This is a genomic window from Hyphomicrobium sp. 2TAF46, assembly GCF_052114865.1.
Taxonomy (GTDB): domain Bacteria; phylum Pseudomonadota; class Alphaproteobacteria; order Rhizobiales; family Hyphomicrobiaceae; genus Hyphomicrobium_B.
Genome location: NZ_JBFRFO010000011.1, coordinates 111,871 through 158,512, shown reverse-complemented (window position 1 = coordinate 158,512; position 46,642 = coordinate 111,871). Strand labels below are relative to the sequence as shown.

Annotated in this window: 44 protein-coding genes and 1 tRNA gene (1 of these 45 cut by a window edge); 17 read left to right on the top strand and 28 right to left on the bottom strand. The window is 61.4% G+C overall.

Features of this window, described 5'->3' with window-relative positions; translation table 11 throughout:
* The 5 genes from AB4Z24_RS20625 to AB4Z24_RS20605 all read right to left on the bottom strand — a co-directional run.
* Positions 1–278 (bottom strand): hypothetical protein (locus AB4Z24_RS20625; RefSeq protein ID WP_441711230.1); only part of this gene is annotated, 278 nt, incomplete at its 3' end.
* A 20-nt stretch (positions 279–298) separates the two neighbouring features.
* Positions 299–2,452, bottom strand: coding sequence for a phage portal protein (locus tag AB4Z24_RS20620; protein ID WP_441711228.1), 2,154 nt, complete (start codon positions 2,450–2,452; stop codon positions 299–301).
* 233 nt (positions 2,453–2,685) lie between these two features.
* Positions 2,686–4,143 (bottom strand): DNA-packaging protein, encoded by a 1,458-nt coding sequence (locus tag AB4Z24_RS20615; protein ID WP_441711227.1) that lies wholly within the window; start codon positions 4,141–4,143, stop codon positions 2,686–2,688.
* Entirely contained in the window at positions 4,061–4,564 is a 504-nt protein-coding gene (locus tag AB4Z24_RS20610) for a hypothetical protein (protein ID WP_441711225.1), read from the bottom strand. The genes AB4Z24_RS20615 and AB4Z24_RS20610 overlap by 83 nt, the downstream gene beginning before the upstream one ends.
* Positions 4,565–4,838: 274 nt before the next feature.
* On the bottom strand, positions 4,839–5,384 hold the full coding sequence (locus AB4Z24_RS20605) for a YcgN family cysteine cluster protein (RefSeq protein WP_441711223.1): 546 nt from the start codon (positions 5,382–5,384) through the stop codon (positions 4,839–4,841).
* 182 nt (positions 5,385–5,566) lie between these two features.
* Here AB4Z24_RS20605 and AB4Z24_RS20600 point away from each other — a divergent pair, with 182 nt between their 5' ends.
* From AB4Z24_RS20600 to AB4Z24_RS20590, 3 genes are read left to right on the top strand one after another with little or no spacing between them, the layout of a single operon-like run.
* Positions 5,567–7,924, top strand: coding sequence for a transglycosylase domain-containing protein (locus tag AB4Z24_RS20600; RefSeq protein ID WP_441711221.1), 2,358 nt, complete (start codon positions 5,567–5,569; stop codon positions 7,922–7,924).
* A gap of 28 nt (positions 7,925–7,952) precedes the next feature.
* Positions 7,953–8,621: a DUF1214 domain-containing protein gene (locus AB4Z24_RS20595; protein WP_441711219.1), complete on the top strand. Its 669-nt coding sequence runs from the start codon at positions 7,953–7,955 to the stop codon at positions 8,619–8,621.
* Positions 8,618–9,190 carry a DUF1254 domain-containing protein gene (locus AB4Z24_RS20590; RefSeq protein ID WP_441711217.1) on the top strand — a complete coding sequence of 191 codons (573 nt, stop codon included), beginning with the start codon at positions 8,618–8,620 and terminating at the stop codon, positions 9,188–9,190. The genes AB4Z24_RS20595 and AB4Z24_RS20590 overlap by 4 nt, the downstream gene beginning before the upstream one ends.
* 484 nt (positions 9,191–9,674) lie before the next feature.
* Here the strand turns inward: AB4Z24_RS20590 and AB4Z24_RS20585 are convergent, their stop codons facing one another.
* From AB4Z24_RS20585 to AB4Z24_RS20575, 3 genes are all read right to left on the bottom strand, one after another.
* Positions 9,675–9,878, bottom strand: a complete 204-nt coding sequence (locus tag AB4Z24_RS20585) for a hypothetical protein (RefSeq protein ID WP_441711215.1) — start codon at positions 9,876–9,878, stop codon at positions 9,675–9,677.
* A 200-nt stretch (positions 9,879–10,078) separates the two neighbouring features.
* Positions 10,079–10,423 carry a DUF1491 family protein gene (locus AB4Z24_RS20580; protein ID WP_441711214.1) on the bottom strand — a complete coding sequence of 115 codons (345 nt, stop codon included), beginning with the start codon at positions 10,421–10,423 and terminating at the stop codon, positions 10,079–10,081.
* A gap of 136 nt (positions 10,424–10,559) precedes the next feature.
* Complete coding sequence (locus AB4Z24_RS20575) at positions 10,560–11,288, bottom strand: peptidoglycan-binding domain-containing protein (protein WP_441711212.1); 729 nt, start codon at positions 11,286–11,288, stop codon at positions 10,560–10,562.
* Between the two features lie 272 nt (positions 11,289–11,560).
* Between AB4Z24_RS20575 and AB4Z24_RS20570 the strand changes: the two genes are divergently transcribed.
* A complete protein-coding gene (locus AB4Z24_RS20570; protein WP_441711210.1) occupies positions 11,561–11,944 on the top strand; it encodes a DUF5330 domain-containing protein in 384 nt (127 codons plus the stop codon).
* A 115-nt stretch (positions 11,945–12,059) separates the two neighbouring features.
* Positions 12,060–12,491, top strand: coding sequence for a SufE family protein (locus tag AB4Z24_RS20565; protein WP_441711209.1), 432 nt, complete (start codon positions 12,060–12,062; stop codon positions 12,489–12,491).
* Between the two features lie 13 nt (positions 12,492–12,504).
* On the opposite strand, the gene AB4Z24_RS20560 is transcribed toward AB4Z24_RS20565, so the two are convergent.
* From AB4Z24_RS20560 to AB4Z24_RS20545, 4 genes are all read right to left on the bottom strand, one after another.
* Positions 12,505–13,080, bottom strand: coding sequence for a DUF6456 domain-containing protein (locus AB4Z24_RS20560; RefSeq protein ID WP_441711207.1), 576 nt, complete (start codon positions 13,078–13,080; stop codon positions 12,505–12,507).
* Between the two features lie 19 nt (positions 13,081–13,099).
* Positions 13,100–13,606 (bottom strand): helix-turn-helix domain-containing protein, encoded by a 507-nt coding sequence (locus AB4Z24_RS20555; RefSeq protein WP_441711205.1) that lies wholly within the window; start codon positions 13,604–13,606, stop codon positions 13,100–13,102.
* Between the two features lie 207 nt (positions 13,607–13,813).
* Positions 13,814–14,050, bottom strand: coding sequence for a hypothetical protein (locus AB4Z24_RS20550; protein ID WP_441711203.1), 237 nt, complete (start codon positions 14,048–14,050; stop codon positions 13,814–13,816).
* A gap of 75 nt (positions 14,051–14,125) precedes the next feature.
* On the bottom strand, positions 14,126–14,533 hold the full coding sequence (locus tag AB4Z24_RS20545) for a MucR family transcriptional regulator (RefSeq protein WP_290988966.1): 408 nt from the start codon (positions 14,531–14,533) through the stop codon (positions 14,126–14,128).
* A 344-nt stretch (positions 14,534–14,877) separates the two neighbouring features.
* Between AB4Z24_RS20545 and AB4Z24_RS20540 the strand changes: the two genes are divergently transcribed.
* Positions 14,878–17,031, top strand: coding sequence for a S9 family peptidase (locus AB4Z24_RS20540; protein WP_441711201.1), 2,154 nt, complete (start codon positions 14,878–14,880; stop codon positions 17,029–17,031).
* Here the strand turns inward: AB4Z24_RS20540 and AB4Z24_RS20535 are convergent.
* From AB4Z24_RS20535 to AB4Z24_RS20525, 3 genes are all read right to left on the bottom strand, one after another.
* Positions 17,021–18,220: a cytochrome P450 family protein gene (locus AB4Z24_RS20535; protein WP_441711200.1), complete on the bottom strand. Its 1,200-nt coding sequence runs from the start codon at positions 18,218–18,220 to the stop codon at positions 17,021–17,023. The genes AB4Z24_RS20540 and AB4Z24_RS20535 overlap by 11 nt on opposite strands.
* Before the next feature lie 271 nt (positions 18,221–18,491).
* Positions 18,492–19,283 (bottom strand): pentapeptide repeat-containing protein, encoded by a 792-nt coding sequence (locus AB4Z24_RS20530; RefSeq protein ID WP_441711198.1) that lies wholly within the window; start codon positions 19,281–19,283, stop codon positions 18,492–18,494.
* Between the two features lie 175 nt (positions 19,284–19,458).
* Positions 19,459–20,793, bottom strand: coding sequence for a hypothetical protein (locus AB4Z24_RS20525; RefSeq protein WP_441711196.1), 1,335 nt, complete (start codon positions 20,791–20,793; stop codon positions 19,459–19,461).
* A gap of 739 nt (positions 20,794–21,532) precedes the next feature.
* Between AB4Z24_RS20525 and AB4Z24_RS20520 the strand changes: the two genes are divergently transcribed.
* On the top strand, positions 21,533–22,630 hold the full coding sequence (locus tag AB4Z24_RS20520; RefSeq protein WP_441711194.1) for a putative peptidoglycan binding domain-containing protein: 1,098 nt from the start codon (positions 21,533–21,535) through the stop codon (positions 22,628–22,630).
* Between the two features lie 5 nt (positions 22,631–22,635).
* Here AB4Z24_RS20520 and cutA read toward each other — a convergent pair whose 3' ends face one another.
* Positions 22,636–23,016, bottom strand: a complete 381-nt coding sequence (cutA, locus tag AB4Z24_RS20515; RefSeq protein WP_441711192.1) for a divalent-cation tolerance protein CutA — start codon at positions 23,014–23,016, stop codon at positions 22,636–22,638.
* 54 nt (positions 23,017–23,070) lie between these two features.
* On the opposite strand from cutA, the gene AB4Z24_RS20510 reads away from it, so the two are divergent.
* The gene (locus tag AB4Z24_RS20510; RefSeq protein ID WP_441711190.1) at positions 23,071–23,853 is read left to right on the top strand and encodes an NAD kinase; all 783 of its coding nucleotides are present in this window, start codon (positions 23,071–23,073) and stop codon (positions 23,851–23,853) included.
* Positions 23,854–23,899: 46 nt separating this feature from the next.
* Here AB4Z24_RS20510 and AB4Z24_RS20505 read toward each other — a convergent pair whose 3' ends face one another.
* Together AB4Z24_RS20505 and AB4Z24_RS20500 are read right to left on the bottom strand one after the other, a co-directional pair.
* Positions 23,900–24,394, bottom strand: coding sequence for a hypothetical protein (locus AB4Z24_RS20505; RefSeq protein WP_441711189.1), 495 nt, complete (start codon positions 24,392–24,394; stop codon positions 23,900–23,902).
* Between the two features lie 252 nt (positions 24,395–24,646).
* A complete protein-coding gene (locus AB4Z24_RS20500) occupies positions 24,647–25,222 on the bottom strand; it encodes a nitroreductase family protein (RefSeq protein ID WP_441711187.1) in 576 nt (191 codons plus the stop codon).
* Positions 25,223–25,334: 112 nt separating this feature from the next.
* Here AB4Z24_RS20500 and AB4Z24_RS20495 point away from each other — a divergent pair, with 112 nt between their 5' ends.
* Complete coding sequence (locus tag AB4Z24_RS20495) at positions 25,335–27,269, top strand: vWA domain-containing protein (protein WP_441711185.1); 1,935 nt, start codon at positions 25,335–25,337, stop codon at positions 27,267–27,269.
* A complete protein-coding gene (locus AB4Z24_RS20490; protein WP_441711183.1) occupies positions 27,266–28,324 on the top strand; it encodes a hypothetical protein in 1,059 nt (352 codons plus the stop codon). Before AB4Z24_RS20495 ends, AB4Z24_RS20490 begins: the two co-directional genes overlap by 4 nt.
* Before the next feature lie 9 nt (positions 28,325–28,333).
* Here AB4Z24_RS20490 and AB4Z24_RS20485 read toward each other — a convergent pair whose 3' ends face one another.
* Entirely contained in the window at positions 28,334–28,921 is a 588-nt protein-coding gene (locus AB4Z24_RS20485; protein WP_441711181.1) for a hypothetical protein, read from the bottom strand.
* Between the two features lie 53 nt (positions 28,922–28,974).
* Positions 28,975–30,012 carry an amino acid ABC transporter substrate-binding protein gene (locus AB4Z24_RS20480; protein WP_441711179.1) on the bottom strand — a complete coding sequence of 346 codons (1,038 nt, stop codon included), beginning with the start codon at positions 30,010–30,012 and terminating at the stop codon, positions 28,975–28,977.
* A gap of 188 nt (positions 30,013–30,200) precedes the next feature.
* Between AB4Z24_RS20480 and metC the strand changes: the two genes are divergently transcribed.
* Positions 30,201–31,388, top strand: coding sequence for a cystathionine beta-lyase (metC, locus tag AB4Z24_RS20475; protein WP_441711178.1), 1,188 nt, complete (start codon positions 30,201–30,203; stop codon positions 31,386–31,388).
* 18 nt (positions 31,389–31,406) lie between these two features.
* Here the strand turns inward: metC and AB4Z24_RS20470 are convergent, their stop codons facing one another.
* Positions 31,407–33,407: a L,D-transpeptidase family protein gene (locus tag AB4Z24_RS20470; protein WP_441711176.1), complete on the bottom strand. Its 2,001-nt coding sequence runs from the start codon at positions 33,405–33,407 to the stop codon at positions 31,407–31,409.
* 174 nt (positions 33,408–33,581) lie between these two features.
* A tRNA-Arg gene (locus AB4Z24_RS20465) sits at positions 33,582–33,657 on the bottom strand.
* Positions 33,658–34,414: 757 nt separating this feature from the next.
* On the opposite strand from AB4Z24_RS20465, the gene AB4Z24_RS20460 reads away from it, so the two are divergent.
* A complete protein-coding gene (locus tag AB4Z24_RS20460; RefSeq protein ID WP_441711174.1) occupies positions 34,415–34,735 on the top strand; it encodes a hypothetical protein in 321 nt (106 codons plus the stop codon).
* Here the strand turns inward: AB4Z24_RS20460 and AB4Z24_RS20455 are convergent, their stop codons facing one another.
* Both AB4Z24_RS20455 and AB4Z24_RS20450 read right to left on the bottom strand, forming a co-directional pair.
* Positions 34,736–35,242, bottom strand: a complete 507-nt coding sequence (locus tag AB4Z24_RS20455) for a hypothetical protein (protein ID WP_441711172.1) — start codon at positions 35,240–35,242, stop codon at positions 34,736–34,738.
* Positions 35,243–35,644: 402 nt separating this feature from the next.
* Positions 35,645–35,935, bottom strand: coding sequence for a hypothetical protein (locus AB4Z24_RS20450; RefSeq protein WP_441711171.1), 291 nt, complete (start codon positions 35,933–35,935; stop codon positions 35,645–35,647).
* 231 nt (positions 35,936–36,166) lie between these two features.
* On the opposite strand from AB4Z24_RS20450, the gene ligD (AB4Z24_RS20445) reads away from it, so the two are divergent.
* Entirely contained in the window at positions 36,167–37,843 is a 1,677-nt protein-coding gene (gene ligD, locus AB4Z24_RS20445) for a non-homologous end-joining DNA ligase (protein ID WP_441711169.1), read from the top strand.
* Positions 37,844–37,964: 121 nt separating this feature from the next.
* Positions 37,965–38,918: a non-homologous end-joining DNA ligase gene (gene ligD / locus AB4Z24_RS20440; protein ID WP_441711167.1), complete on the top strand. Its 954-nt coding sequence runs from the start codon at positions 37,965–37,967 to the stop codon at positions 38,916–38,918.
* A 249-nt stretch (positions 38,919–39,167) separates the two neighbouring features.
* On the opposite strand, the gene ku is transcribed toward ligD (AB4Z24_RS20440), so the two are convergent.
* The 4 genes from ku to betB all read right to left on the bottom strand — a co-directional run bounded on the left by ku (position 39,168) and on the right by betB (position 43,669).
* Complete coding sequence (gene ku, locus AB4Z24_RS20435) at positions 39,168–40,073, bottom strand: non-homologous end joining protein Ku (RefSeq protein ID WP_441711165.1); 906 nt, start codon at positions 40,071–40,073, stop codon at positions 39,168–39,170.
* Positions 40,074–40,201: 128 nt separating this feature from the next.
* Complete coding sequence (locus AB4Z24_RS20430) at positions 40,202–40,396, bottom strand: hypothetical protein (protein ID WP_441711163.1); 195 nt, start codon at positions 40,394–40,396, stop codon at positions 40,202–40,204.
* 105 nt (positions 40,397–40,501) lie between these two features.
* Positions 40,502–42,163, bottom strand: a complete 1,662-nt coding sequence (gene betA, locus AB4Z24_RS20425; protein ID WP_441711161.1) for a choline dehydrogenase — start codon at positions 42,161–42,163, stop codon at positions 40,502–40,504.
* Positions 42,164–42,208: 45 nt separating this feature from the next.
* The gene (gene betB / locus AB4Z24_RS20420; RefSeq protein WP_441711160.1) at positions 42,209–43,669 is read right to left on the bottom strand and encodes a betaine-aldehyde dehydrogenase; all 1,461 of its coding nucleotides are present in this window, start codon (positions 43,667–43,669) and stop codon (positions 42,209–42,211) included.
* 370 nt (positions 43,670–44,039) lie between these two features.
* Between betB and AB4Z24_RS20415 the strand changes: the two genes are divergently transcribed.
* The 3 genes from AB4Z24_RS20415 to choW form a co-directional block, all read left to right on the top strand.
* Positions 44,040–45,080: a GlxA family transcriptional regulator gene (locus tag AB4Z24_RS20415; protein WP_441711159.1), complete on the top strand. Its 1,041-nt coding sequence runs from the start codon at positions 44,040–44,042 to the stop codon at positions 45,078–45,080.
* Positions 45,081–45,365: 285 nt separating this feature from the next.
* A complete protein-coding gene (gene choX / locus AB4Z24_RS20410; protein WP_441711158.1) occupies positions 45,366–46,289 on the top strand; it encodes a choline ABC transporter substrate-binding protein in 924 nt (307 codons plus the stop codon).
* Positions 46,290–46,379: 90 nt separating this feature from the next.
* On the top strand, positions 46,380–46,642 hold the beginning of the coding sequence (gene choW, locus AB4Z24_RS20405; protein WP_441711156.1) for a choline ABC transporter permease subunit. 592 nt of this gene lie beyond the right edge of the window; 263 of the gene's 855 nt are visible here — the first part of the coding sequence; it begins with the start codon at positions 46,380–46,382; its stop codon lies beyond the right edge, outside the window.

Sequence of the window (46,642 nt, the reverse complement as noted above, 5' to 3'; positions counted from 1 at the left end):
GCCTTGAGCCAAGTCGACTGCGCACTCGTTTCATTGAGATACAGCAGGAATTTCCAATTTGGAAAATCATGTGACGCCGGGTATTTGCCGTCCTCATCGGCGAAGGTACCCGAGACGAGTTGAACCTCTTCTGCGGTGCCGGTCTCAAACTTGCAATAGTCGCCCTTGTACTCCGAGTGCCGTTTCACCGGCGTTGCGTTTATCACGTGCGCAACCATTGCGGCAGCATCGTCGACATCAGAAAAACCGGAATCTTTAACACCGAATAAAACGTACATTACCATTTTCATCTCTCATTTCAGGGCAATTCTATATTCGGCCCGCGTTCATCCATAGCCGATTTCGAGCGATAAATCACGATGGTCGTGTCACGACGCGAGTGATTTCGCATCGACGTCATGAAATCGGAGATTCCCAGAGACCGTTCTTGCTCACTTTCCAGCACTACGGTTCTTGCCCGACCGCTGCGGAGCGGCACACCTACCCGTTCCGCGCGCAGCATCATCGTCGGGCTTACAATCGCCAGATCGAAGTCACTTGGCCTGCCCACATCGAACGCTTCACCGCTCTCATAACGATATCCGGTCACCGCGCTGCCGCGCAGATAAACGTAGGCGTCGTTGTAACCGGCGCGCCCCAACTCATACTGTGCGGCACGGCCGAACGCCGCGAAGTCCTCGCGCGAGGCAAAGCCCAGCGGGACGCCGCCGCGCTCGATAAACGTCGCCCGCGCTTCTGCCTGCTGCGCGAGAGCCCTGTAAGCGTCGATCGCACCGCGCGCCGAGTGAGGGTCCGACAGACTGGGCGAGGCACGCCAGTTAGGATCCAGTTCACGCACGCGGTTGAGCGCCGCTTCGGCTCTGGCTGCAGCTAGGATCAGCTCGGTTTCTTCGGCATCACTGACGACTTCGTAGTTGCGGCCGCGAATTGTCGTTGTTCGTGTGGGGCGTCGCGCTTGCGCGACCCGCACGCGGCCATCGGAGGTTCTGGTTCCACCGCCACCACCCTCATCCGTCCACTGGCCGCTAACGTGGCCGTTTCCTGCCGGAACGCGCGGTTGGTCCTCGCGATATTTGAGAGAGGGCGAACTGTCTGGCTTCGCGTCATATCCGGCAGCCGCGCGTTTTTCGTCTGTCGTTAGGAAGCTCGCGGCTTCGAGGCGTTTCCAGAGCGCGTCGCGTTCGGGGGCGAGGGCTTCGATCTGGTCGAGGTCGGGGCGCAACTCCAACGCGCTTGGCGGCCGGCTCCGCGGAGCGGAGTCGCCAAGCGCAAACGAAGATCCGAGCCGGCCGCCGAGCGCGCTAGATGTTGAGAAAGCTGGGCCCAACCAGCTTGCAAGCGCTCGCGCCGTTCTATTCACCAGCGGCAACACAGTTTGTCGCCAGAAGGCGCGCTGCGCTTCCTGATAGTTCGAATACGTATTGTCGCCCGGAATGCCGAGCAGCATCGGCGGCACGCCGATCGCGAGTGCAATTTCGCGGGCGGCGGCGTTCTTCGCCTCGATGAAGTCCATGTCCTTCGGCGTCAGCGACAGGGGCTTCCAGTCGAGGCCGCCTTCGAGGAGCAGCGGACGTCCGGCGGCGCGCGCGCCTTGGAAGTTCGTCTCGAGCTCGCTTTTCAGACGCGTGAACTGCTCGTCGGTCATCTGGCCGTTCGACGCGGCGTAGACGAGCGCGCCCGAAGGCCGCGCGGAATTATCGAGCAGCGCCTTGTTCCAGCCCGACGCGGTGTTGTGAATGTCGATCGCGGTGGCCGCGGCCTCGATCGGGCTCATGCCGTAGTGATCGTTCGCCGGATGGAAGAGGCGCACGTGCAGGATCGGGCGGACATTCGCTGCCACGTCGTCGATGAAGCGCACGGAGCGTCCCGCCACGGTGTACTCGTAGCCTTCCGGCCAGCCGTCGAGACCGGGAATGACCTTCATGCGGTCGGGCCGCAAAATGTGCAGCTCACGGATTTCGCCATCGAGCGCGACCGCTTCGACGTAGGCGTTGCCCGCGACGAGCAGGAAGCCGTACCAGGCTTCGAGAAAATCGGTGCCGGTGTGATCGAGGCTCGGCCGCCGGATGAGGTCGAGCAGCGGATGATCCTCGATCTCGTTCGCGCCCTCATAGAGGAGCAGCGGGATCGTGGCGGCGGCCTCCGCGATCATGCGTACGGAGCGATAGACGATGGCGTTCTGCATGAAGCCTTCGCGGGCGAAGGCGGAATAGTCGCGCGGCGCCCACACGGGCTCGCCGAGATTTTGGTAGGCGATGAGCGGGCCGGTGGCGGTGCCTTTTTGATTTAGGCTCGGAGAGAGTCGTTCATTTGCGCCCGGCGACTCCCCTGCGGAGAGCCGGCCGCCTGGCGCGCTCGATGTTGCGCGAGACTCACGTTCCGCGAGCCGGCCGTTCGGCACACGTCTTTGCACCGGCAGCCAGCGCGTGAGCGCTTCCGAGATCAGCGACATGCATTGTCCTTTTGTATTTGTCAGCGGCTGCTTTGCGCCTCGGGCACGTCCCGAGGGCTGACGGGCGACTTCCCCTCCCCCTTGCGGGGAGGGGTTAGGGGTGGGGGTTGCACCGAGTGGCTGCCCCCACCCGGCGCTTTCGCGCCACCCTCCCCGCGCGGGGGAGGGTGAAGACCGGCCGGGATGACGGTGGTGGGGCGTTCCCTCTCCCGCACGCGAGGAGAGGGAGGATTTCAGAGCATCCTGACCGATGGTTTCGTCTTGTCGCTCAAAAGCAAATCCGTGATCGCCCAGACGAGCGCGTCGGCGCGGTCGGGGCTGCGGCCTTTGACCGTGCCGTCGGAACCGAACGCACACATCTGATCTTCCAGCGCGTCGAGGCGGCCGACGTGCGCGACGCGGCCTTCCGCGTAGAGCGCCGCGACCGGCTCCGCACGAACCCATTTTCCCCGCGTCGCTCTGACTTTGACGACGGGGAAATTCTCGCGAAACTGCTGCAGCACCGAGAGCACAAGATCGCCGCCCTGGTTGACTTCGGCCACCATGCGATCGGCCTCGAAATCATCGTAGGCGCCGAGCGCGGCGCGCGCCCAAAGTTCCGGCGTTCGTCCTTGCACTGTGCGATCCGCCAGAACGTAGGCGCGTTTGTCGACGCCCAATCCCGCAACCACGATCCCGCATGCGTCCGACGATGCCGTTGCCGTTACCGGCGGATCGAGCGCGACGACGACGCGTTGCATCTCCGGCGCGTTTTCTACTCGCGCCTCTTCGATCCAATGCCGCCGCCACAGGCCATCGCTCACATCTTCGACGATCTCGCCGAGCAATTCCTGGCGGCCAATCGCGGAGCCGGCGTAGCGGCGCGTCATCTCGGCGAGGAACGTCGGCGCGAGGTTCGTCGCGTTGTCGGCGGTTGCAATGTTGACTGTCACGGTCGCTTCGTCCGCGATGATCTGTTTCAAAAGCTTCGTCGCGCGCGGCGTCGTCGTCACGCAGACGCGCGGCGCCTCGCCGAGGCGGAGTCCGAATTGCAACATGTCCCATGCCCTTTCCGCGCCGCGCCATTTGGCGAGTTCATCGCACCAGGCGGCTGTGAACTGCGGGCCGCGCAGCGCTTCGGCTTCGTCCGCCGAGAACAGTTCCGCGACCGCGCCGTTCGGCCATGTCAGGCGCCGCTTCGACGGTTCGAACTCGGGCCGTTCGTGTGTGGGATGGATCGCGAGCAAACCCGACTGCCCTTCGATCATGACGTTGCGGACGTCGCCAAGAGTCTTGCCGACCAGCGCTATGCGCGCTGGTTGGCTTTTCGTTTGTCCGCGGCGACTCTCCTCCGTCGAGCCGGCCGCCGCGGACGAAACTTCGTCGCCGCCGCAAGCGAGACTTCTCACCCACTCCGCGCCGGCGCGAGTCTTTCCCGATCCGCGACCGCCGAGCAGCAGCCAGACGCGCCATCCTATGTTTGTGCCCGGCGACTCGCGTTCCGCGAGCCGGCCGCCGGGCACGGGCTTGTTGCACGAGTCTTGCGCAATCAATTCTGGCGCCAACTGCTCGTCGCGTGCCCATAGCTCCCAGTCATGGGCGATGAACTCGAGTTCGTCCGCGCTCAGCTCATTCAGAACTTCGCTGAGGCGACCGCTTGCGATTGAGGCGCTCAAGACGCTCCGCAATTTCGCGGCGTAGGTCTTCCGCATGGGCTAGCGCCTCCTTGCTCTTCGCGTCACCTCCGGTCGGCTTCCGCTTCGTCATCACGCGTTGCATCTCAACTGCTTTCTCCAGTGCGTTGACCATCTGCGACAGGGCGCGGGAGGCGCGCTCGCGATCCTGGGACGTCAGCCCCTTTTGCTTTTCGAGCTTCGTCAGCTCGCCATCGATCGTGTTGTAGACGCGCTGAACGAGGGCATCGGGCTTGGCACGCGTTCGCCTCTCCGGCGCTGCCTTCGCGCGCGTGCTCGCCGTGGCTTTGGGTTTCGCCGCGGAAGCGACGGCCTTCGTCACGGGCTTTGGTTTCGGCGCCGGGCTTTCGGCCTCTGCTTCCGATTTGCCCGGCTTGGGCGTCTTCGTATCGCTGCGGGCACGCGAAGGGGTTCGCCGCACCGTCGACGCCGCTGCCATGCACACTGCCTTTTTGGAAATTGCGGATTGACGTGTGAGGCGAGGAAATTTTCGGCCTGCGGGCCGTCTCAGCGGCCTCTCACACTTTTCGCGTTATACAAAAAACCTACCCGAGAAGCGTCACGCTGTCAACGGTAAAAACGACGTAAGCCTATGAATTTAAAAGATATTCTCGCGACCGTCGGTATAAACTTTCCGATTATAGTCGACTTTCTCAGAGCGAGGATAAGTTTGCTCGCGTAAATTTTCGCAGCCCCGGAAAAGCGCGCTGCCGCTATTCGGCGGTTTCGGGAGGGCGTTCGCTGGCACCCGGCGGACGGCGTTTCCGCTCGGACTTCGCGTCTGGTTCCGGGCCGCCGTCCGGAATGATGTATTTCCAATAATTCTCTTCTTTGACGCGACGTTCGCTCATGGCGAAACTTCTGACCGAGACGCCGGCCTGATGCACCGTGTCGGGCGAGCCGGAGACCAAGGGATGCCACCACATCAGGTCCTGCCCTTCGCCGACGAGGCGGTAGGCGCACGTCTTCGGTAGCCAGGAGAGTTCCCGCGCGCGTGCAATATCGATCTCAAGACAATCCGGCATCTTCTTGAAGCGATTGGGATAGTCCTTGCACCGGCAGGTCCGGACGTCGAGCATTCCGCACGCGAGGCGCGTCAAGTAGACCTCGGCCGTATCCTCGTCCTCGAGCTTGACGAGGCAGCACCGCCCGCAGCCGTCGCATAAAGCTTCCCACTCGTCGCGGCTCATCTCTTCGAGGGTTTTCGTGCGCCAGAACGGTGGATCGTTGCCGTCCAACATCAAGTCTTGCTCTTCCATTGTCGGTTCAGTCGCGATAACCACAATTTCGTCGACTTACGCCGTGTAATCGGCAATTCGGTTTAAGCGGCGCGTCCTACTGGAGGCGTCGCGATTGTTGTTGCAAGAAAGACTCTCGCTGTTGAGGGCTTAAGCCCACGTCTCACGCGTGACAAGAGCGACGTCGTTAGGGTGGCCGTTTCTTGAACGACTGGTTTCACAGGCAGGGCGGCCGCGACCGCTTCGTTGACTGGCTCAGGCTCGACTCGCAGATCAATTCCGCGCTCGGGGAAGCGTGGTCGCGCGTCAAGGACTACTGGAACGCAGGCTCGAGCTACTTCGCCCGCTTTCAGCTCGTTGGCTGGCGCCGCCTCCTCAATGAATTCGCCTCCGAAGGCCTGACGATGCTGTTCGGCGGTCTCGTCGTTCTCTACGGCCTCGCGCTGCCCGCATTCGAAGAGTTCGACGAGAGCAAATTCCTGACGGGGCGGTACGCGGTCAAATTCCTCGACGTCAACGGCAACGAGATCGGCAAGCGCGGCATTCTGCACAACGACGCCGTGCCGCTCGAGGAAATTCCCGACGTTCTGATCAAGGCGACGCTGTCGACGGAAGACCGGCGCTTCTTCGAACACTACGGTATCGACGTGTTCGGCACGATGCGTGCGCTTGTCACCAACGTGCAGGCCAACGAAGTCGTGCAAGGCGGTTCGACGCTGACGCAGCAGCTCGCGAAAAATCTGTTCCTGTCGTCGGAGCGCTCGCTGCAGCGAAAGATCAAGGAGCTGTTCCTCTCGTTTCTTCTCGAGAGCCGCTATTCGAAGCGCGAGATCCTGAAGCTCTACTTCGATCGCGCCTACATGGGCGGCGGCACCTTCGGCGTCGAGGCTGCCTCGCAATATTACTTCGGCAAATCGGTTCGCGACATCACCATGCCGGAAGCGGCCGTGCTCGCCGGTCTCTTCAAGGCGCCGACGAAGTATTCGCCGCTCGTCGATCTGGCGGCATCGCGCGCACGCACCAATCAGGTTCTCGATAACATGGTCGAGGCCGGTTACTACACGGCGGGCCAAGTCCACGCCGCGCGCATGAATCCGGCGAAGATCGTCGAGGCACGCACGTCGACGAGCCCAGACTGGTTTCTCGATTGGGCTTATGAAGAGGTCCAGCGCCTCGCCGACGGCAAGAACCAATTCGTGCTGACGGCACGGACGACGGTTGACCTGACGCTGCAGCGGCAGGCGGAGGAAGCGCTCAACGCGGCGCTTCGCAAGGAGGGCCGCGACCTGCATTTCACGTCGGGCGCGATCGTTCTCATGGAGACGGACGGCAAGGTCCGGGCGATCGTTGGCGGACCGGATTACGGCGAAAGCCAATTCAACCGTGCGACGCATGCCAAACGCCAGCCCGGCTCGTCGTTCAAGGTCTACGTTTATGCAACGGCGATGGAGAACGGCTTCACGCCGGAGACGATGGTGCGCGATGCCTCGCGCTCGTGCGGAAACTGGTCGCCGTCGAACTACGGCGGGGGCGGCGGCTCGGGCTCGCGCCTGCCGCTCTGGATGGCGCTCGCCAAATCGTTGAATACGGTCGCGGCCGAGCTGTCGTTCGTCGTCGGCCGCGAAAAGGTCGTCGAGATGACCAAGCGGCTCGGCGTCGAGGGAGTCAAGAAGACCTGCTCGATGGCCCTCGGCGACGGCGGCATCACGGTGCTCGAGCATACCGGCGGCGTCGCGACCTTCGCGAACGGCGGCAAGCTCGCCAAGCCCTATGGCATTCTCGACATCACGACATCGAAGGGCGATCTGCTCTATTCGCGTGAGCGCGACGAGCCGCCGCCACGGCAGGTCCTTTCGCGGCACGTCGCCGAAGAGATGAACGTCATGCTCAATCGCGTCGTGACGGAAGGCACCGGCGGCATGGCCAATCTCGATTTCACCAACGTCGCGGGCAAGACGGGCACCTCCACGGGCCCGAAGGACGCATGGTTCATGGGCTTCACGGGGAAATACGTGGCGGGCGTCTGGATCGGCAACGACGACAACCGGCCGATGCGTTCGGGCGTCACCGGCGGTCACCAGGCGGCGCCGATCTGGCATGACCTGATGACGGTCGCTCACACCGACATGAACATTCCGACCATTCCGGGCCTCACTCCGCATCCGCGTCAGGTCATGGAGCAGCAGCGGCTCGCGGAGATCCGGGCGCAGCAGGTCGCGGCCGGCATCGAGCCGGCTCAGTCCGCAGCCGATGCTGCGAAAACCCCTGCTATCATGCCGTCCAAGACGCGCGATGCGCTGAAGGTTCTCGTCGCTGCGCTTCGCAAGGCGAACGGGCAAGCCGAGCCCGCGCCGGCACCGTCCTCCGGATCGTCGCATTCGCCGCCAACGACGCCCATTGATCCCAAGGAAGCGCCGCAGCCTGCGATCCGTCCAGGTGCGGCGAAGCCCGAACGGCGTGCGACGCTCTTCGATACCTCTCGCGACGACCTTTCGATTCCCGCCATGCCGGCTGGCGCAATGCCCGGCACATCGTCCACTAACCCCAGGACGCGGCCTTAGCCTCGCGTCGAAACAGGAAGCCACGCACTTGGCATCGGTCGAACTCGAGCCAGCGGTATCATCCTCGCCGCCGTCATCGCGCGGTGGCGTGGCGCGCGCGATTTTCGCGAGTCTGTTGCGCACGATCAGTCTCATATTGACGATCATGCTCGCCGTCACCGTCGGCGTCTGGTCGAGCCGCTTCATGATCGCGCGCGGCTCACCGCTTTCGACCGATACCTACGGGCCATGGCAACAGTGGCGCAGCATCGGCCGCGAGAGCGCCGACCCGTACACGAAGGCGCACATCGTAACGACGGGGAAGCTCAGGATTTCAGCGGACAGCGCGGGGATCTTCGAGGCGCGCACCGACTCGCAGGGGGCGCGGCTGCACTCGTCGTGCAACTACATCGTCGAAGGCGCGAACATGCGCGGCCTGTGGTGGAGCCTTGCCGTGTTCGACGCGCGCGGCAATCTTATCTCCAACGACGCCGACCGCTACGAGTTCACGGCCGACACGATCGCGCCCAGTCCCAATGGATCGTTCGTCGTCACGCTTGGGCGGGACGCGCGTCCGGGCAACTGGCTGCCGACAAGCGGCGCGGGACGTCTCGTGCTCGTCTTGACCGTGCTCGATCCGGCGACCGGTCTTTCGAGCGAAGAGCGTGCAGAGCGTAACAGGCATCTGCCCGTCATCACGCGGGAGGGATGTTCATGAAGTTGCTGCAGCGCTTCGACTTCCGGCTGCTCGCCATCTTTCTTCTTGTTGCGGGGATCGTGCATCTCACCGCCACGTTCCTGGCGGTCAACGATGCGCGCGGATCGGCGTACACGCGGCTCGCCCGGTCGCTGCCGCAAAACAAGATGGTGATCACCGACGCGATCGCTCCACAGCGGCAGCCGTTGCCGTTCCTCGCGCCTGACTCGCGCTATGCGTTCTGCCTTTTCGATACGACCGATACGACGATGCGTGTTCGGGCGCTGCTTCCCGATCTCGGCTGGACCATCGGCATCTACGCGCCGGACGGACAGAACCTTTATTTCGCCGCCGCTTCCGCCGACCGGGAAACGACGGTTGATCTCTCCATCGTGCCCGCCGACGATCGCTTTCTCGGATTGCCGCAAGGCATCGCGCTTGGGGGCGCGCCACAGCCGGTTGAAGCTCAGCAGTCGATCGCAGCGGCTAAAGGCCTGGTCGTTGTTCGCGCTCCCGACAAGGGCGATCCCTATCGCGCCGACGAGCTGTCGGTTCTGGCCAAGGCCTCATGCAATCCGGGTGGCGCTTAGCCACTTGCTCCTTTGTCCGGCCGCAGCAAAGCGAAGAGCCGGGACCCAGGACCGCTTGCGCGAGACGGGATTGCATTCCTGGGTCCTGGGTCTCGCAAGAGGGCTCGCTCGGGATGACCTCTGATGGGATGACAGCCGTGGGCCCGTCTCGTCCAACATCGTCATCCCGGCGAAGGCCGGGATCCAGGCAAAGGGCAATGCATTCTGTGCTCGCAGTCAGCGCGGAGCGATCCGCATCTGCCGTTCTGTTGAAGCTTGTCTGGGTGCCGGCCTCCGCCGGCATGACGGTGGGTGGGGAACTCACCGCAGAAATCACTCGACCGTCATCCTCGGCCGAGCGCGGCGGAGCTGCGTCGAAGGCCGGGGATCCAGCGTTAGACTCGTCGAAGACGCAGTATCGTGCCTTCGGCACTTCTCGCGCTGGATCACCGAGCGGCCTCGCAGGCTCGTCCGTTCGAGGATGACGTTGGTGGTCGTGGTGCGGTCAGGATTTCGTTTCGCTATCGATTTCGAGCGTGTCGCGGCCCCGTCTCGGCTTCTTCGGCTTCTTGTCCTGCGTCTCGGCGTGACGCTCGTAGCGTACGCCCGGAAAAAGCACGATTTCCGCGGATTGGCCTGCTCCGTATGCCGCGAGCACGGATGCGGCCGTCGGCTTCGGCACCGTCTTGAATGCGATGATCGTCGCCATGCGTGGTCCCCCGAAGCGCGGGCACCTGCCCGCCCCATGCGGCACTTCTCGCCATAAGGACTTTCGCCACGAGCAATGGGACGTATACTGAATTGTGGCGTGAATGCGCTGCGGCCGCCAGAATCATCGCAATCGACGAAGTAGTGTCTTGGAGTTCTTAACGCGGGGTAAAATCGAATCCGGAGCGCGCGGTTTCGTTGCTAGTTCATCAATTCGTCACCGAGAAAGTGACGTCCCTCGCGGTCCTCGATTTCGACGATCCAGAGGTCGCTGTCGAATTCCGCTTCGCGTTTCAAAAGAGCTTCGGCGTCGGGTTCGGGTACGAAGCCTTGCTTGAAACGGGTGACCCAGCGCCGATCGACATCCGCTTCATCGAAGCCTGCCGGCGCGGGCGAGAACACGGCGGCCGTCTGATCCGGCCTCACGATCTTGATGAAGATCGCGCCGGCATCATCGTCGCCGTGACGGACGACGACGCCCGTCGCACCATTGATTTGGCAGCGGCGGAGATAAGCCTTCACCCAGATTTCGGATTTGAGACGCATGCCTCTCCGTTATCGGCGAGCGGAGCAGAATTTTCTAGAGCGTTTCCGCTTTTCTTCGAATCGCGAAAACGCTCTAGCCTTTTGTTTTGACGCAATTCCGGACGCAAAACCGCTGCACACTTTTGCTGGAATTGCTCTAGTGCTTCGCCGCCTTGGCAATCGCTTCGCGCCGCGCCTTCGGCTCGCCCTGCAGCCGGGTGATCCGGCTGACCAAGGGCCCGGATATCCGTCCGGTCACTTTCAGCTTCTGATCGGTCTCGAACTCGCGGACGGCGCGCGCGAACTCGGGCGTCATCGCGGAACCTGGAACACCGGTCTGATAACCCAGCGCCGAGAGCTGCTGCTTGACGGTGCGAACGAGACTTTCGCCATCGGCCGTCATCGTCTTGCCGGGCCGCGCCGCACTCGGCGACATGGATGACGAGCCAAGGATCAGCTGGCTCAGAAGCTGCTCGCTCGGTTGCCCGGTCAACACCAGGCCGTTGTCGTATTCATACGCGAAGATCGCGGCGCGGGTGACCGTCCCCAAGACGCCGTCCGCCTGGCCCGGCTCGTAATGCAGGTTGCCGAGTTCGCGTTGTATGCCCTTCGTGAGCTCCGCGCGGTTCGCATCATCGATCTGGCTCATTGGCGCGGGCGGCAGCACGCCGTCGGCATCTGGCGGATTGACCGCTGCGGGACCGGGCGACGTCGGTCCGAGCGCGATGCCGGGTCCGTCGACCCATGAGGTGCGATCGGTGACGATGCCGCCGGTTTCGATGGCGTTGCCCGGAGCCGTATTCTGGAAGACGAACATGTTCAAGGCCACGCTCGTCGTCGCCAGCAACGAAATGACAGTTGCGAGCTTTATATCCCTCTCGGTCATCCTGACGCCCGTTGCTCGTTCCCAGCTCCAGACTATGGCGAGTCAGCCGTTAAGACCTGCTTAACTGTCGAGACATTGCGGCCCGGAAATCCGCTGCCCGAGACCGATCCAATTTATCTAAAACTTGAAGCAAAATCGCTTCGAATTGCGGTGCACAAACTGACGTGACCTTGAGCCGGGCCTGTTATCCACATGAGCGAGGGGAATGCCTCACCACCAATCCGATCAACGGCCGGACCGCGCGTCCGGCCAGAGATGCGAAGGTTCGAGCTATGGGTATGTTGCGAATTGCTACGTTTGCCGCGGTGGCCATTGCGCTGCTTCCGTCCGATCGCGAGCAGCAGCAGCATCTTTACGAGCGCGCCGGGTCGACGGCTCAATGGGTCGTGACGTTCTGCGACCGAAACTCCGCCGCGTGCGCGAAGGGCTCGGAGTTGTGGTCGCAATTCGTCGCCAAGGCCGAGTTCGGGGCCAAGCTCGCCTACGACATGATGCGCGAGCGGGAAGCTTCGGGCCTCGCGACGTCGAGCTTAAACCTCGATCAGAGTAAAGCCCGCGTTGCTCCTGCCCTCCTCGAGCGCGACAGCGGCACTCTGACGCCTCTCGATAAAGAGCCTGACTGGCGCGGCAAGCATTTGAACAAAAACGGCGTTTGAGCGACGTCTAAACGACCGGCTGCATCTGATCGCCACCGGTCTTGCCCTCGACCAGCCTGCGCACCTATGTGTAGTGTAGCGCCTGATTTAGCGGGTTGCAGGCTGGACTTTCCCGATGACGCTCGACGACATCCGCGCTGATTTCGCGCTCCTCGATGATTGGGAGGATCGCTATCGCTATGTGATCGAGCTCGGCCGCGCGCTCCCCGCTTTTCCCGAAGCGCTTCGAACGGACGCCAACAAGGTCCGCGGCTGCGCGAGTCAGGTTTGGCTTGCGACCAAGCGCGCCGGTTCCGGCGCGAAAGGCAGCGCCGACGATACGCTCGAAATGCAGGGCATGAGCGACGCCCACATCGTCCAGGGCCTCATCGCCCTCCTGTTCATCATCTACAAAGGCAAGCCTCTCGACGAAATCCTGAAGATCGATGCAGAAGGGATTTTTGCGAGCCTCGGGCTCAAGGATCATCTGACGCCGCAACGCTCGAACGGACTCGCCTCGATGGTGAAACGCATCCGCGCGGACGCCGCCGAGATGCTCGCGGCTTAGTTCAGCCGATCCTTCAAACCTGACCGGCGTCGATCTGCGGACGATAATCGCTTGCGCCCCAGTGCCTGACCCGCACCGGTTTTTGCTCCGTCGCCTGCGCGGCCTCAGGCAGCATTCCGTAATGCCGGGCGAGTTGGCGTAGCGCTATCTGCAGAATGATCTTGCCGGAGCGTTGCGGCCAGCCGCTTGCCTTCTCGCTCACTTCCAGGCCCTTCAAATGGCAGCAGACGTCGATCAGAACGCCCGCGAGGTCGGGACCGACGGCTCCAAGGGCGCGCTTGACGCGTTCATGCGCGGCAATGACGGAATCGCGAATGTCTGGACCGATATCGGGCGCGCCCTTGGAGCCGCCGCCTCCGCTCAAGAGCTGTGACCAGTTGGCGGTGACCCGCGGCGTCATTTGAGCGAACCAGAAATCGGCGCGAAGCTTTTCGCCGGCATCGAACTCGGCTTCGCTGAGCATCGGCCGCCCGTCTTTGTCTTTCCGCCGCGCCAGCCACGCGAGCGGACTTTCCGCGAGATTGCGTTCAGGCGCTTTGCATTCCGCGTGCGCCCGGCGTCTCGCGGCACGAGATGATCTTACGGTCATTGCTGATCCCCGGTCTCAGTTACTGATGGTTGTTATCGTCAGGAGATGGCGATGCGTTCGACCCGACTTCGCGCATCACCAGAGTCGGCAAGGCCCAGCCCAGCACGTCGAGCGCGCGATCGAACGATGGGTCGTCGCGGCGGTATTCAACCTTCAAACATGCGTGCGCGACCGTGGTCCGGTCGCGGCCGAACATGGTGCCGACTTCCGTCAACGTCATGCCGCAGCAGACATGCGCGAGATACATCGCCACCTGCCGCGCTTCGGCGACGTCTCTGACACCGCGCTTGCCGTGCCAAAGCCCTTCGGACTCGATGCCGAAGACGTTCGATATGGCGATGTCGATCGCAAGGCGCGCACGGCAATGGCGGAGAACTTCCCGCCTGCCGGAACGAGGGGCGCTGCGCTGGCGCATCTCCAACGGGGAGGCCGAGGCTCGCAACACCAGTCGCAAGCCCGGCTTGATCAGCGCGCGGTCGATGGCGGCCTCGGTAACCGCATCCTCGCTCTGAACTGACAACTGCATCTGTGACATGACAACGAAAGAATACGGTTGCCCCAAATGGCGGGGATAAGTTTTTTCTCGCGTCTATCATTCACCCTAACGCGATAGGGATAGCAGAAAGATATCCCCGCATCTCGCGACCGCCACACAGTCGGCGCTATGCAAAATCGCGTTTCGATACGAGACACAAAGGCGCCCAGAAATGTGTGGCGCTCCAACTCTCGCAATTCAGAGGCCAGCGGCGCCGGCGATGCCCTGCACCTCTTGCCACTCTGGCCGAGGGATCTTGGCAACCGAACCGCCGACGGGAGAAAAAAGCTCGTTGCCGTTATCGAGCGCGAGCTTCGGAAGGAGCGGCGGCGCGGGATCGCGGGAAGTACGGCCTACAATATCGCGCGTCACGCGAAGCTCGCTCGCTTGCTCAAGGACGAGCGGCGATCGCTTGCCGCGCTCGAACTTTCGCAATTCGGGAAACGCTCTCGCGGCGACGCGAAAAATTCAGATTAGAAGCGAGATCGGTAGCGTTAAGACGCTGGGATCTTATTTTTCGCGGCGGGTGCCGAGGCCCATCTTCTTGGCGAGCTGCGACCGCGCGTTCGCATAGTTCGGCGCAACCATCGGATAATCCGGCGGCAGACCCCACTTCTCGCGGTACTCTTCCGGCGACAGGTTGTAGTGCGTTCGCAGGTGGCGCTTCAGCGATTTGAACTTCTTGCCGTCTTCGAGGCAGACGATGAAATCCGGCATGACCGATTTCTTCACTGCGACTTTCGGCTTTGCCTCTTCCCGCTCCTGCGGCACGGTGCGACCCGCGGCGCGGCTGAGTGCGGCGTGAGTTTCCGCAATCAAACCCGGTAGTTCGGTCGAAGAGATCGAGTTGTTGCTGACGTAGGCCGCGACGATCGTAGCAGTAATCGTCACAAGCTCGGGAGAAGCTGAACTGTCCATCCGCCTGTCTTCCACATCCTCTGGCGGGCGAAAGCCCGCTGCCGAACGCACGTCCATATCTACATCCCGCCCTTGCGCAGTGGTTACCGACAAGGCCTGTCGCGGATCTCGAAATCACGTAGTAGACAAGGAGATCAACTCGACTTCACTTGCGAAAGCTTTGACTACATGACGACTTCCTTGTCAATCTCGGCTGCTATTTAGATTACGACATCGCTAATTCTTGGTCCGCCCTCTTCTTCATCTGGTCATTACTCCGTCATGATGGCGCGTTGACGCCCGGGCATAGGCGGCCGAGAACAACCACAAAATCATCCTCCCCCCATGAAAAGGTCCGCTTCCGAATGACTGTCCAAACGAAAACGTCTGCGATCGCCAAAGAGACTGCGGAGTTGCCGCCGCCCGTGGCCGAACGGCGGCCGTCGGTCGCGACCCACCATGGCGTCAGGCTCAGCGACGATTACGCCTGGCTTCGCGCGGAGAACTGGCAGGAGGTGATGAGGAAGCCCGACGTGCTGGCACCGGCGATCCGGAGCCATCTCGAAACGGAAAACGCCTATACGAATGCGATGCTCGCCGACACGGAAAAGCTTCAGGCAACGCTCTTCACCGAGATGAAGGCGCGTCTCAAGGAAGACGACCGGCAAGTTCCCCAACCGCACGGGCCATTCGAATACTTCCCGCGCTTCGTCAAAGGCGGGCAATACGCTCAGCTCTGCCGCATTCCCCGCGGCGGCTCGGTGGACGATGCGCAGGTTCTTCTCGACGGGAACAAGGAAGCCGAAGGCAAGGGCTATTGGGATCTCGGTGCGACCGCCCACTCCGGCGATCACAAGCTGCTCGCCTACGCGACCGACGACAAGGGTTCGGAACTCTACACCGTCCGCGTCCGCGATCTCGCGACGGGCAACGATCTCGCCGACGAAATTCCCGACACGCATGGCGGCCTCGAGTGGTCGAACGACGGGAAGACGCTGTTCTACATCAAGGTCGACGAGCATCAGCGGCCGCTGTTCGTCTACAGCCACGCGCTCGGAACACCGGCATCCGAAGATAAACTCGTCTACGCCGAACCCGATTCCGGATTCTTCGTCGGACTGTCGTCAACGCAATCGCGGAAGTTCATCGTCATCGACATCCACGATCACGAGACGAGCGAGGTCCGCCTCATCGACGCCGCGAATACCGGCGCCGGTCCGAGGCTCGTCGCTCCTCGCCGCGTCGGACACCAATACAGCGTCGAGCATCATGGAGCGCGGCTCGTCATCGCAACCAACTCGGAGGGCGCGGAAGATTTCCGCATCGTGACGGCGCCTGTCGAAAATCCCGGAGAAGAAAACTGGCGTGAGATCGTCGCGCACAAGCCCGGGCGGCTGATCATCGATGTCAGCGTGTTTCAAGGCTTCATGGTGCGGCTCGAGCGCGAAGAGAGCCTGCCGCGCATCGTCGTTACGCCGCTAAAGCCTGAGAGCGACACATTTCTCGATCTCGCCGGCGAGCATACCATCGCCTTCGACGAAGAGGCTTATGCACTTGGCCTCAGCTCGGGTTATGAGTTCGAGACGACGCGCATCCGCTTCACCTATTCGTCGATGACGACGCCGGCGGAGACCTATGACTACGATATGGCGACGCGCGAGCGGACGTTGCGCAAGCGCCAGGAAATTCCGAGCGGGCACAATCCGGCGGATTACGTGACGCGCCGTCTCCTCGCTCCGGCGGCGGACGGCGAGCTGGTTCCCGTCACCTTGCTCTACAAGAAGACGACGCCGCTCGACGGCTCGGCGCCGCTCTTCCTCTACGGCTACGGCGCCTATGGCATCGCGATGCCGGCATCATTTTCGACCGGGCGGCTGTCGCTCGTCGACCGCGGCTTCATCTTTGCGATCGCGCACATTCGCGGCGGCAAGGACAAGGGCTATCGGTGGTACACCGACGGCAAAATGAAAAAGAAGAAAAACACCTTCACCGATTTCATCGCCGCGGGCGAGCATCTGATTTCGGAAGGCTTCACGCAGCGCGGCCGGATCGTCGCCAACGGCGGATCGGCGGGCGGGATGCTGATGGGCGCAATCGCCAACATGGCGCCCGATCTCTTCCTCGCAATCATCGCCGACGTGCCGTTCGTCGATGTGCTGAACACGATGCTCGACAAGGACCTGCCGCTGACGCCGCCCGAGTGGCCCGAGTGGGGCAATCCTCTCGCGAGCAAAGAGGACTTCGAATACATCCGCAGCTATTCGCCCTACGACAACGTCGCGGCGAAGACCTATCCGCACATCCTGGCGCTCGCTGGCCTGACCGATCCGCGCGTGACCTATTGGGAGCCGGCGAAGTGGATCGCCAAGCTCAGGACGCTGAACACGAGCGACAACCTCGTGCTTCTCAAGACCAACATGGGTGCGGGCCACGGCGGCGCTTCAGGCCGCTTCGACGGCTTGAAGGACACGGCCTTCAACTACGCGTTTGCGGTGAAGGTGGCGGGCCTCACTTGCTGAGCACGGGCAAGCTGGCGATGGCGCGGATACCAGGTCGCGCCCGCCATCTGATTTCAGTCTCGGGCACGGCCAGCTCGAGCTTGGGCCAGCGCGTCAACAACGCCTGCAGCGCGCACTTGCCTTCGATCCGCGCGAGCTGATGACCGAGGCAGAAATGGATCCCCGATCCGAAGGCGATATGGCGGTTCGGGCGGCGATCGAGATCGAGCACCTCGGGGTGTTCTGATACTGCCGGATCCATGTTGGCGGCCACGATCATGGCCATGATTTTGTCGCCGGCCGGCAAGCGGATACCGCCGAGTTCGATATCCTTCCGGATATAACGTGGTTTTGAAAACTGTACCGGTGAGACGAAGCGCAAGAACTCTTCAATTGCGAGATTGATTCGGGACCAATCCTTTTCGAGCCAATCGCGCCGCTCGGGATTACGGAGGAGTTCGAATACCGATCCGCTGATGAGGTGCGTCGTCGTCTCGGTGCCGGCGCCAAGCAATAGGAACACCATCGAGACCATCTCGTCGCGGCTGATCCTGCCGCCCTCCTTTTCAACGCGGACAAGCTCGGCGATCAGACCTTCGCCGCCGTTTGCGCGCGCGACATCGAGCTGCCCTTCGAGATAGCGCTTCATGGAAATCATGGCCGGGATCAAACCGAAAAAGCCCATGACATTGGTCAGCCGCGTGAAACTGTTGGTCCATGCCATGAAGCGCGGCCGATCTGCCTGAGGCAGCCCCAGCACTTCGCAAATAACTGCGAGGGGGACACGCCGCGAATAACGATCCACGACATCGGCGGGGCTGCCGCCTGCGAAGAGCTCATTCGCCAACGTGTCCGTGATGGCGCGAATACGCGGCTCCATGTCGAGGACGGCGCGACGGCGAAAGGCTTCATCAACGATTTCCCTGAGCCGGGTATGGTCCGGCTCGTCCATGGTCAGCATGTTGTTTGAGACAGAGCGGACGACGCGGGGCATCCACCAACGGAGGCCTGCAACCGCTCCGCCATTCTTCCTGAGAGTAAACGTCTCGCTGTCCTTGAGTACGCGGCCCGTAATCTCATAAGTGGTCGTGACCCAGACCTTCCCGACGATGGGAAAATGAATCTCGACAACTGGCCCCATGGCACGCAGCCGAGCAACCGCCGCGGCTGGATCGCGAAAAAATTCCTGGCTTGTGATGTCGATCTTCATTTTCGAACTCCACGCGCCCGCATGAACTTGGGGGGATGGTCGAGGTATGCGCTTCGGATGCCGGAATAATGACATTCAGGACCGTTACGTCGTCCCCGCAGACCAACAGGTCCATCACACACGGCCTAAGCTTCTCCAAAAAAATAAAAAAGGGCCCGCACTGGGCGGGCCGTCGAAGTCAAAAACTTGCAAGTAAAAAGGCCCGCCGAAGCGGGCCTTTCGTTTCAGGAAGCAGCGCTAGGCTGCGACCAACTCCAAGCCGCTTGATTGTTCACTGCGCTATGGAAGGGAGCCCTTTCGCCTTGTCCCAGTTCTTCGCGTCCTTGAGATTTTTAATCCCGCCCACGTTCGCGGACGTAAAATCCGCGTTCACGAGGTTCGCCCCGCTCACGTTGGCGCCTTCGAAGATGGAACCGCCGAGTTCGGCGTCATCCAAGTTTGCTCCGGTCAGGTCCGCATCTTTGAGGGAAGAGAATTCGATTAGAGCGCGATGCATGTTCGCGCCGCGGAACGATGCGCCGTCGAGCGTTGAATTCCGAAAGGTTCCCCGCATCAGTCCCATCGACTGATTGGCTTCGTTGGGCGACAAGTCCGCCTTGTCGAAAACAGCGTTTCGCAAACTGGCTTTGCTGAAGTCGCCCGCAACGTGAGCGCCGGATAAATCTGCGCCTTCGAGATCAGCGCCTTGAAGTTGCGTTTGGAACAAGCTCGCGCCTCTCAGCTTCGCGCCGACCCATTTCGAGTTCAACGACCAGCCGGAATCCAAGTCCACGCCATCGAGGTTCGAGTTTGAAAAGTTCGTATGCATCATTCGCGCTGCTTGGAGATTGACGCGGCGAAGGTCCATGCCGGACAAGTCAAGACCGTTCAGTGACTTTCCGGAGAGGTTGAGCTTTTCGCCTGGCTGCAGCTTTCCGATTGCTGTGGCGATGTCGGCGCGGCTCATCTCAGCCTTGGTGTATGCATCGGAGCTGAAATCGACCATATCGGTCATGCTCTGCGCGGCCAGCGGCGATGCGCCCGAAATGATCGCGAGACCCATAATTGCGATCAGTAGCTTCACGTTATCCTCCGAAAATCGACGCCTTCTAAAGGACCCCAAAACCGATCGAAGTGAGTATAGCCCCACTCATGGTGCCCCAAAAACAAAAAAGGCCCGCACTGGGCGGGCCGTCGAAATCAAAAACTTGCATAAAAAAAGGCCCGCAGAAGCGGGCCTTTCGTTTCAGGAAGCAGCGCTAGGCTGCGACCGTGCCGAAGAGAGGCGATTTCGTAGCCTCCTCGAGAACCATGTCGGACTTGAGTGCGATACCGATGTAGCGCACCCGGCCGGCTACCTTTTCCTTCTTCACGCCAAGCTCAGCGAATTCACGTGCAAAGCTCGGAAGTGCTGCGGGCTCCTTGTTCTTAGATTCACACCATGAACAATAGTCCTCGTAGAGTTCAGTAGCCGTGACGCTCGATCCGTCGCGGACCTCGATGTTCTCCTTGTAGAAACGTTCGGTATTGGTTTCGGGAGCAAGACGCCGTACCGGCATCGTGCTGCGGGTTTCAGCAACTTTCGTCTCAACCTGATGCACTTCTGCGGGCTGAGCTTCGATTGCTCGCGCCGGGGCAACGGGTGCTTCGAGAGGAATCTCGATCGACCGGTTGTCGTTGGCGCCTGAACGCGGCTTTTTCGTTTCAACGGTCACCGGTGTGAGCACCGGAACCGCCACCGCTGCCGCAGCGGTGCTTTCCTCCGTCAGCGCCATTCTCGGCGTGACAGGCTTAGGCTGGCGATCATAGAGACGCCATTGGCTGAATGCGACGTACATGCCGAACCCAGAACCGATTTCGAGCAGCAGCGCGACGAACAACGTCAACGCCATCTGAACGTTTTCGATCTTGACGCTCGGGAAGAACGCATTCGCAAGTTCGGTCAGAACCTTGGCTTGCGGATCAGCTTCGGAGAGAGCAGGTGACCCTGCGGTCGCATCGATCTTCGCTCTGAGCTCGGCGATGCGCGCTTCGGCTGTCTTGGCCGAACTTGCAGACGCGAGTTCGGAGTCGAGAGCCGTCAACTGCTGACAGAATGTCCGTTCGGTTTTCGAATTGACGTTCTTACAGCCGTCAGACCACTGCCAGGCCTTCTGCATCTTCATGCCATCGATCTGGCTCTGCACCGCGTCATAGGGACGATGCTGAGGGATCCACCCGGCCTGCTCTTCCGCGCGCTTCAGCTCGCCTCTCAGATCCTGATAGGCCTGAGCCTCTTGCGCACGATGCCCGGTCGTATCGAACCGGTTCAGAGCGGCATGGCCAAGCGCGGACGTCATTGAGTAGGCTGTCACGACCACCCAGACGAGCGCTGACGCAGTCGCCTGCGACCAGATCCGGTTTCGAACTGCGGCAAAGAAGAAAAACGGTACCAGTGCCTTCATGCAGTCGGCGGCAGCTGATGCTGCGCCGTAAATTTGGCCATCCAGCTCGGTTCGTCCGAGACTGAAGCCAAAACGCCAGTTCATCGCAGCGGATACGGCGAGCAATACGCCTGCTGCTAGAACCCCCAACACGCCTAAAACGTGTCTCATCGTGTGCCCTCTCCTGTGAAGGCCGGCTCCGTTACGCGAAACAACACCGGCCATTTCGTTGTGGTCTTTGCGTCCGAGGGGGGACGCCGACCAGGCTCCGGAACGCACAACGGGCGTGGCTGCCATGATGTCCGTTTCGTTCGGCTGTGAGCTCCGATGTCATCCCCATGACACCGGCAGACGAGCGACGCGAAGACCGCGCAACCAAGCAAGCCAAGAGCAACCACTCCCGACACCGCCCCAAAGTATCGCCACGATTTCGCCGCAAGAAATCAGAGGTGGAAAACTTTTTCCCTCAGGGCAAGCGCGAGGGTGGAAAACTACGCGAATTAAACTCCCCTCGCCCTGAGCCGTAACTGAGTCGTCCGCCCGTGTGAATCCGAATTCTCAGGAGAATCAGAATTGTAGTGTCGCGTGACCGGCGCGCCGCGGAGGCCCGGCAGGGGGCCCGCTCCCGGTCCGGAGCGGTTGAAAAGGCCCGGTTATCAAGAGGTTTTGCACCGGTCGTTGAAGACTTATGCACGACGCAATTGTGGCGAGGCTAACCGGCGAGCGTCGTACAAATCGCACTCCTTCCACGAGTTTTTCGCGCCGCAGTCATGCGTCGTCATCGAAGCTGTGCTTTTGGCATTTACCAAGTTGCGCCGGGTGATACATTCGCTCCAGCATGCGTCAGCGGCGTCGTGTTCGTCGCGACCGAAAGCTGAGCTGTGCGTATGAGTTGGTTGGAGTTTCCGCCATGTCGCGCTTGGGTGGAGTGCTGTTGCTGACGGCCGCTGCCACGGTCGCCGCCTATAGCTACCTGTTTCCAGCTTCCGACCACTCGGCAGACCTCAACGAAGTCGTTCGCATCTCCGCCGCGCCCGATCGCGTTTATAGGGGCGACACCGGCGCACGCGTTTTCTCAGCGGAGTCACCGGCTTTTCGCGAAGTGATCCCCGAGGAAGCTGTGGGGCCTGCGGTTCCCTCCTCTCAGAAGCCGACCTGGACGACTGTCGTGCAGTCCGAGCGGGCTGTTGCGTCGCCGCTCAGGTCGGCCAATCCGGCCGATCCTGAAACGCGTGCCGAACTCGCAAGCGATCTGCAGCGCGAACTGAGACGCGTCGGCTGCTACCAGGGCGAGATCACCGGCACATGGACTGCGGCGACGCGGCGCGCGATGGCGGCGTTCATGGACCGCGCCAATGCCACCCTGCCTTTCGACGATCCCGACTATGTGTTGCTCGCTCTCGTGCAGAGCCACCAGGACATTGCATGCACGGCGGAATGTCCGGCCGGTCAGATTTCCGACGGCGACCGCTGCGTGCCGCGCGCCGTCGTCGCTCAGGCGACGAAAAAATCGAAGCGGCTTGCCGAGCGCCGATTGGCTGCTGAGCGCCTAGCGGCCCAAGACCGACCAGCCGTGACGGCGGAGCCGGAGAAGCTGCCGTGGCTTCAGAACGAGAAGGTCGCCGAAGTTCCGGTCGCTGCGCGTCCGGATCCACTACCGGGCCGCATGTCGGTCGGTGCGCCGATTCCTGAAACACCAGCGGCGCCTGCCGATACCTCTTCGCAATGGAAGCGGATTACGATCGTGCCGGCGGAGGAAAACACACGTGCGCCCTCAAATGTCGCGGCACTTGGTCCGAACGCGGATTCGGACAACCTCACGGGCGATGCCAATGCCGTTCCTGTGCTTCCCGCAGACCCCGATGCCGGACTGAACAAGGTGAGGCCGAAATCGCGGCACTCCTATTCCGGCGACAGGCCGAGACGAAAATATGCCTCCGACCGTGGTCGTCCCCGCCCTGGCACTCCGCGGTATAATCTGATGCTATCGCTCGGCGGCGTCTATTGACGGCGTCAGACCTGCCGCGTTCCGTCCGCAACCCAGTTCAGATAATCGGAACTTCCTCCGACCACCGGCACCACCAGGACTGCGGGCGTCTCATAGGGATGATTGGCAATGATATGCGCGACGGCGCGGTCGGCTCCTGCCCGCGCGAGCTTGGCGATCAGCACGGCTTCTTCGGCGGTTTCCGTCTCGCCCTTCCAGACATAGATCGACGTCATGGACGGCAGAACGTTGATGCATCCGGCCAATCCCTGCTCGACCAGATCCCGGCCCAGCGCCAGCGCCGCCTGCCGGTCGGGGAAGGTCGCATAAATCATCACCACATCGGCGACTGGCGGAGCGATCCGCTCTCCGATATCTCGCGTCAGGGGCTTGTCGTTTGGCGGCACTTGGGCGAGCTTCCCTGCCTTGCTGCGCGACCCGTCAGGAATCGAAGGGCCTAGATGCCGAAAGAAAAGCACAAATTCGAACGCATCGCCTTCGTCGCGAGCGAGGTTCCCGAAGCGATCGAAGCGCAGGCCGCCTTGATCAAGCGCTACGGGGAGACCGATCCCCACGAAGCCGATGCCATCGTCGCGCTCGGCGGCGACGGCTTCATGTTGCAGACGCTACACCGCTTCATCAACGACAAGATACCGATTTACGGCATGAACCGGGGTTCCGTCGGCTTCCTCATGAACGATTACCGGGAAGACGATCTGATCGAGCGGCTCACCGCTGCCGAGATCAGCCGCATTCATCCGCTTTCGATGATCGCGACGGATTCGGCGGGCAAGGCGCACAAGAGCTTGGCGATCAACGAGATATCGCTCTTTCGCCAGCGCTATCAGGCCGCCAAGTTGCAGATCGCCATCGACGGCAAGGTGCGGCTGGAGGAGCTGATTTGCGATGGGGTCCTGGTTTCGACCCCGGCCGGATCGACCGCCTATAATCTATCGGCGCACGGGCCTATCCTGCCGATCAAGTCGCAGCTTCTGGCGGTGACACCCATCAGCCCTTTTCGGCCAAGGCGCTGGCGCGGCGCCCTCGTTCCCAACAAGGTGCACATCACGATCACCGTTCTGGAGGATGCGAAGCGTCCGGTCAGCGCCGTCGCCGATCACTTCGAGACCCGGCATGTGGTGAAGGTCGATATCGAGCAGGCGCGCGCCATCGAGCTGTTCATGATGTTCGATCGCGAACATGGGCTCGAAGAGCGGGTGCTGGCGGAGCAATTCAGGTATTAGCCCCACCGGGCGCCTTGTCTTCAGGCCTTCGTATTCGTGCGGAGGGTTAGGCCTGTGTCGCAAAGAACGCTATGAGCTTTTCGAACCGCCTGTCAGCGAGGCTCATACCTGTAAGTTCCTTACCTGCGGCGTCCTTTTCGTCATCAGGCGTCTGGCCATCCCATCCCAGCGATGAGAGGTCAAAGCCACCGGCTATCATCGCTGCTCCGCTGTCGTAAATGCGGGCGACTTCGACACCGTTCCAGTTGATCCGATGCACAACAGGCAGGGGGTTCCCGTTCTGATCGAAGGCCCCGCCCTCGTCAGTCAGGGGTTCGACGATCGAACCGGACGCGGTCGTCAGCGGCGCAGCGGTCGGCTTATAGGTAAGATCCTGATCGCTATCGTCATTTTCATCGAGCTTGGTCGCAAACAGCTTGTCGAAAGCGTCCGGCGTCGAATTCGATGTGTTCGTCGATTCGCCATCGCTTTCACCCCGCGCTTGCCTCAGAAGCCGCAGGGCCGTGGCGTGAGGACTCGATAGGCTGTCAATGGCCATCATGACGAGGTATCACCGGTCGTCCCAGAAACCGACTGGCCCTCCTGCAGGTGCCTGGAAGCACGCGCGGAGGGCCATGATTTGGTCCTGTGCTGCATTCCGGCCCGGGCCACGCGGCGCTGATACCGCGGCCGCGAATCGGGATCGCAAACACGCATTTCCGAATCTTGGCAGGTCGTGGTTAACGAAGCGTTAAGACGCGGGCCTCGCCGGACCGCTCCCACCTGTCGGTTCGGCCAGGCTAGGCCGGCTAGGTCAGGCCGGCCAGCGACTGACCAGCGCGTCGATGTTCGGGCGCTCGCGTTCTTCTGGCTTCTCCATCGGCGTGCCGATGTAGATGAACCCCGCGATCTTCTCGTGCTCGGCAAGGCCCAGCGCCTGACGGACCGTCGGGCTATAGGCGATCCACTCGCTCAGCCACGACGTGCCGAAGCCGAGGGCGTTGGCGGTGAGGCACATATTGAAGCAGAGAGCGCCGACCGAGAGCACCTGCTCCCATTCCGGGGCGCCAGGGCGCGCCTTCACGGACGAGACGACGGCGACGACGACGGGCGATCGCAGAAACCTGCCGCGCTCGGTCTCCAACCGGATCGACGACGGCTCCTGGCGGTCTTCCTTCTTGCAAGCCTCGGCGAAGATCTCTCCGGCTGCCTTACGGGCGTCGCCCTCGAATACGATGAAGCGCCATGGCGAGAGTTTCTTGTGGTCGGGAACGCGCGCACCCGTGGTCAGGATGTCGTTCAGCTGTTCAGCATTCGGCCCGGGTTCGGCGAGCCGGTCCGGTTTCACCGAACGTCTTGCCGCAAGAAATTCAAAAATCGCGGTATTCATGTCATGTTCCGTACTATTCGTGCCCGTCTCGCTATACGAGGGCCCGCCCTGTTACAAGCGGCCCGTTAAGTTCAGAATCGGAACAAGAGCCGAAAACGGGCGTGGAGATCAAATGCGCCGGCCTTTTTTGAGATTTGTCGCGGTCGCTATTGCAGCGGTTTCTCTGACCGCGGGCGTTGAACCCGCCTTCAGCGGCGATGAGCCGACGGCCATGGTCGTGCTCGACGGTTCGGGCTCGATGTGGGCGCGTCTGCCGCCCGACAACCGGGCCAAGATCGATATCATCCGCGAAAAACTCGGCGGTCTGCTGGCGCAGCCGAATTCGACGCGGCTCGGGCTCGTGTCATTCGGCCACCGCCGCCGCGGCGACTGCAACGACGTTGAATTGATCGCAGCGCCCGACAGTCCGCGGCAGGCCGTTCTCGATCCCATCGCCAAGCTCAATCCGCGTGGCCCGGGACCGCTCACGGCGGCGCTCAAGGTCGCGATGACCGCGATCGGGCAATCACGGCCCGCGCAAATTTTGTTCATCGGCGATGGTGCCGACAATTGCCAGCAGGATACTTGCGCCGTCGCCAGCAATCTCGCGAAGACCTATCCGGGCGTCGCCGTGCAGGTCATCGGCATCGGCATTCCGGACAAGGAGCGGCCGCGCATGGCGTGTATTGCCGAAGCGACCGGCGGGCATTTCTACGACATCACGGATTCGAACGGCCTCACCGCCGCCATCGGCGAAGCCGCGCAGCTTGCTATTTTGTCTCCGGGCGAGACGCTCTCGCAGGGTGCCAATCCCGCCGACGGCAAGCCGACAGCGCCGCCACCGCCGGCAGGCGCATCGCTTAGAGCATCGGCGGCGCTTGTCGATGCCGGCCCGCTTCTCACGGTCCCGCTCAAGTGGCGCATTTTCAAAGAGGGCGAAAAGACCCCTGTGACCGAAGCCGAAGGTCACGACATCACCGCCAAGCTTCCGGCCGGCGGCTATGAGGTCGAGGCCGAACTCGGATCGCTCACGGCACGCCAGGACATCACAATCGCCGACGGCGACAAGCAGAGCATCATCGTGCCTTTCAACGCCGCGCATCTTCGTGCGCGCGTCAGCACCGGCAAGGGCGGAGCCCCGTCGCAGACCGCCGTACTGACCCTCGCCTTGGGCGATAAGCCGGTGACGATCGCCAGCAACGGCCAGATCGACCTCTTCCTCGCGCCAGCGACCTACACCTTGACGGCCGCCGACGGCGCGGCGCGCTCGTCGCAAACGCTGCAGCTCGCCGCCGGAGACGACAAGCCGCTCGACATTTCGCTTGGGACTGGCCGGGTCGAACTTTCCGCTGCGGCGACGGACGGCGCCATCATCCAGGACGTTCTTTTCGCCGTTGCCGCCGACGATCCGGAAAGCCCTGACGGCCGCCGCGAGGTGGCGCGGTCGCGGAGCCCGAACGCGAGCTTCACGCTTCCAGAAGGCACCTACTACGTCAGTGCCCGCTCGCGGAGCGGCGACGTTCGCAAACGCATCGCTGTCGGCGCCGGACAGACGGTGACGGAAACGCTGGCCCTCGTCCTCGTGCCGCTCAAGGTTTCGGCGCTCGTCGCGGGGGCGCCTGCAAAAGCCGACCAGAATATTTTCTATCGGGTCGACCGCATCGACGGCGATCGCACGGGCATCACGCGGGCGATGGGCCCCGACCTCACGCTCGACTTGTCGCCTGGGCATTACCGGATCACCGCATCGCTTGCGGTCTCTCACATCTCGGCGACGAAGGAGTTCGAGGTCGTTGCCGGAAAACCAGCGAACGCCGTCATCGATATCGCAGCGGGCGAGGTGAACTTCTCGCCGCCGTCCGGAGAGTCGGCGATCGTCGGCGATATCTTCTGGGAAGTCTCAGATGCGAGCGGCATGCCGACATGGCGTGCGACGGGGACGCAGGCGACTGCGCTTTTGGCGCCGGGACGCTACACGGTGCGCTGCGAGGCGCGCGGCAAGCATGGGCAGGCGTCGTTCGAAGTTCGCGCCGGTGAAAGCCAAAAGATCGAGATCGGACCAGGATGATCGAAGCGGCAGCGAAAAACTGGCGGGCGGGAGCCCGGCGGCACTTGGGCGTAGCAATCCGCGCACAGGTTGCGGCGTTCGCGGCCGTGCTCCTATCGATCTTCGCGGCGACGGCTTCGTTTGCGGAAGAGCCGATACCGGATGGACCGCCCACGGGGCCTTGGGGACCGTCGATCGAGAAGCGCAAGAACACCACCGTCGTCGAACGCGGCAAGACCAAAGGGCCGGGCGTCAGGCTCGTGGCCCTGCTGACGGGCGACGGCCAGCAAATCGACCAGGGTCTGGTGTGGCGCGTTTTCCAGACGGGAGGACAGGCCGGAAAATCGAAGCTTTTGATGGAGTCGCATGAGGCGAGCCCGTTCCTCAAACTCCAACCCGGCGACTACACGGTCAATGCCGCGTTCGGGCGGGCCAACCTGACGCGCAAGATCACCGTCAAGGCTGCCGATGGGCCGCCGTTCGAAGCTTTCGTTTTGAACGCCGGTGGCCTGCGGCTGTCGGCGCTCATCAACGGAAAGCCCGCCCCGCCCGGCTCGGTGACCTATTCGATTTTCGCCGACGATCGCGATCAGTTCGAAAGCCGATCTGCCGTGATCACAGCCGCGAAGCCGAACCTCATCATTCGGCTCAATTCCGGCATTTACCGGGTCGTTTCGCTGTATGGCGATGCGAACGCCAAAATCGAAACCGACGTCACGGTCGAAGCGGGCAAGCTGACGGAGACGACCGTCACGCATTCCGGCGGCAAGGCGACGTTCAAGCTCGTCACCCGATCCGGCGGCGAAGCGATGCCGGACACGCGCTGGACGATCCAGACGGACGACGGCGAGACGATCAAGGAAAGCGTCGGCGCGCTTCCGACGCACGTGCTGGCGCCAGGCAAGTACGAAGTGACCGCCTCTTCAGGCGGGCATATTTTCCAGAAGACCTTCGAGATCAAAGACGGCGACCATGTCAGCATCGAGGTTTTGATGACGGCGGCACGCGACGACCGGGGCATTCAACCTTCGAGCGGTGCGACGACGATCATGCCGACCGGCCAAGGTCCGAACTGATGGCGTAGGTCAGAAATCGGTGAGGACCCAGTCGGTCGGACAGCCGTTTTCGCGCATCCGCTTTTCGACGCGCTCCTGCTGATCGGTGTCGCCTGCTTGCTGGTACGCCGCTTTCGCCATTTGCCACTGCTCGCATGCGGTGGTCAGATCGCCGGATCGCTGCGCAGCTTCAGCGAGGGCCAGACGCGCTGCGGCGTGTGCCCCACCGGGCCCGTGAAGCGCGCCGTATCCCGCCGCAGAGCGCAGCGCCGACATGCGAGCTTCGACATTGCCCAGGCGTTCGTGACCGGCCGCCAGATCGTAATAGAGGCGGGACAGCGATGTCTTTTCGCCGCGCGCCAGAGCCAGCTCGATTTTCTTATTGAGCGTCTCAACGTCCTCGAGCTTCGGCGGCGGCTCGGCTGCTTCCGCTTGCTCCCTGGCCGGCGACAGCGGCGCCGCAATTCCCACCGCTGACCGCGACGCTTGGCTTGATTTTACGGATGACCGCTTAAGCCGCCGGTTGAGCAGCAAAGCGAAAAGCGTGAGCAGGACCGCGACCGGAATGGCGAAGGCGGCGGCGCTCAGCAGTGTTTCAAATGTTGCTTGATCGCCCATGACTAGCCCTGTCGCTCACGAGCCACGCCGCATTCCATTGTCGTGGATTCGTATCAGCGGAATGGCGCCGCGTACATCAGGCCGCCTTTACTCCACACATTGTTGAGCCCGCGATCAAGTTTCAACGCGGAATTCTGCCCGAGCGTGCGCTCGAAGATCTCGCCATAATTGCCGCCCTGCTTGACGACCTGATAGGCCCAATCGCGCGACAGGCCGAGCGGCGCGCCGAGGTCGGCGTCGAGGCCCAGAAAGCGGCGCACCTCATGGGAGGGGGAGGATTTCGCGGTCTCGATGTTGGAACTCGAAATGTTCAATTCTTCCGCGGCAACGAGCGCCATCAGCGTCCAGCGAACGACCGCGAACCAGCTTTCGTCACCGATGCGGACGGCGGGACCGTAGGGTTCCTTGGTGATTATTTCGGGCAGAATCATCTGGTCCGACCCGTTTCCGAGCCGGCTTTTTTCGTAGGCGAGCAGGGAGATGTCGCCCGTCAGGACCGTGCAGCCGCCGTTTGAGTATGTCTTGACCAAATCGTCCCAACGGTCGGTCGTGATGAGCTGATAGCGCATTTTTCTGGAGCCGAAGAAGTCGGCGATCGCGGTCTCGTCGCTGGAACCCGGGAGGACGCAGATTGAGGCGCCCGAAAGCTCAAGAACGCTCGCGATCGAATGGTTGCGCGGAATGATGAAGCCTTGGCCGTCGTAGTAAAGGACCCCGGCGAAGCGCGCGCCGAGTTCCGTATCGCGGGTGAGCGTCCAGGACGTTGCGCCGAGCAGAACGTCGATCTCGCTGTCCTGGAGGGCTTTGAATCGATCGCCAGGATTGAGGCTCAGATATTTGACCGCGTCGCGATTTCCGAGCACGGCCGCTGCCAAGGCGGAGCAAAACTCGACGTCCAAGCCGCTCCAGGTTCCGCGAGGGTTAACTTCGCTGAAGCCTGGCGTATTGTCGGCGACGCCGCAGATGACCCTGCCCCTCGCACGAACGGCATCGAGCGTATTCGATGGCGTGCTCCATGCCGTGGAGGGCATTCCGACGCCCGCGGCGAGTAGCAAACACGCTGCCGCCCAGAACCTCGACACACTTCTCATAAGCGCTTTTCCGGCCAATGCTTCAATGATGTCTCTTCATTTCCAACCAGCAGACGAAAGCAACGGCCTCCGCGCGGCCGCCCTGAGCCGCGCCCGCCAGACATCCCGCGCCAGCGACGAATGGTCAAGACCTTGACCGTGAACGAAACTTGCGCCACCAGGACGCGACCCGGCCCGGAGAAGTTAAAATGGCCAAAAATGACGACAGTTCCGAGCGCCCTGAGCACCCGGAAACGGAGGTTGTGCACCTCGGGCGCAAGCCGTTCGAGCAGCACGGCTTTGTAAACACGCCGGTCTATCGGGGATCGACGGTTCTCTTTCCGACGCTCGATGCGATCAAAAAGCGGACACAAGAGTTCACGTACGGGCGCCGGGCGACACCGACGACGCAGGCTCTTGAAGAAGCTATCGCGCATCTCGAAGGCGGCGTGAAAACGGTGCTGACCTCGTCGGGCCTGGCCGCGATCTCGACCGCCGTCCTGGCGTTCGCCGAGAGCGGCGATCACATCCTCATTCCCGACAACGTCTACCAGCCGAGCCGGACGTTCGCGGATAAGATGCTGAAAAAACTCGGCGTCGAGACGACGTATTACGATCCGCTCGTCGGCGCCGACATCGCCAAGCTCTTCCGGCCCAATACGAAGCTGGTGCTCGTCGAAGCGCCAGGGTCGCAGACATTCGAGATGCCGGACATCCCGGCCATCGCAGCCGCCGCGAAAGCGAAGAACATCTGGGTTCTCGCCGATAATACCTGGGCGACGCCGCTTTTCTGCAAGCCGCTGTCGCTTGGCGCCGACGTATCGATCGAAGCCGCCACGAAATACATCGTCGGGCATGCGGACGCGATGATGGGTTCGGTGACCGGCAATGCGCGCGCGGCGAAGTTTCTCGACAACGCCAAGGAGACGCTCGGCACGTGCCCGGGCTCGGAAGAGACATATCTCGCGCTGCGTGGTCTCAGAACGCTTGCGGTTCGACTGGACCGGCACCAGAGCTCCGGCATTGCGATTGCGGAGTGGCTCGCCGGCCGCCCCGAGGTCGATCGGGTTCTGCATCCGGCCCTTCCCGGCGATTCCGGGCACGCGCTTTGGAAACGCGATTTCACCGGCGCGAGCGGTCTCTTCGCCGCCGTCCTGAAACCGGCACCGGAAAAATCGCTGGCGGCGTTTCTCGACGGGCTCAAACTGTTCGGGATGGGTTATTCGTGGGGCGGCTATGAAAGCCTCGTCATTCCGTTCGATCCGACATCCTACCGGACGGCGACGCGCTGGCACGGACCCGGACCGGCGCTGAGGTTTCACATCGGGCTCGAGGCCGTCGAAGATCTCATTCACGATCTCGACGAGGGTTTCGCGCGCCTCAAAGCGGCGCGTTAGCTTTCCGGCGGCAACGCCTCAGAAGCCCAGCGCGCGGCGGACCATATCGCCGACGGTATTGCCGCCGGAATAGTAGCCGCGGCCGGATCGCGTCAGCCCCATTTCGTCCCTGGACCGGCCTTCCTCCCAGTGCCGCGATGCGTAGCCGCGGTAGCGTCTCTCGGAATAGCCATCCTCGTCTCTCCGGCCGCCGACGCGAATTCTCTTGGCGCTGGAGGTATCGAGCGCCTCGGGCGTCACATGCTCCTGGGTGACGTCGATGTCTTTCCACTTGCCCGCAAGCGCCAGTGTGATGCGCTTCTGATGACCGTAGTAGTCCTCGAAGAACTGAGGCGTGCCGTCATCCGCGACCCAGACGGTGAAGTATCCCACGTGCACGGGAATCGGCTTATTCAGGTCGAACTGATTGTCCATCGGGCCTTTGTCGACGAGATGTCCGACGTTCGGCGTCTGGTTTCCCCGGTCGATGTTGAAGACCAATTGCGCGAGCTGCTGCGGGTTTCGCACGCGCATGCAGCCGTGACTGAAAAGGCGAACCCGCGCGTTGAAAAGCGAGCGCGACGGCGTATCGTGGAGGTAGACGGAGTGTTTGTTCGGAAAGAGCAATTTGACGAGGCCGAGCGCGTTGTCGTCGCCAGCCGGCTGATAGATCGTATACTCGCTGAGCTTCGCCCTTCCCCAGTTCACGCGGCTGCTGTCGATGACATGGCCGTTGCGCATGACGACATAGCCCTGGCGCTCGACGGAGCGGCCCGTGCGCAGCGTTGTTGCCTTGATGGAATTCGGCAGATTCCATCTCGGCCGTAGAACGATCTTCGTCATGTCTTTCGAAAAGATGGGCGTCTGCGTGCTCGGGGTACCGACGACAACGCGCTCATTGAACATGGGTTTATTGCTCTCGGTCAGTACAATCGAAAACGATGGGATATTGACCAAGACGTGAGTGTCACCGAGTGAGTGCGGCATCCACCGCCACTCCTCCATATTGGCGATGACGGCTGCGATCTTCTCCGGAGAGGACGTGAGATCTTCGCCGGAAAGCTTCGCTCGCGTCGTGGGCCCGACGATGCCGTCGGCATGGAGCGACTTCGATGCCTGAAAGTTTTTGACGGCGGCGGCGAGCGCATCGTCAAACACCTGTTCCGATCCTAGCGCGGAGGAAATGCCGAATCTCTGCTTCAGTGTTGCGACGTCGGGATCTCGCACGCCGGGCTCAAGCATCGCGCCTCGGCGCGGGATATCAAATCGCTTGGAGTTGTCAGGCGTGTCGCCTCTCAATCGCGCGAGAAGCGTCTTGAGCTTCAGAAATTGATCGTGCGAAGGCTGAAATGCGCGCAACGCTTCATCCGGCTTCGCCGCGCCGGCCATACGCGCGAGCACTGTCGCTGCATCGGTGATGACCGGCGTTCGATCCAAGTAACCCGACAGTTGCTTGGTGGGCTCGGTTATGCGGCCGCCTTCGGCCTGATGCGCGTAGCGCAAGACGGCAGCGGTGATTTCCAGTTCGGCGGCAACCGTCTCGTCCGGATTCCAGCTGCCCAAAGGCATCGGCTGCTTCGCGGCGCTGAGATCGAAGTCGGACGCCTTGAGGCCCCAGTCCTGGGCATGAGCCAGTTCAGCCATGACGAGCGTTGCGGCGCGCGTCGGGCCTTGTTCATCGAACCAGAGCGGGCTGCACTGGCGCGCTTGATAAAACGCGGAGACGGCGGCGCGATCTTGCGCTTCGAACGGCGACGCGTTTTTGTCCGAGAGCTTGGCGCATAGTGCAGCCGGGGTGCCCGACAGCGTCGAGGCAAGCGTTTCAAGCGCGTTGCCAGATTGCGCGTCCGGCGTTTCGCTTCGCGTCTCGCCCGGCGGCTGGCCTGAAGTTTCCGGAATCGCAACGGGCGGGTCCTCAGCACGCGCGAGCGATGGCATAACCGCGCCGCTGATGAAACTCAGCGCCACACTCAGCGCCATGACCGTCATCATGTGCGGCATATGTTGCGGGCGACGTGCGATGCGGAGAGACGGTGCCATCGAGACTACACTCAACTGTCGTTTCCAAGACCGCAGGGGAACACAACCTAATGCAGTCTCGACTCATCGCCAGATCTAGTTTCAGTAATGGCGTCCCTGGTTAAATGTTGGTGTCAGATCGCATTTGAAATCTCGCGACCGCATCGCGCGGTTGCAAATGCCGCACGATGTTTGTGGCGATCCCGGCAGGGCTCGAACCTGCAACCTTCGGAGTCGAATTCCGACGCTCTATCCATTGAGCCACGGGACCGTTGCGTGACGCCGCGCGGCGCGTGACGCTGACACGGGTGTGCTGAGAACCGTCTCGTTCCGATGGTAGCGCCGCTTTGACGACACATTGCGAAGAGAGACTTTCTCCCGCGAATGATCGCACAATTCATAGAGCGATCAAATGTAAACTTAACTGGATCCAAATCCGTTCAACTGCCGTTAGCGATCAAGCGGGGATGCGCTATTTTTTCTTTGGGGAGACCGCTTCCAAGCCATGGCTTTGATCGAGCAATTCTGCCACCGCCAATTTCGTTCCCTGCAATCGCACCTTCCGGATATCAATGAATGGCAACATCGAGCCGAGTCTCAGATATTGCAATACATCGGTGGATCGGAGACGCAACCGCAGCCGACTTGTTCGGCAACGACGCTGTTGTTGAAAGCGGTCGCAGCGTCCAGCGCTTCGGCCTACCGCAACTATGAGCCCGCGCTACGCGCGTGGAAGAGCAACGTGTCGCTGGATCCGGCAATTTTGCGCCGGCACGCGCGGGATCTCTATTGCAAAGCAGAGCAAGAAGCGCGTCTGCATCAGGAGATTTTCGCCCGCGTTATCCGGACGAATGGATAGCGATCGTTGTTCGTCGAATCGGAACGCATCGCTTCGTCGGGAAAATATCCCGAACCGCTAGCGTCTATTGGACGCTGCCCTGACAACCGCGCGCTTCCAAACCGTGCGCGGAACCAAGGCGCTGAGCGCCTGTTTCGGATGGGGAAGTCAACGATCAAAGGAGATTTTGATGAAGGTTCTCAAAGGTGCAGTCGTCACGCTGGGCCTGCTCGCCGCTGGCTCCGCCGGCGCCCTGGCGCAGTCGACCTACGATAACAGCGACCAACAGATGAACCCCGACACGAAATCGCAACCCGCGACGCCCAACGAGGGCGCCAGCACTGGTGAAACCGGCACGTCGAGTCCCGCGGGAATTCCTGCCGATCCGACCACGAATGAAAACGTTCAGCCCGGTCCTTCTACCGGTACGCCGAACGATCCGGCTACTGCAGCAGACCCGGCCGCTCGCGTTCCAACCTCTCCTCCTGGAACAGGCACGTCCAGCCCCTGATCATGAAGATTGGAATTGAAAACGGCGAAGGTTCGAGGGGTCAATCCCTGAACCTTCGCCATTGCTGATTTCGAAATCAGTAATCGCAGGCGCGATACCGTCTCCACCAGTAGGGGCTGCCCGTCTCGATCGCACGCCGATACAGCCAATCGCAGTCGTATCCGTAATTGCCGTCGTCGTAGAAGCCGCCGTAATAGTAATACGGATAGCCAACGAAGTAGCCACCACGCCGGTGATGATGGTGCCGGCCGTGCCAATTTCCGTAATTTCCAGAATAGTTGCGGACATTCCGATCAACGCTGAAGCGTGGTCCGCGCGGACCTGGGGCGCGATAATTCCCGCCACCGAAGTTCGGGCCTGGACGGAACGGGCGTCCGGAAAAATTCCCAGCGCCACCAAAGCGGGGACCGCCACCGCTAAAACGGGGACCACCGCCGCCACCGCCTCCGCCGCCGAAATGGTGACCGCCACCCCCGCCGCCTCCACCGCTGTGACCCGCTCGGGCATCGGCGACAGCGGTTCCTAACGCAAGGAGCAGAACCGCTCCCAGCGTCGCAACGCGTTTCATTCTCATTTCTACGCTCCTAGGTCTCTCAAACGGACGCCCTCGCGACATCCACGGGCACGTAACAGGTGGGCAAAACTCGCAGTTCCGAATAGCGCTAACGGATGGTTTCCCGCCGGCCGACCTTAGCACATCGTGAATGGTGCGTGGCCCCTCGTGACAAGGCCATTTGCCGCCATCGGCGCCTGCGAAGAACTTGGGCTGAACGCCCAGCAGCGGCTGCAGCGACACCGATCATTCGAGCTAATCCGACGGATCTTGAATATTGCATGAACGGATCGGCGGTCCCGGCAGACGACGGCGGCATGAGGCGCAACCTGCTCAACCTGCCAACGAACTGTTCATTATGCCGGCAGCTGTACAGCAGCGAAGGCCGCATTCACCCATGTTGAGGGATTTCCAACGGCGCAGAACAGGCGCACACTGATTTTTTCTGAATAGGACTGTTCGACATGTTCGTTGCGCACAATGTTTTTGAGCCGGAAGATCTCGAGCTGGCCGAGAGCGTTTTGAATGAGGTTTGGACTTCTCTCCCAAATGGCGTCCGGAGCGGCCCTCGCGGATCCGAGTGCCGGGACTGGCTCGCTCAGCAGATATTGGCGGCGATCCATAACGACGGCGCCGGCCGCGATCATTTGAAAAACCGCTTGCTGGAGGCCGACATGACGGGGTGGGCATGACCGGGGCACGGGGTAGAGCGGGAACCAAATTCTTCCACGACTGTTTTCGAAGTGGACGCACGCACCATGCGTCAGGCGCCTTTACCTCAGGTGCCCAGGCCGCTCGGGAGCTTCACGCTCCCGGCGGCTTTGTTTTGACCAGAGACCTTGACGCCTTGCGCAGCCGGCCGGACGGGATGCAATCGAATGGCACAGAAGAAGCTTTCCGAGTATCGCGCCAAGCGTGATTTCACGAAGACAGCCGAGCCGAGCGGCTCTGCCGATGTGCGGCCCGCGAAGCATCTGCGGTTTATCATCCAGAAGCACGATGCGACGCGTCTCCATTACGATTTTCGTCTCGAACTCGATGGCGTGTTCAAATCGTGGGCCGTGACGAGAGGCCCGTCGATCGATCCCAAGGACAAGCGTCTCGCCGTCGAAGTGGAAGACCACCCTCTCGACTACGGTGATTTCGAAGGGACCATTCCCAAAGGTCAGTATGGCGGCGGAACGGTGATGTTGTGGGACCGCGGGTTCTGGGCGCCGATCGGCGATCAAAGTCCGGAGGAGCAGCTCCGCAAGGGCGAGCTGAAATTCATGCTGGTGGGCGAGAAACTCAAAGGCAGCTGGGTTCTCGTCAAGATCAAGAACGATCGGACCGGAGGCAAGCGCAACAACTGGCTTCTCATCAAGCATCGCGACGAAGGCGCCCATGCCGGCGACGAAGACGCTATTCTTTCGAAGGATCGTTCGGTGGCGTCCAAACGCACGATGGCGCAGATCGCTGCCGGACAGGGCAAAGGTCCCGAGCCTTTCATCACGCGGCGGCGGACGGCTGCAAAGCCCGATGCCGTCTGGCATTCCAACAAAGACGACGACGCGGACGATCCCGAGCCTGCTCCGCAATCGACGAAGTCCCTCAAGCGAACGCTCGTCCATAAGGCGCCGAAAAAGGCGAAATCGACGGCGGCACGAACAGACACATCATCAAACGCCGTACTGGGCATTACGATCTCGCATCCCGATAAGGTGCTCTGGCCCGCTGGCGAAGGTCCCGCCATCACGAAGATCGACCTTGCGCATTATCTCGAAGCCACCGGCGACTGGATGCTCAAGCATGTCACTGGCCGGCCCTGCTCGGTCATTCGCGCGCCCGACGGCATCGGCGGCGAAATGTTTTTTCAACGGCACGCCATGAAGGGAATGTCGCCCGAGATCGACCTCGTCCGTATCTCCGGCGATCGCGAGCCCTATATCGAGGCAAACTCAGTCGAGGCATTGGTCGCTCTCGGGCAAGTCGCTTCGCTCGAGTTTCATCCGTGGAACTGCGCGGAGTTCGAGCCCGATATCGCGGGGCGGCTCGTCTTCGATCTCGACCCCGCTCCGGATGTCGAATTCGACCGCGTCGTGCGCGCGGCGAACGAGCTTCGCGAGAGGCTCGAGGCGCTCGGTCTTGTCGCCTTCTGCAAAACGACAGGCGGCAAGGGACTTCATGTCGTCACGCCCCTCAAGACGACGCGCGCCGACACCACGAGCTGGTCAGACGCAAAATCCTTCTCGGGAGCCGTGTGCCAGCAGATGGCCGCGGACAGCCCGAACGATTATCTCATCAAGATGACGAAAAAGCTCCGGACGGGCCGGATTTTTCTCGACTACCTTCGCAATGACCGTATGGCGACGGCCGTTGCGCCGCTGTCGCCGCGCGCGCGGCCAAATGCAACCGTGTCGATGCCGCTCACCTGGAATCAGGTCAAGAAGGGGCTCGATCCGAAGCGCTTCACGATGCACACGGTCCCTGCCCTACTCAAGATGACGGGATGGGAGGATTATGACTCGTCCGCTCGCTCGCTGAAAAGCGCGATCAAGAAGCTCGTCGGGCCTTAAGCGCGTGACGGCGAGGACTCATAATTCGCGAGGCGCGTCGAAGCACGCGACAGCATCCGCAATCGAAAAACGCCGCCCGGCCGTTCGGCCTCCGAAGATTGCAGGAGCGGTGAAGGCGCCGATGCCGGATTTCGTCGCGCCGTGCCTCGCAACTCTGGTTGCGAAGCCGCCCATCGGCGGGGACTGGGTGCATGAGATCAAGTTCGATGGCTATCGCATTCAAGCCCACATCGCGAAAACGTCCGTTCGGCTTTTGACACGCAACGGCCTCGACTGGACGGAACGCTTCCGCAAACTTCCGCAGCTTCTGGCCGAATTTCATAACGGCACGGCGATCATCGATGGAGAGCTTGTCGCCGATGACGCGGAAGGACATTCGAGCTTTTCGGCTCTGGCCGATGCCCTCAAAAGTGGAAACAGCGAGAAGTTCGTTCTTCACTGCTTCGATCTTCTGTATCTCGACGGCGTGAGCCTTCTCGAAGCCAGGCTCGGCGATCGCAAGGCGGCGCTCAAGGAGATGTTCACCGACACAGCAAAAGACGCGCAGATCCGTTACAGCGATCATCTTGCCGTCGATGGCGCGCGCATGCTTTCCGATGCGTGCAAGCTTGGTCTCGAAGGCATCATTTCAAAGCGCATCGACCGGCCATATCGCTCCGGCCGTCATGACGACTGGCTCAAATCAAAGTGCATCCAGGTCGATGAGTTCGTCATCATCGGGTACGTCAAAGGGAAATCGGCGCCGAATACAATCGGCGCGCTTGTCGTCGGTCATTACGACAGGAAGCGGCTCGTCTATGCCGGGCGCGTCGGCACCGGATATACGAACAAGACGGCGCTCGGCTTGTTGCGCACCTTGAAGCCAATGCGTATCGAAACGCCGGCCTTTGCTTCCGCGCTCACGAACCTGCAGCGCAGAGATGTGACGTGGGTTGAACCGACGCTCGTCGCGCAAGTCGAATATCGCGCCTGGACATCCGATGGGCTTTTGCGTCACGCGGCCTTCAAGGGACTGCGTGAGGATAAGCCGGCGGCGGAGGTTCGCCGTCCTGTCACAAAGATCATTAGCGAATGAAAATCGGGCGGCTCAAAACGGCAGAAACAATTGCGGCGTGAAATGTGGAAGCATCATCATCCACATCCAAAGCGCGAATACGGGGTGCATGGAAACCTCCTGAAATTGCCAAACGCAACCAGGCAACAACGCTTCCTGCGCTCACATTTCGTGAGAGGATACGCGGCGTTCATTCGCGTCCACCAATATGAGCGGCGAGTGAACTCGCGATGCGGTAAGACTAGCACGAGTCTCGCGCCGCGAGACGCATTATCCGCGTGCTTTCGATTTTCGCTTCGGCGATTTCGCGGGGGCGCGCTTCACGGGCTCGCGCTTTTGACGCGATGCTGCCGTCTTCGTTTTTGCCGGTGAAGACTTCGTGGACGATCCCTTTCCGGTGGAGCGGCGCAACGCTTCCATGAAATCGATCACCGTTCCGCCTGACGGCTGTTCGTCACCGCCCGCGACTTCCGTCGAGAGGCCGCCCGCGACCTTTTCCTTCACGAGGCTGCGCAGTGCCTCGGCATAATGGTTCTTGAAGTCGGCGGGATTGAACTTTCGCGTGCGTTCCTCGATGAGCTGCTTCGCCATGTCGACGAGTTCAGGACGAAGCTTCTCGTTGCCTATGCCGTCGAAGATCTCGTCGGCGTCGCGCACTTCGCTGGCGTAACGAAGCGTCTCGATCATCAGACCATCGCCGCTCGGCTTCATCGCGATCAGGTTTTCGCGGCCGCGGATCGTCAACTGACCGACGCCATATTTCTTCGTTGCACGCAGCGCGTCGCGGATGATGCGATAGCCTTCCTCGGCGACGTCGCCGTCGGGAAGGACGTAATACGGACTGGCGAAATACAGGGGATCGATCGAGCAAGCCTCGACGAATTCGGTCAACTCAACGGTGTGGCGCGTCGTGAGCTTAAGTTTGTCGAGCTCTTCCGGCTCGAGGAGCACGTAATTGCCGTCTTCGAGCTCGTAGCCTTGGACGATGTCCGACTGGGGAACGACCTTCCCGGACTCGCCTGCAACTTTCTGATAGCGAATGCGCTGCTTGGATTTCTTATCGACCTGATGCAGCGCAATCTTGTCTTCGGATGCAGTCGCACTGACCAATCGGATGGGAATGGTAACGAGCGCCAGGCGCAGGTGCCCTTTCCAGAAGGACCGCGCAGTTGCCATCGCTATACTCCTCGGGAACGCAATACTCAGTACAGATTAGCACGAAGGAATTTCGGCGCTAAGGGTTCCGGCGGAACGCCTGGCAACCTCTGAAGTTCCGGCAACCGCGCTGCACACCGTTGGCAGCGTCAGTTACCCGAACTCATCACGACCCAATCGTAGCGATGCTTCAGGTGCCGGCGATGGTCCTCAGCTGCTTCCCGCGTAGCGAAGGTCAAAGCCAGGCCGCGGTCGTGCGTTCTGGTATCGTTCTCGGCCAGATAAATATCCTGGAGAGCAGCATAAACCACATCGGGTTTCCGCTCGACCAGCAGCCATCGCATCGCGCATCTCCGAGCCGGGAAGGTAAGCTTAATCCGGCGTTCATCGTAGAGCACAACGCGCGCGGATTCGACAATGATCCGGCGCCGGACGTGGCCAGAAAAATTTTAGCGCTGGCTGGTTTGGTAATCGGGATTGACCCAAACGGGCACTTGCTCAGGCGGCAGCGGCGGCCGTCCGCGAATGGCGTCGGCCAGCTTCTCGGCCATCATGATCGTCGGAACATTGAGATTGCCGCTGACAACATCGGGCATGATCGAGGCGTCGACGACGCGCAAGCCCTCGACGTCGTGAACGCGTCCCTGGCCATCGACGACCGCCATATCGTCGGTTCCCATGCGGCATGAGCAAGACGGATGGTAGGCGCTTTCCGCCTTGGCGCGGATGAACGCATCGATCTCGGCATCGCTGGAGCTCGCCGGGCCGGGCGCCAGTTCGTCGCCGCGATAGCGATCGAAAGCCTGCTGAGAAAAGATCTCGCGGGTCAGCCGGATACCGGCGCGCATCTCTTTGCGATCCTGCTCGGTCTGCATGTAGTTGAAGAGCACGCGCGGGTATTGCCGCGGATCGGCGGACTTGAGTTTAACGTATCCGGTGCTCGTCGGGCGCATCGGACCGATGTGGGCCTGAAATCCGTGGCCCTTCGCGGCCGACGTACCGTCGTAGCTGATGGCCATCGGAAAGAAATGATATTGCAGGTCGGGGTGAAGAACGCCCGCGTCGCTGCGGATGAAGCCACCCGATTCAAAATGATTGGTCGCGCCGAGGCCCTTGCCGGTCAGGATCCACTCGATGCCGATCTTCAGTTTCGCCAGCGGGTTGTTGGCACTGTAAATCGAAACCGGCTCTTTGCATTCGTACTGCACGTAGGCTTCGATGTGGTCCTGCAGGTTTTCACCGACGCCGGGTAAGTGCTGCACGACGGGTATACCGAGCTTCTTCAATTCGTCGGCGTTGCCGATGCCGGACAGCATCAGGACCTGCGGTGAATTGATGGCGCCGCCGCTGACGATCACTTCACGCGTGGCTCGCGCCGATTGCAGGCGGCCGCCGCGGCTAAATTCGACGCCGATGGCGCGCTTTCCCTCGAACAGGACGCGCGTCACCAGCGACTTTGCCTTGACCTCGACCCCGCCGCGTTTCTCCGCTGGGCGGAGATGCGCCTTCGCAGCGCTCCATCGCCGTCCCTTGTAGACGGTCATATCCATCCGGCCGAGGCCTTCCTGCTGGTGGCCATTCATATCCTGCGTGACGGGATAGCCTGCCTGGCGCCCGGCTTCGATAAAGGTGTCGTAGAGCGGATTGGTGCAGGGCGCGGTCGTTACATAGAGCGGGCCGGAGATGCCGCGATAGGCATCACCACCCTTCAGCCGCGTCTCGGATTTTTTGAAGTACGGGAGGCAATGAAAGTAGCTCCAGTTTTCGAGGCCCTGACGCCGGGCCCATGCGTCGTAGTCGAACGCATGGCCACGAATGTAGATCATGCCGTTGATCGACGACGAGCCGCCAACGACGCGGCCGCGCGGACAGTACATCCTGCGGTTATCGAGAAACGGCTCCGGCTCCGACTCGTACCACCAGTTGTATTTGGTTCCGGCGAGCGGATAGGCGAACGCGGACGGCATATGGATGAAGATGCTGTGGTCCTGTGGCCCGGCCTCCAGGACCAGCACGCGCGTCCCCTCATCTTCCGTCAGACGGTTGGCGAGCACGCATCCGGCCGATCCCGCGCCGACGATGATGTAGTCGTACTCTTCCGCGGTGCTCATCTCTGGATAGATCCCGGTCTTTTCAGCGAAGCCCAATAGTCTTTGTCATTCGTAGGGGCATTGGACGTCGCCGAGTTCAACGTAGACGCTTTTCAGTTGCGTGTAGTGATCGATCGCGGCCTGTCCGTTCTCATGGCCGAAGCCCGATTCCTTGATGCCGCCGAACGGCATCTCGACCGGGGTGATGTTGTAGTTGTTGATCCAGCAGATGCCGGCCTCGAGCCGCGCCGCAACGCGGTGGGCACGCGCCAGGTCGCGGGTGAAGACGCCCGCCGCCAAGCCGAAGCGTGTGGCGTTGGCCCGGGCGATGACATCGTCCTCATCGCGGAATTTCAGCACCGACATCACGGGCCCGAAAATCTCCTCACGGACGATGCTCATATCGTCCGTGCATTCGGTGAATACGGCGGGCCTGACGAAGTTGCCGCGATCGAGCGGGGCCATGTCCACGCGCTCCCCGCCGTAGCAAAGGCGAGCCCCCTCTTTCCGGCCCGCTTCGATGAAGCCCAACACGCGCGCCATGTGCGATTGCGAGATGAGCGCGCCGACCTGCGTTTCCGGCGCCATGGGATCGCCGATACGCAGCTTCTTCGTGCGCTCGACGACCATCTCGACGAAGCGGTCGTGAATGTCTTCATGCACGAAGACGCGGGTGCAGTTCGTGCAGATTTCGCCTTGCGTATAGAAATTGCCGAGCATGGCCGCGGATACGGCCTGGCGCAGATCGGCGTCCGGGAAGACGAGCAGCGCCGACTTGCCCGAGAGTTCCATGGTCGTTCGCTTAAGCGAAGCTGCTGCGGCAGCGAGGATCTTTTTGCCCGTTCCGACCGAACCGGTGAGCGAAATCTTGGCGACGCGGGGATCGGTCGTCAGCAGCGATCCGGTTCGGGCGTCGCCATGCAGGACGTTGAAGACGCCGTCGGGCACGCCGGCTTCGGTGTAGATTTCGGCGAGCTTCGCCGACGTCACCGGCGCCAGCTCGGATGTTTTGAAGATCATTGCGTTGCCGCAAGCGAGCGCCGGGGCCGACTTCCAACATGCGATCTGGATTGGATAATTCCACGAGCCGATGCCGACGCAAATGCCGATAGGTTCGCGGCGCGTATAAACAAAGGCGTTATTCAGGGCAATCTGCTCGCCGCGCAAAGTGCCGGCGACGCCTGCGAAATACTCGACGCAATCGGCGCCGCTGACGACGTCAACCGTCTCGGCTTCCTGAATAGGCTTTCCGGTGTCCCGGACTTCGAGCCGCGCCAGCTCGTCATTTCGCTCCCGCAATATCCGGGCTGCCCTGTTGAGGATGCGGCCACGCTCGGCGCCCGACATTGCGGACCATCGCTGCAAGCCTGCTTCGGCCGTGCGTAACGCCTCGCCGATTTCGGGTTCGAGCGCGATTTCAACGCCGGAAATCAGCTCGCCGGTTGCAGGATTGGTGTTTTGGAAAACCTCGCCAGCCTCAGAAGCGACGAAGCGGCCACCAACGTAGTTCTGTAGTGCTTGCACCATGAACACTCAGATTGCCTAGGAAATCAGCGGAGAGAAATCCACCCTCGCCCACCTGGATCATTCGGCGCGCATCCAGCCGCCGCCATCCAAAGCGTCTTTCCCCTATGCCGGTGTCGCCTTTTTCAAGCTATCCCAGATACGACGCAAATGACTTCGGTGGCGACAGTCGAAGAAGACTCAACAGCTTCGTCCGAATGGCCCCGGATTTGCACCTTCTGAACTTGTCAAAATGCGACTTGATGATACTATTTCTGGTCTGGCGTGCACGGAAGCCTGACTGCCTTCGCTTCGTTGCCGGGCGCAGCAAGGACTTGAAGTCGCGATCACGAACGACTCTAGCCTTCCCGTTTTACGTTGGAGCTTTTGCGACGTGAACGACGTTTCGACGAAGCTGAGTACGATCCGCAAGATCGGGTTCCTGACGCTGGACGAGTACACGATGATCGCGGTTTCGAGTGCGATCGAGGTTCTCCGGATGGCCAACCGGCTAAGCGGCCAGACCCATTACTCCTGGACCATCATCACGACCGATGGCCGGCCCGTGCCTTCGAGCAATGGGATGTCCTATGCCGACGCCGTCACTTATGACGCTGCCGGCGATCTCGACATGGTTCTTGTCTGCGGCGGCACCAACGTCGCGAACTTCGTCAATGACAAGGTGGTCAATCTGCTCCGCCGCATCGCGCGTGACGGAGTCGTGTTGGGCGGGCTTTGTACCGGGACGTTCGCGCTCGTAAAGTCCGGGCTTCTCGATGGCTATAAATGCACGATTCATTGGGAAAACATGGCTGGCCTGCGCGAATTTCACTCCCGAGTGAAGTTCCAGGAAGAGCTGTTCGTGATCGATCGCGACCGGATGACGTGTACGGGCGGAATCGCGCCAATCGACATGATGCTTGCTCTCGTCCGCAGCAGCTTCGGCAAGACATTGGTCGCCGAGATTTCCAATCAGTTTATTCTCGAGCGCGTGCGTGACGGCTATGACCGCCAGCATATTCCGCTGGCAGCGCGCCTAGGATTTAACCACGGCGCCCTCGTCGACATCGCCTCGCTGATGGAAGCGAATTTCGAGGAACCGCTGAGTGCGGTCGAACTTGCGAATTTAGCAGGACTCTCGCTTCGCCAGGTGCAACGCATGTTCCAGGAAACGCTGCATACGACGCCGACAAAGTATTATTTGCAGCTACGGCTCCGGCGCGCCCGCGAATTGCTGCTCCAGTCACAGATGTCCATTACCCAGATTTCCGTTTCCTGCGGTTTCCAATCGACGTGCCACTTCAGCAAGTCGTATCGCGCTCTCTATGGCCGTACGCCGCGCAGCGAGCGTGCGCCGCAAAAATCCGAACAGGACTTTAAGACGACGTCTTCGCTGCGACGCGATACGAGCCGCGCGAGACTGCCGTCTATCTGAGCTCGGCGAACAGTTGGTGATTTTGGGGGAGGCCGGCATTTTGCGAGCCACCAGCACCGAAACAACTTTGAAAGTGAAAGGAGTACGTGAGTTCGACGCGTAAACGCAGAATCGCGTCGCAATTGTAAAATCGATCGCGAATGGCCGTGATTAGCTAATGACGTTACCCGGTCAGGTAACGCCTTCAACGGACTGCCAACACAAGAGGATCATCGCCTCTTGCTCAGATCTCGTCAGGCGGACTGTTGTCAATAACACCTGGTACTGCCAACAACAGGAGTTGTCATGACACGCATCGCGATGGGGGTCGCCCTTGCCCTGAGTCTGGCCGCCACCTCGGCCCACGCAGAAAGTGCGAGCTGCAAGAAAGTCCGCTTCGCCGATGTCGGTTGGACGGACATTCAAGTCACGACCGCTACCGCTCAGAACCTTCTCGAGGCTCTCGGCTACGAGCCCGAAGTCAAAACGCTGTCGGTTCCGGTCACGTACGCATCATTGAAGAACAAGGACATCGATGTCTTTCTCGGCAACTGGATGCCGAGCATGACGGCCGACATCAAACCCTACACGGACGACAAGTCCGTCGAGACGATCGGCGTCAATCTGAGCGACGCGGGCTATGGCCTCGTCGTTCCGCAATATGTTGCAGATGCGGGTGTGAAAGGCCTCAAGGACCTCGGGGCGCAAAAGGATAAATTCGGCGGCAAAATCTACGGCATCGAAGCGGGCAACGACGGCAACCGCATCATCAGCGGCATGATCGCCAAGCCGGAAAACAACTTGCAAGGCTTCGAGCTTGTTGAAAGCTCCGAAGCGGGCATGCTGACCCAAGCCGAAAAGGCAATGAAGAAGAACGAGTGGATCGTATTCCTCGGCTGGACGCCGCATCCGGTGATGGGCGAAATGAAGATCGCTTATCTCGACGGCATGGGCGATTCCGGCTTTGGCGCGGCAACGGTCAGCACCAACGTGCGCGCGGGCTACGAGAAAGAGTGCCCGAACGTCGGCAAGTTCTTAAGCAACCTCAAGTTCAATCTCGCAATGGAAGGCGCGATGATGGGCCCGGTTCTGAAGAGCGGCGCCGATCCAAAAGCGACGGCGCTGTCGTGGCTGAAAGCCAACCCCGATGCCGCCAAGCCCTGGCTTCAAGGCGTCACGACGTTCGACGGCGGCGACGCTGCGGCTGCCGTGAGCGCCGCACTCAAATAGCCTCGGTCAACACCACACGGCGCAGAGCTGGACGGCCGCATCCGGCGGCCGTCTTCTGCGGAGACGAGCTTCAGTCTAGGGAACGTGGCGATGGACCCGCTATCGAAGCTGATTACCGCCTGGAAAATTCCCATAGGCCAGTTCGGCAAGTCCGTCTTCGATTTCGTGACGGATTATTTCCAGTGGCTGTTCGATGCCGTTTCCGGGGTTCTTGGAACGGTCGTCGACGGGACGTCCGCGCTGCTCCTGCAGGTGCCTCCGATCGTTCTCGCCGTCGTCCTCGCCGGGTTTGCCTACTGGCTCAGACGATCAAAGCCGCTGGCCATCGGGGTGCTGATCGGGTTCCTTTTCAT

What these genes read in the sequence shown, in the direction of transcription:
- metC (WP_441711178.1), top strand. Translation starts at nt 30,201, where the DNA reads ATGGCCAAAAATGACGACAGTTCCGAGCGCCCTGAGCACCCGGAAACG.
- AB4Z24_RS20525 (WP_441711196.1), bottom strand. Translation starts at nt 20,793, where the DNA reads ATGAGACACGTTTTAGGCGTGTTGGGGGTTCTAGCAGCAGGCGTATTG.
- choX (WP_441711158.1), top strand. Translation starts at nt 45,366, where the DNA reads ATGACACGCATCGCGATGGGGGTCGCCCTTGCCCTGAGTCTGGCCGCC.
- AB4Z24_RS20615 (WP_441711227.1), bottom strand. Translation starts at nt 4,143, where the DNA reads ATGCGGAAGACCTACGCCGCGAAATTGCGGAGCGTCTTGAGCGCCTCA.
- ku (WP_441711165.1), bottom strand. Translation starts at nt 40,073, where the DNA reads ATGGCAACTGCGCGGTCCTTCTGGAAAGGGCACCTGCGCCTGGCGCTC.
- ligD (WP_441711169.1), top strand. Translation starts at nt 36,167, where the DNA reads ATGGCACAGAAGAAGCTTTCCGAGTATCGCGCCAAGCGTGATTTCACG.
- AB4Z24_RS20470 (WP_441711176.1), bottom strand. Translation starts at nt 33,407, where the DNA reads ATGGCACCGTCTCTCCGCATCGCACGTCGCCCGCAACATATGCCGCAC.
- AB4Z24_RS20480 (WP_441711179.1), bottom strand. Translation starts at nt 30,012, where the DNA reads ATGAGAAGTGTGTCGAGGTTCTGGGCGGCAGCGTGTTTGCTACTCGCC.
- AB4Z24_RS20590 (WP_441711217.1), top strand. Translation starts at nt 8,618, where the DNA reads ATGAAGTTGCTGCAGCGCTTCGACTTCCGGCTGCTCGCCATCTTTCTT.
- AB4Z24_RS20585 (WP_441711215.1), bottom strand. Translation starts at nt 9,878, where the DNA reads ATGGCGACGATCATCGCATTCAAGACGGTGCCGAAGCCGACGGCCGCA.
- AB4Z24_RS20455 (WP_441711172.1), bottom strand. Translation starts at nt 35,242, where the DNA reads ATGCCCGAGCGGGTCACAGCGGTGGAGGCGGCGGGGGTGGCGGTCACC.
- AB4Z24_RS20510 (WP_441711190.1), top strand. Translation starts at nt 23,071, where the DNA reads ATGCCGAAAGAAAAGCACAAATTCGAACGCATCGCCTTCGTCGCGAGC.
- AB4Z24_RS20575 (WP_441711212.1), bottom strand. Translation starts at nt 11,288, where the DNA reads ATGACCGAGAGGGATATAAAGCTCGCAACTGTCATTTCGTTGCTGGCG.
- AB4Z24_RS20490 (WP_441711183.1), top strand. Translation starts at nt 27,266, where the DNA reads ATGATCGAAGCGGCAGCGAAAAACTGGCGGGCGGGAGCCCGGCGGCAC.
- ligD (WP_441711167.1), top strand. Translation starts at nt 37,965, where the DNA reads ATGCCGGATTTCGTCGCGCCGTGCCTCGCAACTCTGGTTGCGAAGCCG.
- AB4Z24_RS20555 (WP_441711205.1), bottom strand. Translation starts at nt 13,606, where the DNA reads ATGCAGTTGTCAGTTCAGAGCGAGGATGCGGTTACCGAGGCCGCCATC.
- AB4Z24_RS20560 (WP_441711207.1), bottom strand. Translation starts at nt 13,080, where the DNA reads ATGACCGTAAGATCATCTCGTGCCGCGAGACGCCGGGCGCACGCGGAA.
- AB4Z24_RS20620 (WP_441711228.1), bottom strand. Translation starts at nt 2,452, where the DNA reads ATGTCGCTGATCTCGGAAGCGCTCACGCGCTGGCTGCCGGTGCAAAGA.
- AB4Z24_RS20540 (WP_441711201.1), top strand. Translation starts at nt 14,878, where the DNA reads ATGACTGTCCAAACGAAAACGTCTGCGATCGCCAAAGAGACTGCGGAG.
- betA (WP_441711161.1), bottom strand. Translation starts at nt 42,163, where the DNA reads ATGAGCACCGCGGAAGAGTACGACTACATCATCGTCGGCGCGGGATCG.
- AB4Z24_RS20565 (WP_441711209.1), top strand. Translation starts at nt 12,060, where the DNA reads ATGACGCTCGACGACATCCGCGCTGATTTCGCGCTCCTCGATGATTGG.
- AB4Z24_RS20520 (WP_441711194.1), top strand. Translation starts at nt 21,533, where the DNA reads ATGTCGCGCTTGGGTGGAGTGCTGTTGCTGACGGCCGCTGCCACGGTC.
- AB4Z24_RS20460 (WP_441711174.1), top strand. Translation starts at nt 34,415, where the DNA reads ATGAAGGTTCTCAAAGGTGCAGTCGTCACGCTGGGCCTGCTCGCCGCT.
- AB4Z24_RS20610 (WP_441711225.1), bottom strand. Translation starts at nt 4,564, where the DNA reads ATGGCAGCGGCGTCGACGGTGCGGCGAACCCCTTCGCGTGCCCGCAGC.
- AB4Z24_RS20450 (WP_441711171.1), bottom strand. Translation starts at nt 35,935, where the DNA reads ATGATCGCGGCCGGCGCCGTCGTTATGGATCGCCGCCAATATCTGCTG.
- AB4Z24_RS20505 (WP_441711189.1), bottom strand. Translation starts at nt 24,394, where the DNA reads ATGATGGCCATTGACAGCCTATCGAGTCCTCACGCCACGGCCCTGCGG.
- AB4Z24_RS20580 (WP_441711214.1), bottom strand. Translation starts at nt 10,423, where the DNA reads ATGCGTCTCAAATCCGAAATCTGGGTGAAGGCTTATCTCCGCCGCTGC.
- AB4Z24_RS20495 (WP_441711185.1), top strand. Translation starts at nt 25,335, where the DNA reads ATGCGCCGGCCTTTTTTGAGATTTGTCGCGGTCGCTATTGCAGCGGTT.
- AB4Z24_RS20535 (WP_441711200.1), bottom strand. Translation starts at nt 18,220, where the DNA reads ATGAAGATCGACATCACAAGCCAGGAATTTTTTCGCGATCCAGCCGCG.
- AB4Z24_RS20605 (WP_441711223.1), bottom strand. Translation starts at nt 5,384, where the DNA reads ATGGAAGAGCAAGACTTGATGTTGGACGGCAACGATCCACCGTTCTGG.
- betB (WP_441711160.1), bottom strand. Translation starts at nt 43,669, where the DNA reads ATGGTGCAAGCACTACAGAACTACGTTGGTGGCCGCTTCGTCGCTTCT.
- AB4Z24_RS20485 (WP_441711181.1), bottom strand. Translation starts at nt 28,921, where the DNA reads ATGGGCGATCAAGCAACATTTGAAACACTGCTGAGCGCCGCCGCCTTC.
- AB4Z24_RS20430 (WP_441711163.1), bottom strand. Translation starts at nt 40,396, where the DNA reads ATGCGATGGCTGCTGGTCGAGCGGAAACCCGATGTGGTTTATGCTGCT.
- AB4Z24_RS20500 (WP_441711187.1), bottom strand. Translation starts at nt 25,222, where the DNA reads ATGAATACCGCGATTTTTGAATTTCTTGCGGCAAGACGTTCGGTGAAA.
- AB4Z24_RS20570 (WP_441711210.1), top strand. Translation starts at nt 11,561, where the DNA reads ATGGGTATGTTGCGAATTGCTACGTTTGCCGCGGTGGCCATTGCGCTG.
- AB4Z24_RS20545 (WP_290988966.1), bottom strand. Translation starts at nt 14,533, where the DNA reads ATGGACAGTTCAGCTTCTCCCGAGCTTGTGACGATTACTGCTACGATC.